Raw genomic sequence first — 57,671 nt, forward strand, 5'->3', positions numbered from 1 at the left:
GTAGACTGAATGTGAACCCTATTAAGTTTATAACGCATAGTTCACTAAAAGATTTAGTAACTATAAAAAATAAAAGCTATTCTATAAGGGCTAATCATCCCACTTTTATGTATGGGAACTTCAGCCCCCTTAACCCATCAAAGTTAAAAATTATTCTATAATGAATAAGAAGATTTCATTAACCATGATTACTTTAACAATATCTTATATCCCTTTTCTCCTAGAACAAATTATCATAGTAATCTTATTTTAACGTTAACTTCTGAGAAACTCTACAAATTAATTCAAATTATAGAAATAAATTTTTATTAGACGCAAAAAAATTATAAAATTATCTTTTTATAAATTTTTATTTATTTTTAGAGACTACCAACTTGCATTGCAGACCTCAAACTATGACCTGAGACTAAAAAATCCAACTGAAAAAGCTAGGAAAGAGGCAGAAAAGCAGAAAATCAACACCAATCCATACAACCTAAATATACTCTAAATAATAAATTTATTTATACAATATAAAACAGATTAATCAAAATTTAAACTGCAAATAAAACTTAAATAACCAAAATTTATATATAAATTCTTCGATTAGTTATTATTGAATAGTTATGTTCTTTGCTAAAAGACAATTATTTCAAGCAGTGATAATTAATGACATTGTAAAAGTAGAGAAATTACTTGAGCATGGTGCAAATCCAAACGCAAAATTCAAGTATGGTCTGACACCACTAGATTGGGCAGCAAGGTTCGGGCGTGTTGATATTGCTAAACTTTTGCTAGAGCATAATGGGGACCCAAACGCAAAAGATGATTATGGTCGAACACCACTACATTTTGCAGCAGATTTTAGACATCCTGATGTTGCTGAACTTTTGCTAGAGCATGGTGCAGACATAAACGCAAAAGCTAAGAATGGTTGGACACCACTACATCGAGCAGCAGATTTCGGGTCTGCTGATGTTACTAAACTTTTACTCAAGTATGGTGCAGATATAAACGCAAAAGATAATTATGGTAATACACCACTACATCGAGCAGCAGAGAACGGACATGCTGATATTGTTAAAGTTTTGCTAGAGCATGGTGCAGACTCAAATTCAAAAAATAAGGATGGTAGGACACCTATCGATATTGCTCGTGAAATGCACCCAGAGCTTTTATCTATTTTCCAATCTATGGAATCTAAATAAGTTAGCGTGCAGACGAGTTACGTGTTGACAAAAGAAAATGAAAAACAAAAGTATTAAATGAACAGTTTTCTAGAAATATTCAACTACCTCAGCCAAAGTTGATACAAAGCAAAAAATAATAGGAGAAGGAGAAAAATCATCAATAAACCATCTTCTAGCATCGCATCTTCAAACAATTTTCCTAACATACCAAATTATATTATTTAGAGTAAACTAGGAGAAGGAGGCTTTGCTACAGTTTACAAAGGTAAAGATAAGGATAGGAGAGAAGTAGCAATAAAAGTATTAGAGAAGAATCAAAAGATTCCTTAAAAGAAGTAGTAGTCTGGTTAAATTTAAACCATATATTGTTAAATTGCTTGACTACGATATAACTCCATCACCTTACGTAGTCATGGAATTAATGAGAGGAGGAACTTTAGAAAGCAAGAAATTTGATAAAATTACTGCAACCAGAATTATCCTGGATACTCTTAATGGTTTAAAGTACGCTCATTCTAAGGGGATCGTACATAGGGATATTAAACCTTCGAACATTCTGTTAGACGAGAATGGAAGAGCAAAAGTGATTGGGTATTGCTAAGATAGGGGAGAGGTCTATTACAAGTAATGTATTCTTGACTTTACATTATGTTTCTCCAGAACAATTGGGTGGTCTTACACTTTTATTAGGGATAAAGAGTACGAAAAGATTTATTCTGATTAAAGGAGTTAAACAAGAGAGTAGATTGTGATGATGTAATAAAAATTGTGGAAGGGTAAACTCAGAAATAATATATGCATACTAAGGATGTATTAAAGAAAGTGGAATTGTTAAGAACTAAAGTAGGATTAAAAGCTTACTGAATTCGGTATTTCTTTAATTTAAAAATGCAAATACACTTAGTATTAATCCGATACATACTTTAAAACTCTAACCACAAATAGTAACAATGATTTGAAGATGTCCTATAATAAAATAAATTGGATTTTAATTAATTTTTTACAGATATTAATGAAAAATATAATGACAGAGATTTTTTGAAATAGCCTAAACTCAGCCCCTCTTGCAAGCAAATACGACATGTAAAATAACATGGCTAGAAGAAAACTATCCTAAAAACTTATAGAAGAAGTAAAAGGAAAAACATCTTACATTCGTGAACTACTCCTCCCTTAGACGGAGCATCCCCACCTCGCGATGAGGATTTCCTGCTTCTCCGGGGAAACTTGCTATATGCACAAGCGTATAGTAGAGGTATCCCCTCCACAGGCAATCCCATCCATCATAAGCCAGCTCTTTCAGGCCAGTAGAACAAATGAATTTTCGTTTCGTTGATACAAAAACTTTTTCTATAAGGCTATTCATCCTTAACCTCATATAAAACATATTAGTCGGGTTTGACTTATACAAACCCGATCAGGATGAGGCCGAACTCAACCTGGAGCTTTAAGCTCGGCCGTAAGCTTGGCCTCCCCTCCATCCGCACCGGAAGTTGGGCAAAAGCCTGGATAAAACATGAGGTTGGGAAAATGGAGGGACAAAAAGCAGGAATAGATGTAGGAAAGAAAAACTTGTATTTAAGCTACCAAGGTAAAATATACAAATTAAACAACGATGAACAAGGATATGAAGAAATACGAAAAATACTACCAAAAGAAACAAAAATAATACTAGAGGATTCAGGAATATACACTAGAAGAGTTCTAAGAGCACTAGGCAAAGAGTACGAGATAAGAATACTAAACCCCTTGATAATATCAAAACACAAGAGCATAAGAGGAAAGAAAAGTGATAAAATAGACGCTAAAAGGCTTGAAGAAATAAAACTAGATGAAACAAGAATGGCAAAGATCTCAAAAGAAAGAGAACTAACAACCCAATGGGACTTCATAACAAAAACAACAAGCAAAATAAAAAACAGAATAAGAAGAGACCTAAACTCCTTAGGACTTGAGGACAAACTAAACAAGAAAAACATTGAAAAAACCTTGAGCATGAACGAACCAGAAGCTGAAGAAATAAAATTCCTACTACAAGAACTAAAACATTTTGAAGAACAAAAGAAGAAGATAGAAGAGGAGTTAAAATCCCTAATCCCAAGAGACCACGTGATCTTCACAATCCCGGGTATTGGTGAGATCATTGGTTCCTTGATAGTTGCTAGAGTTGGGGACTTCTCTCGCTTCCCAACTAAAAAGAAGTTTGTAGCTTACTGTGGCTTAGACCCCTTTACCGAACAAAGTGGTTCAAGAGTTCTGAATCAAGGAATTTCAAAACGTGGTGATGCCTTGTTGAGAAAACTATTTTATCTTTCTGCCTTAGTTGCGATTAGGGTTAATCCTACTATCAAGGAATTTTACGAGAATCACAGGGGGAAGTTGAGGGGAAAGAAGTTAGTTATCGCTTGTGCGAGGAAGTTAGCTGTTATTACTTGGGCTGTTTGTTATTACAATAAACCCTACAACGAGTTGTAGTAACTGCCTAGCAAATCAACCTAAAAGTTTGCATAAGTAGTGGAGAGTATGCGAAAAATTGGTTAGAAAGATTTTTATACCGGAAGCTTACGGATGGGGACTTCCGCCCCCTTAACCCCCATTTCTGTTAAAGAAACTCCCAACAAGCCCCTCTCTTTCCGTTATAAAGCCTAACGAGGATAAAACCAGTACAAATATTTATCCCATATTTCAAACTAATTAAAAATAAATTAAGCATATGTGAAATTATTAGTCATTGAGCTTCCTACAAATCAGATAACATGAGGTCAATTATTATTTCCCTTAAATTGGGTAAAGATTTTTATTAAATAGATTTTCAGAGATTATTATGAATAAAGAAGGATTACTATTATTTTCTATTGTTCTTACAACTTTATCTCCTGCAATCTTAGGGACTACTCACTTAAGTATTTATATAGTTATTCCTTCCTTATTTTTAGGTTTTATTATTGCGTATTTAACTTATCTTTTAGTTAACGTTAAATGGAGCGAACAAGGGCTTTATTATTATGCGAGGGAAACTCATCCTTTTTTAGGATATATTTTTCTTATCTCATGGCTTGCAAGCTACTATTTGTACGTAATTTATACTGCTATTTATATTCCTTATTATGTGCTAGGAATTTACGGAATAGATGCAATATTACTTTCTTTAACGGTTATTATTCTCGCTGTAATATGTACCTTGAATTCCTTTCTTCCTCTATTTTTTGTAATAGCTTTTTCTCAATTACTGTTAATACTACCGATAGGATGGAGAGCATCTATAGGGGTAGTAATGCCTGTTCAGTCTCTTTTTACTAATATTTTGTCTTCCTCTTTAATAGTAGTATGTATAACGTTAGTAACTTTTATAAAATCTGAAAGAAAATTCTCGTTCTTAATCCCTTTAGGTTTTTTGGTATCTTCTATACCTTTAGTCTATTCTTCTTTTTTGTCTTACGATCAAATAGCAATATATGGAGAAGCTATAGGTAATTTTGGTTTGATATTTGCTGAATTTTATATGATGAGAAATCTTTTTCTAGGTTTTAATAAAAATATTATTTTGTTTCCATTATCTTTGATAGCAATTATTCTTGTATTAATAGGAAATATTGTTAATTATTCTTTGTTTTACATAATTTTGATAGTTCCTTCTTTATCTTTGCTTTATCTTAGCCTTTTTTCCTCTTTCATTTCTATTTTTAAGTTTTTTTCTAAATTTTCAATTCGTTTATTAGGCTTGATTTCTTTGCTTTTGTTTGCGTATGGTGATTATAGTGTAATAAGTACGACAAAAGGATTCTTATTTTTAGAGGCAATATTTTCAATAATTACTGTCATAATTGTAGGTTTAGCCTTGTATATGAGAAATATAAGACGAATCTCAAAAGACTGACTGATTTTTTGTCTCTGGACTTCTGTTTTAGTTTGTAGAGTATTCAAAAATTAAGGGTATTCTCTTAATTAGAACTGTTCTTAGAATCAGCGTGAAGTATTCAAATAGTACACACACTACTTCTGTTCTTTATTTTAGGTATTTTCTCCTTCTTCTTTTTTGCATTCTTGATATTTTTCTAAAATTTCGTCCATATCTAATCCTAAAATTACGTTTTCTGGTTTTTCTCCTCTTTTCAATTTTTCTTCAACTTCTTTTAATTCCTCTTCAGATGTGAAAAAATCGCCTGTTAGTTCTACTTTACCATTTTCGTATACTCTTAAAATGTAAGTTTTCCCTGCTTTTGATCTTCCGATTTTTTCGCAAATCATCTTAAATAAGTCCACTCCTTGCTGTTATACTTATACTTCAATTCTTCTGAAAAGTCCCTTTCTATTTCAGTTAATTCTCCTTCTTTTAATTGAAATACTGATGAAAACCCTTCAACTATTTTCTGTAAAGCTTCTTTTCTGCTTATTTTTTCTCCTAGGAGAGCTGAAATTGTTGATACCCTTGATTTAGCTGGTCCTCTTTCAATTTCTTTAACTTTTGGCATTTTTATAACACTCATGTACTCCAGATTTGTGTCGAACATGAAAGTTCCGTGAACTAGGATTGCTCCTCTTTTCATCGCTCCTGCCATACCCACTACTTTTTTGCCTTCTACTGTAACATCGTTAATTGGAGAAAAAGTTCCATTTAATCCAAAGAGTTTTAAAGAGTAAACTAATGCTTTTCCTATAGTTTCGTAAGCTTTCATCATATCGTTTCCTTTAATTGCAACTGACCACGTTATTTCTCCTTTCTCATCGTGCAATGCAGGGCCTCCTCCAGTGAATCTCCTTATTAATGGAATGTTAAATTTATTTAACTCTTCTTCGTTTACCCAGTCCTTTACGGACAAAAATCTTCCTAAACTGAGTGTTGTAGGAGAGAAGTTCCAAAATCTAACAGTTTGTGGTATAATATCCTTAGAAAGGAGGATCATCATTGTTTCGTCTAATGCCATTTGTCTACTTCCAGGATTACCTTCTTCTATTATAAGTCTCATGTAAAGACATTAGGAAAAATAAAACTTTTAAGATTTCGTTAATTGGATCGAGTATTTTTATTTATTTCTGTTAAATAAAAGATAAATTAAATAAGGAATAAATAGACTGTTTTATATTAAGGCTAATCATAAAAAGTTTTTATAATATGAAAGTATAATTAAACATATGATTTATCAACATAATATATTTTAAAATTTTACTCTATAACGTTATTTAGTTAAAAACTTGTTAATAAACTACTTTAAAATCTACATTTATTTTCTCCTGATTATTATACTAAATATTATTTATTTCTCTAGGATGATAAATCTATATTATTTAAGTAATTAAAAGTCCTAGAAGATAATATCTATCTTAGATATTATATTGAATAATTTATAGATAGTGGAGTATAAACTATTTGTGACTTCTGTTCATAAGGATTTAACGTCAAGTTTCATTAAGTTTTTCACAAAATAAGATATTGTCTAAGTTATTCGAATATATAACAAAATTTAATTATATACTATATATGTAATTAAAAATAATTTGTATTATAAGTTTAATATTAATACTATGTATTCATCCATTTATCCTTCACTTTGTTTTTTAAGTAATTCTGAAATTCTTTTGATTCTGGATTATACTTCATTAGCATGGTGAAGCAGGAAGAGCATACGTGTTTTCCTTGATGCTCATTCACAGCTATATCACCACAATAAAAGCATTTAGGTTTTGATGGAGTCATGAATGCAGAAATATTGGACATGCTTTCTGCTCTTCTTATTAGAGAATCAGCTTGATTAAGATAGTTTTTATCTGTTTTAGGTACGCTGTTTTTCACTTTCTCTTTTAATTGTTGAGGGAATACTGTAGCTTTTTCTTTTGTAGGAACGTAAATATGAATAATTATTATCTTTTCTCCATTAGACGTAAATTTATAGTGAGCAATATTCTTATCATCTTTACCTTCGATAATTTCAACTTTTTTGGGTTCAATTTCTTCTTCAAATCCATCATCATATGTAATTTTTACTTTCATAAATTAATTCCTCTTTCTACAATAAAAAGTGCCATGAAAAAATCAAGTATATACAATATTTGAATCACTTATACCTATATTAAACTGTGCATTAATAGTTTGTCCTTGAGGTAGATAGATTGAATTAAACTCACTAGGATTGTCAGGATTAGGTTCATTAACGTTCATGTAAAAGTTAAGGCTTTTTATTAATTGAATGTTCGATGACATTTGCATTAAGTTAAAGATACCTACAGGTTTTACATCTCCATTGTTATGATAACCATTATTCCACATGAAATAATTACCTATAAAATATGCATAGTCTATGGTTACAGCTGCGTTAATGTATCCCCATGCTCTTAACCTATAATTATTATTATTTACTGGCCCTACCCATACACCGTATGCCACTCCAGAGCCAGAATTTTGGAAAGTATTGAATCCTACAAGTAGAATAGATACTTTATTATTAAACTCTGGTATCTGTCCGCCATTCCAAGCGTAAATAAACACCATAGATGATACAAAACTATTTCCAACAATGACTACACTTCTAATTGGATATGCTGGTTGGTCATTTACCTGGATGTTTATGCTTGAATATGTGAATGTATTAAATGCAAATGTAAAAACTGATGTAGCAACCCCATTATCAGCTGACTTATTATCAGTTGTATAAATTGTAAAACCGTAAAATGTACAACCTATTATGCTCATCCTGCCTCCATAATTATAACTTATTACTCCACTATATTCAGCAGGAGGAAACGTTACGTTCTGGAAAGTGCAAGCTACTATTTTTAGATTCTGTGCACCTTGTGTAACTATTGAACCACCATCAAATACGCATCCTATAACGTTACCATTATTTCCATCATTACCTGGATTAAGTACTGCTCCAGCTAAGAATGTACACCCTATTACGCTCCATCCTCTAGAAGAGACTGCGAAAGTACCATGTCCTTCAAATCTACTTCCCAAAACTATAACTTCTCTGCTTTGTGAATCAAATAATAATTCTGATTGAGAGTAACAATTATATACAACAGCCATAGACGTTTCATTAATCCATATGTTTGCGCCATATACAAATTCAACACTATCCCAAAAAGCTACGATAGAATGAATACCAGACCATCCCCAGGCAATCATCCATCTTTGGTTCGTATAATTGTTTAGACGAAGATTTTTGAAACCTATGAAGAAACCGTTAGTACTATAAGTAGCTAATGCAGGAGAAATAACGCCAGAATTGGTAGACATGTTTTGATAATCTTCTTGAATAGGCCAATTTCCAGATAATACAAGCATAGTTCCAGCATTATAACCTGGAGTCTGTACATAATCTATTTCTCCTAACCCATCACCCTCGAATAAATAATCTATATCATGATCTAAAACTATAGGAACATCGCCATTAGAAGGAGCTACTACTGTAATCGTACCTCTTATTATAATATGAGCTACACCATAAATTTTGGAAACTTGTAATGCCTCTTGTATAGCTGGTGTAGCATCAGTACCAGATGGAACATAAAAATCAACGTCCTCATCTGGATGATCAGAAATAACTAAAGCCATTCCTCTCACCTCATATTGCTCCACTTGTCGATAAACTTACCATTCTTTCAAATCCATTGCCAGTAATTAAATCTCCTGCATGCACTATCTGAGAGTATAATGCCCAAAATATTATACTACTATAGTCAACAGGATCTTGATTCTGGGAAGAAGCTAGTATTGCTATTTGATTTCCATTAAGTACAGTATTATATATCTGTATATTAGAAATATATGGTGTTGGATATTCATTATCATTCGCTAAACCTTCCATTTGATAATTTATTGGAAAATTACCTATCCATAAGTAATTATTTGATTGATAAGTGATAGGTACATTACCAGACGCAACTTCCTCTCCGTTAATGTAAATTGTAACACTTCCATTATTATAGGCTATAACAACGTGAAAAGGCTGAGCTATATTTTGAGTAAACCTACCTGCTACTTCTGTATTTGATCCATTCTTAAACGAGATATTGCCTGAACCATATCCTTGTATTTTCCAAGAAACTCCGTTACTTAATGTTCCATAAGTCAAGAAATGCCCTCCACCGTAACTAGGATATCCATATCCTAATGCCCAGAAGGATATTGTAAATTGAGTTGGCTGTCCAATTGTGTTTTTAGTGTAAATTAAATTACTTGAAGGACCTCTAAGTAAGAAGTATGGATTACCTATTGAGAATACGTTTCTTTTACTGGCTATAGTATTGATAATCCCTGCATTCTGATACCATAGTAATTTAACGTTTGGCGTTTTTTGTATTTGTACAAAAAAGGGTACACTTTGAGCATTTAAGTAAATTTGAGAGTCACCAGTTAGAACGAAATTTCCTTGGAGTTGAGGAGAGTTTACTGGGTAAAAATTCCCTATTAATCCTATTTTACCTTGAGTATATCCTGCTGAAGTTAAAGATTGAATAAGCTCATATATTCCGCATGTTCCAGATCCGTCTGAGCACGATCCATCAAAAACTACTCCATCATTATTATATGCTGTATATGAGTTTTCATTTTGAATTACTATGCCTAATAATTCAGATAATTGAATAGTTTGAGAAGATGCTAATACATTTTTAGCTTTATTTTGCGCTAATCCTGAAGCTATTGCTGCTCCTGCCAATATTCCAGATTTGGTTAACAAATCCAATACTTCTCTTCTATTGTAGTTTGGCATGATTAAAATAAAGAAGAAATGTCTATATAAATCTTTTGCATTTTCTATTTAAGACTTTGCTTAACAATCTTTATCGAGATTTTTGGTATAAATTAAAATATGGATCTTTCCTCTATTTAATCTTTTTAATTATCTACTATTTAATAATTAATGTATTACAAACAACAGACTATATATAAGAAATAAATAAAAAATATAGATAATCATACTAATAATTTTATCTATTTATAAAATATTGTATTTAGTCACTTAAGAATACTTGCGTTGTAGCATTTATGCTTATCAATATATTTTAATCTTAATATTATAATTACATCTTAACAAAATATTAATATTATTTTTATTGTATTATATATTATTTATAATTAATAATAGATTTACGTTATTATGTTAAAAATTACATAGAGTAGTAATATGTGACTATTTTATACATTTAATTTTCGCTTCTTTACAAGTTTAAAGAGTTTATAAAAATAATTTATTTGAAATATAATAATGCGTTTTATAAATAAAAATATAGTTTCAATTAATTTACTTTATTACTTTCAATTTACGTTTATCATTACCTAAATTTTATGTAATACTCATAGTATGTAAATAAAACTGTTTTTATACTTAGTTAATACTTTTCTTTTAGATATTTAATAATACTAATTATAATAGATTTAGGTTCGAATATTATTATATATTTAAGGTTAAGGTTTCTATAAAATCGTAAGTAAATCTTCTATATTTTAAATGCTTTGGTAATCTGTATCTTTAATTTCTAGGTAGAAATATATTATTTACAGATTAAAAATATGAAGTAAAACATTATGATATTATATCAATGCACTTTTTATTATTTTTTAATTTTCCTTAATGCTATTATTGAAAGGACTACTAAACTAAAGAATGCAAGTCCTACGATTAGAACTAATGCTGTGTATCTACTTGGCGTTACTGGAGGAGTGCATCCGAGAGATGATATTTGACTAGAATTTAGAAACGTCTTAGAAGTTTCTATTTCGGAATTAGTTGTGCTAGTGGTCATAGTACTGGTTGTTGAAATAGTTTGTGAGGTAACTGAATTAGTCTGTGTAACGTAAGAAAATTTTAAAACATAAGATAAAGTTGAGTTAGAGATGTATCCGTCCTTATAAAGGATATAGTAATTTGAATAATTATTGTATATTTTTGCTACGTATCCGTAATGTATAGGATATTGAAGAGGTATGGGATAGGTCCAATTTTTTGGAGTTATTATAACTGGTGGTCTAAGCATTGAGAAGTTAAATGATTGTAATAATCCATATAAGTCAGAGTTTGCTACTATTTGTGTTAAAAATGGTAAATGCCAGTTATAGTCTATAAAAGCCAAAATAGTATATCCAGATAATGTATAATTGTTGATGAATCCTTCTTTTGAATATGGAGATATTATAAGTAAAGGTATTCTTTGGCCAAGTGTAGAGTAATTATATATGCCTAATTCTTGAAGATAATGATCACAACCTTCTCCGTACGTATAAATAATTGGTGGAGGAACTTGATCATAAAATCCTCCTCCTTCATCAAAAGTGATAAAAATTGCTGTGGAATTCCAATATTTGCTGTCCATTATAGCATTAATATAGTAGGATAAATTAACTTGTCCTTCAGTTAAATTATAAGGAGGATGTAAATCTAAGGCAGAATGAGTATCGTGACCGTCTCCTCCAGTAAACATTAACCAAGAAACTGAAGGTAAATTACCGGTTTTGAGATCGTAAATAAATTGGCTTGTATTAAAATAATGTGAAGAATAATCTTTAGATCCAGAAAATACTACTAACGGAAATGGAGGAAGAGATTGATTAGTTTTATATCCGTAATCAAAATATGCCCATGAAACTCCGTTTTCAGATAATTGATATAAAATTGTATATTTAAATGGAATTACTGATGATACAAAATTATCTCCAATTACTGATGTAGGATATCCAGTTAGATAAGCTACTCTATTAGGTTGTGTAGGGGCTAAAACTGGAGAAAAGTAATTATCAGCTAAAGTGTATTCTTCTGCATAATCCCAGAGGAGAGGAACTTGTTCATATGAGAGGTAAGCTAAAGATTGAGTTCCAGAACCTTCTACGAAACCATTCATACTTCCATTATTCCAATCTATATGATATGGAGTATAACCTTCTGTAGGATCTCTTAGAAAAATAGAGTTAGCATAATAAGGATGGAGAACTCCTTCGCTTAAATTGGATGGATTTTTAGGAATATCTGAACTGATGTTTAATCCTACTGGCCTCATTACTGATTCTGTTATATTATTTATTATTTCAGGTGTTCCAAAAGGATATGTTCCAAAGATATTATCAAATGAATGATTTTCCAATATAATTATTACAACGTGTTTAATTGGAGTTGAAGTTTCCTCTTCAGAATGTACTAGTGAAGCAAAACTAAATGATGCCAAAAATAAAATAAAAATCATCAATCCTAATACTACTAGCCTTCTCCTAATTTTATTCATGCTAATAAAGTATTGAGAATCCAAGAATTAAAATTAATGGTGTATCCAAAGATGAAGACATTATTGGTATTTATGATTTATTTCACTCTTCCTTTCTATCATCTAAAGAGTAAGGATTTGGTTTACCCATTTTAGAGGCTCGATCTTAAGAAGTACCAGTGATTGTGTTTAAGGATTCATCGACACTGGTAGAAGTATCCAAATATTGTATAAAAATTGATGAATTATCAAGCATTGAAGACATCAAAGAATTTTAAAAAAAAATGAGACAGAAATGATAGATTATTCGAAACAATTCACGTGGAATAGCCTATTTTTCTTCTGGCAATTATACTGTAATTTTCAAAGATGTAAATTCTTCAGTATGCGTCTACTCTATAACTATTAATTCTTCAACTTACTTAGTAAAATATAATTCAGAAATACCTTGGAATAGTATAGGTTATGTCGGAATTAGAACTGATAACGGTATCGTTGTACCATTATCATTTAAAGTAGAATCATTTACTCCTGCTAAGTATATTGTATACATAAATGATTAAGGAATATGCATCAGGCTATAGTAATGGGACTTCCATAACTCTTAGAATATTCTCACCTTCTGTCATAAACATAACTTTTCCACAATATCACGTATACAAAGTAATTACAATAGGTACAAGTAAATCTTCTGATATTCATGAAAATTTTCCTATATTACAATCTATTCTAATTATAATTGCAGTAGTGCTCATTGGATTATCTATATTGAGGGAAATATTAAATAAAAAGACTTAAAATAAAACAATCAATATTATTTGATAATTACTCTTATATTACTTTTAGATATTATACAATATTTGTAAATGAGTAATTAATGAAATTTCATTTTATGATTAAACTAAGATTTTTTAGTATATATAAATATCTGATAAAAAATAAGATACTAATACTTTGTACAATAAAAATTATTTCTTTTTCTCACAATAAATTATCCCCAAATACTTTGCAGGACGAGATGGAAATGATTTTTTTAGTTTACAAGTATAATCTAATTCTTCTAACTTCTTCATTAACGAGTTTGCTTTTACCTTAGTTCTAGAGTAATGATGTTCAAAAATAATCTTGTCAAATGACGAAAGTATTTCTGGCTTACTATTCATAATAATATCAGCCTCACATCCTTCGCAATCCATCTTCAACAAGTAAGGTTCTTTTACAATCTCTTTCACAATCTTCTCTAAAGAGAAAACAGGAACTTCAACATCACCTTGATTATTAACAGAATAAACACTACTTTTCCCAATACTAACATTAGATGGTACTTTTATTACTTCGTCTTTACTACTAACTCCAGCATTAAATAAAAGAATTTTATTTTCCAAATTGTTCAACTTAATATTTCCTAAAGCTTTCTCATAAATTGATGGTAAAGGTTCAAAAGCGTAAACTTTCTTTGCTCCCTTCAAAGCAAAATATAATGCAGTATCACCAACATTAGCACCAACATCAACAACTTCCTTACTTGAAACATCAGTATTATATTCTTCAGAAGCGAATGTTTCAAGAAAAACTCCAGAAAGATGAAGTACCTTCAAATTATACTTAGCATAAATCCAAACATTATCTTCTTTAATCCAACCAGATAATAAAAAAAGATAATCTGAGTATGATTTATTTTCGTCATTTAACTCAGAAAGCAATTGTTTTTTAGATATAAAATTTAAAATCTTACTTAAATCATAATTATATTTTTGTAATAGATCTACAATACTTCTGATGCAATCATATGAGCAGTAAGTTTCATTACCATTCCTGAAAATAACTTCAATATCTTTTCTCTTTCCTCTTCTAAGTTCATTAAGAATTGAATACCAATTTTTAAAAGCGATCCTATAATAATAGAAAAATCGCTTTAATAAAATGTTATAGTGAGTAGTGTCTAGCATAAATGATAAATGTTTACGAAATTATTAAACTTTATTATTTAGTATATATTTTGTAGATTATGATTTAACTAAGTAATTGTTTAAACTTTATACTCAGTGTTTTAAGCTCTAACTTTGTAGAGGTAGTGCTGTACACACTAAAGGGAAGCGTTGGAATGCAGTCATGAAAATCAGTATGTAATACGCGAAAAATTAAATGTAATAAAATAGTATATATAAAAAATTCTAATATAAAATCCTAGCGAAAAACACTTGTGCTAGAGTTAGTAAGACATGAATAGAGGTCAATCCAATGAACATAGTAACCCTAGCAAAATTAATACTACTAATACCCCGATATAAAAACATTAAGCCAAAAAAGCACAACTCAAAAGAAATAGCCCAAACCCTAGCAGAATACTAGGAATACCAATAAATCAATTCCCCTTACCAAAATCAAAAACATACTACATAAACAAACTAAAAATAAAAAATAGAAGACATAAATGCTTCGCCTCTTACCGAACTATTTTTCATGAATTGTCTAAGCATAAGGCAAAGTTGAATTCCAGTCAACGTTTTATTCTTTCTCTCTTGACCTTAAAGATCTAGTGTGAAAAATCGTAGGAGCCTCAATTTTTAGATACTCCAAAAACTATAATAGGCTATATAGGTAATTTTAATTCTACTTTTTAAATTTTATAAAGTAGATTGAACTGAAGATCTACTTTCATTCTCACTCATGCATCTTAATTTAATGATTGAGTATTTGCTAAGGAGAGAAATTCTATCAAGTTATAAACTCTATACTCATCATTTATGAACATGATATTAAATGATTTATCAATTAATGCTTTTTTGACATAATCCATATAAAAAAGCGACATTAAACTAGTACTAATCATAATGTTTTTATCTTGTAGTAATAGACCATATTCGGTTTTTATAAATTTTACATTAAACTTATTCAGCAACTTTTCTAATAACATATTTAAGTTATATTTATTAACGGCAAATTTTACTAATAATAAATCGAAATAGTGATCATTAATAAAATAATCTTTAATAACTTCACTATCTTTTGGAGTATCAATATTTGATGGTATAAAATAAACATTACAGTTAAGAAAACTCCATATTAAATATTCTTCTGATAATAATGAACTATTTGAAATAACCAGTTTATATTTAGTTTTTTCTAAATTTATTTCAGAAATTATTTTTACTTTATTAAAATCATTGTATTTGTATTTTATGTTCTTAAAAAGTATATCTTTAGCTTTGTTACATTCCCTCTTAATACAGTCTTTACCCAAAAAATTACCTGGAACTATGTTTATCCATTCTTTTTCAGTTCTAAAACTAATTAACGAGTAATCTAATTTAGAAGCATCTTTTTCTATAACTAAATCTTTAGATATTATATAGGGATCAACAATAACTTTGAAATTCTTTATTATATTAAAAGCTTCCATTCTTCTTAACTTATAATGTATAGTTGAATTATCTACTCCTAATTCTTTAGCTAGCTCTCTTTCTGATTTTAAGCCAGATTTTAAAATATGAAGTAATAAAAAATCATTATCGTAAGGTATAGTTAATTCTTCATTCATTATATAGACTATCATACATTGTTAGTTAATATAATTTTCTAAAATATTTCATTATTTTTATACCTTATCAGACTTCTAAGATAAAGTTAATTTAAAAAATATTCCTAAATATATGTAAAAAATTTAAGCTTTATAGATAATGTTTAAATAAATGTAAATAAGGTAAGTAAATACATGAATTATATAGGTTATTAATTCAAACCTAACTTAATAAATGAATACTTTCTAAAATAGAATCCTAAAAAATTACTATATTTTTAACAAATTTTTTATCTATAATAAACTCAACTTAAAGAATTATTTAATGTTAAACTCCGTTAATATATCTTTTAAAAATAATAAAACGTGTTAAAATCTAAAAGCTAATGACAATTTAAACGATTTCCCAACTCTTAATCATTTATACTACTCCTTCTATCATGCATGTAAAAACACAGAATTAAAACAAAAATTAGATTCAAACAACAAAACTCTCAGAAGATTGCAATATTAACTTCAAAGAAGATATATAATTCTCAACATTACCCAAATCATACATCCTATCAACCTTTATAGCACGAAAATCAACACCACCATCAATCAAATACTTGATCGCATCAGTAAGCTGAACCTCAACCTTAGAATTACCCCTCCCCCTCCTAACAAACTCCAAAGCATCAAACACCCTATAATCAAAATGATAATAAGGAACAATAATCCAATTAGACTTAGGATCAACAGGCTTCTCCTCAACACTCACAACCCTATCACCATCAAGAGAAACAACACCATAAGGCCTAGGATTACTAACCCAAGTTACCAAAAAAGAATTAACCACCATATTAGGCAAACCATCAATAATAGTATCAGCAGCAGCAACAACAAAATCCGAATGAACAAAAGGCTTAGCCCTCAAAACAGCATCACCAAAACCCTCCGGCGAAGACTGATTAACAAAAGCAATATTACTCCTCTCAATCTTACCATAAAACTCCTCCAACTCCCTAGCCTGCCTACCCTTACCCAAACCCTCCAAATAATACACAAAATCATAATCAGGAGTAAAATGATCCTCTATAACCCTCTTACCCCTACCCACAACCATAACAAAATCCCTAACACCAAAATCATAAAACTGCTCAAAAATAATCTGAATAACAGGCTTAAAAGAACCCCTAAAAGGAACAGGAAACATCTCCTTAGGAATCTCCTTAGATGCCGGAAGCATCCTAGTACCTAAACCAGCAGCAGTAATAATAGCCTCCATCCTAAACACCCAAACCAACAGCCCTAAAGTGACTTCTATCCATTTTGCTAGGATCCAAAATCCTCCTCCCATCAACCACAAACTTACCCTTCAACTTCTCCTCCAACCCTCTAAATTCATCCCATTCAGTAGCAACTATTACCCCTTCTCCACGACTTATACACTCATCAAGAGTCACCATTTCTACGTTAGATTTAGCTTTAGGATCATAAGCTATAACCTTAGCACCCTCCTTCCTCAGTAAATCAATGATTTTTAATGCCACGCTCTCCCTCGTATCATCAGTATTAGGTTTAAAAGCTAATCCCAATACGCAAATTGTCTTACCCTTAATTTCCGTCAACTCTTTTAGCATTTTTATTGCTCTGGCTGGTCTTTCTTGATTAACTTCTATTGCTGCTTCTATAGTTTTTAGGATTTCTTCTTTTTCTCTAGCGAATGAGGTTAAAGCTAAAGTATCTTTTGGGAAACAAGATCCTCCCCATCCTAAACCTGCTGATAGAAAGTATGGTGAAATTCTCTTATCAAATCCTATTGCTTTAGCTATTACTTCAACGTCACAATTAGGGAGTTTTTCGCATAAGTTTGCTATTTCATTTATAAATGAAATTTTTAACGCTAAAAACGAATTAGCTGCGTACTTTATCATTTCAGCCTCCTCAAAGCTAGTCCTTATAACTGGAGAATTAGTAAAAGACCATAATTTTTCAATCAAATCTCCAGATTCCTTATCCTCACTACCTATAACGATTCTATCTGGATTCCTAGTATCCCTTATAGCATTCCCTTCTTTCAAAAATTCTGGATTAACTACTACTTTTAAATTGTGTCCTAGAATTTCTTTTACTTTTCTAGCTGTTCCTGGCACTACGGTACTTTTTATTACTATGGTTGAAGATTTTTTGACTGTTTCTGCGATCTTTTTTGACGCGTCAAATACGTAATTCAAGTAAATTTTACCATTTACCGTAGGCGTAGAAACTGTGATAAAAATTACGTCAGCATCAGATAAGATGGAATAGTCTGTAGAGAATTTCATTTTATCAAAATTTTTTACTAGCAATTCTTGTAATTCTGGTTCATAAATTGGAGATTTTCTACATTCTAAACCTGATACTCTTTTCTCGTCAATATCAACTCCTAATATTTCGTGACCTTGATCTGCTAGAACTACTCCAGTAGATAATCCTACTACGCCTAATCCTACTATTCCTATTTTCAATTTAATACACCTTTAAACCATTCTATAGTTATTTTTAATCCTTCTTCAATATTAACTTTTGGTTCCCAATTTAAAATTTTTTTGGCTTTACTTATATCAGCAGCCCTTCTAGGTGGATCATCTTCTCTAGGAGGGAGGAATTTAATTTTGGATTCGCTCTTAGTCATTGATAAAATAGTATTGGCTAGTTCGATAATTTTCATTTCTTTATCTGATCCGATGTTTAATATTGTTCCTTTTAATCCTTTGCCTAGCATCTTTTTTGTAGCTTCTACCCAGTCGCTAACGTATAAGAATGCTCTAGTTTGGTTTCCGTCACCGAAGATTGTTATGTCTTCTCCTTTTAGTGCTTGGTAAATGAAACGTGAGATTACTCTTCCGTATGAACCGTCTTCTCTGAGTTTTGGACCGTAAACGTTGAATGGTCTTTGTATTCTTACGTCTAGTCCGTATTGTCTTAAGTATGACATTATTAGTGCTTCTGAGAAGCGTTTGCTTTCATCATAGCAACTTCTGATTCCGTTAGGATTTACTTTTCCCCAATAAGTTTCGGGAGTTGGAATTATTTCTGCGTGACCATATATTTCTGATGAGGAAGTGTAAAAGAAGATTGCGTCACTTTTCCTTGCGATTTCTAACGCTTTGTAAGTTCCTATAGAGTTAGATAGTGCTGTTTCTACTGGATGATTTATGTAGTCTTCTGGTGATGGTCTAGCTGCTAAGTCTATTACGTAATCGTATTTTTCATTAGTTTCAAAGTTTTCAATTTTTTGCCTTATGAAGTTTATGCCAGGTTTTTTCTCAAAATATTTTACTGTAGATAAATCATCAACTATTGTTATTTCACCATCTAAAGAATTAATAAGGTGAGATCCTAGAAAACCAGCACCACCTATTACCAAATATTTCATAAAAACGATGCTGTAAAACCAATATAAAAATTTTTATAAGATTTTGTGTAAATAATTTGTAGCAAAGAAGAGCATTATCGAAATTATCTAACTCTACAAACTAGTTTAGAGCTATGTATTAATAATTTATTAATTTCATTTCTTATTTCCATTTATATTATATTAGCTAATTATTACTCTATTTCCTAAAAATTTAGGAAAATAATAAAAAGTCTATTAATTATATATTGTTGTAAGAACCTTAATGCATATATATCACAATTGATATAGAGATAAATAATGAAATCAAAAATTACTAACTTACTAGGAGTACGTCCGCTAAGCTTTAGAGATTTATATCTAATGGCGAATTTTGTTCTCGATCATAAAAATATTAAGGCAATGGAAAATGATCATAGATTAGTAAAAATTAAGTATAATAATATTATATGGAATTTGCGATATTCTATGCTAGATTTTGATTTAGGAATAATAATGGGTACACATGAGTTAGAAATAATTAAATGGGTTGATTTCAGAACATTAAGAACTTTTGTTGACGTAGGAGCTTACATAGGAACATATACGCTAAGAGCAGCATATTATGGAGCTAATGTTTACGCTTTTGAACCAAATCCTTATAGTTATTCTATTTTAGAACGTAATATTGCTGATAATAATTTTAATAATGTCAAATTATATAATGTGGCATTATATGACCAGCCTGCGGAAATGGATATATGTATAGGTGATGTGGGTTCTTCTTTAATCAGAGAATGTAATAATCAATTTAAAGTAAAAACGTTGACCCTAGATAGTATTAATTTTGATGAAAAAATTGATTTAATTAAAATTGATGCTGAAGGAGCTGAATATCCTATACTTAAAGGAGGATTAAAAACATTAGATATAACTCAAAAAATTTTAATTGAAATTACAAAAGATGAACAAGATATTCATAACCTTTTAGTGTCTAGAGGATTTAAGATAGCAAAAAAGGGCAAAACTAATGAAACTACTCAGTATATTCTTTACGAGAGATAAGAAAATAGTATTTAATATTATATGTTTAATTTATTTACTAGATCAATTAGCTTTTTTGCTTGTATTTTGGGATTATGATTCTCCATAACTATATCTTTATTCTTAGTGAAGTCTATATTTACTCTATTATCTAAGATATCTAATATCGCTTCAATGAATTCGTCTTCAGTCTCTGCATTTATATACTTAATCTCGTCTATTCCTTTTACTGCTTCTCTAGTAGCTATGATGGGCTTTCCTGCAGCCATGTATTCTAATATTTTTAATTTTACACCTCCACCTCTCCTCAATGGAGCTATACAAATATCTGCTCCTAAAATATATGGTATTGTAGATCTTACATATCCAGTTGTATAAACAGGTTCTGAAACTTCTGGAGGAGAAGGACCAACAAGATAGAAATTCATATTTTTCTTTGTTTTTGTTTTAATTTTTTCTGCTATTCTAATTATGATTTCTGCTGCCTCTCTATTTGGTGGATATCCCATACCACCTACAAAAACTATTGCAGGTTTTTTCAAATTAATAGGAGATTCTTTTTCGAAACTTTCTACATCTATTACATTAGGAAATATTACAGTTTTATTCTTTATTAGTGATGCTTCTATTTTTGATGGAACTAGTATAATATCACAATATTTTGAAAAACTTTCGAATATTGAAATTATCGTTTTACCCATTTTTGATAGTCCTACATCTTGCTTAGATTCAACCGAATGTAAATGTAGTATGCATTTAGATTTCAGTCTTTTAGAAGATATTAATGAAGGAATAATTGGCCAGGCTGTTTCTGATATAATTACGTCAAATTTTTCTGAAACTATTTTACTTATAAAGCCTGGAGATAATTGTCTCAACCATAGCAATTTCTTTCCGTTTTCTTCTGCTTTTCTCGTAGAATAAGGAATAATCTTGACTTCTATATTGTCTTGAATCTTTGTTAACTCATTATATAATAAGTATACTTGTTCATGTATACCTCCTCTTTGTGGATATATACTCTCCATCATTACTATTCCAATTTTCACATATGTATATTATTTTGAATTATATTTAAGACTTACGAAACGTATATTGTCTTATTAAATTATTAACGTACAGATATAAAATATACATTATATAGTTGAAATAAGCGATATTAGCTTAATCAATAGTATAATAGAAACTCATTGCAACATCTTATGGATTTTGTATACATTCATTCAATTTCTTCAAAATCTCGTCTATTTCGTGTTTTTTCTCTTTAAGCATTTGATGATATTTGATATATTGTAAACCTTTTTCAGTGATAACGTATTTGTCATCCTTTTTCATAATAAGTCCTTTATTTATTAATAGGTCTAGATACTTATTAAGCAGTTGAAAGCTTAAGTTAGCATTATACATTAATCTAGTTTTTTTAGTTCCATTAATACATGATAAAAGTACATCATAAATTATTTCATAATGAGATCTCTTTGTCTTTTCAGTCATTATTATCTAAGACATACTAGAGCAATCTTATATATAATATTTTCTTATATAAAACGATTGAGTAATGATAACTAAAAAGTAAGGATGTTATACACTATTTTTAACTCTGATTGAAAGATATTAACTTATCTCCTTTAACTTATGTTTTTGATGTTACACTATTCTTTACCGTTAAATTCCTTATTATTTCCATTCTCTATTTCAAATAATGAAAGTTCAATAAGTTTTATCAGAAGTTTTTATGCCGTCCAGAAATAGTACTTTCTATACGCTTCCTCCTTACTATAAAGTAGTTGACTGACTATAATAGATACAAATATTTTCATAATAAATTTTAATCATAATTAAAAATTAAATAGTATTCTTTTCTAGTTCATACCATTTCTTAATCAATTTAATTCTTATTGAATTCGGAGCGAAAACTGATAGATTGGATAATATAGATTTCACCTCAAAATTTACCTTAATTACTCTTATTATATCCATAATTTTGACACTATCATTCATCTTATTATAAGGAGAGGGTAATCTAGCAACAATTAATTTATTTTCAGATAAAAGAGACATCAAATAGTTATATACAATTTTAATATTACTATCTTTCAAATCTAGATTATCTCTAATCATTTTTAGCATTATATTTAACGCTAATATTTTTCTTTCAAATCTAGATCTTCTATATGTTAACCAGTCCTCGAATTTTAATCCTCTCGTATAACTAACATTTTTATTATGTACCCTATATAATGTAAGAATTTCTTTATGTATAGCTATATCTAAACCAGATAATAAAGCAACAGTAGAATAAAATATATCAATATCTAAAGGCATCATATCTAGATATCTATTATATTTTTCTAGTTTATCCTTCCTAATACTTATACAACTGTTATAAATTAATGCTCCTTGATATATTAATTGTTGTACTTGTTGTCTTGTTAGGTTTTTTGTGCTTACTATTTTTTCTTCTGTTTTCTCATTTTGTATTGTAGTTGGGATATTATTATTAATAAAGTCTTGTTTTGCGTTGTGGTAGTATACTATGTTTTTGTTTTCGAATACTTTTTTCACTTTTTCTAATTTTTTAGGCAAGAATAAGTCGTCATCATCTAAGAATGAAATTATCTCTCCTTCAGCAATTTTCAAAGCTTGTACTATGTCTTTTCCTTGCTCTTGATTATTTGCAATTATTGTTTTTACTCCTTTTTCTTCTAATTCTTTGTTATAATCTTCAAAGTTTTTTACAACTATTACTTCATACTCGCTTCTTGGTAGTGTTTGATTTAGTGTGGAGTTTACTGCTTGCATTAAGTAGTCTTTTCTATCATGTGCAGTAATTATTACGCTAATTAAAACCATATAAATAGTTGATAAAATTGTGGTATATAAGTTATTGTAGTTGGTTTATTATGTTGTGTATTTTGTTTTTGAAGTTTTGTATGTTGTATTGTTGTGCTTTTTGTTGTGCTTTTTCTGAGTATTCTTTGAATGTTTTTTCGTCTTCTATAATTTTTATTATTTCTTGTGATGCTTCTTCTACGCTTGTATATCCTATGCCGTATTTTCCTTCTTCTATGATGTCCATCCAAGTGCCTGAAGATTTGTAAACTATTGGTACTGCTCCAGCGTGCATTGCTTCTGCTACTCCTAAACCAAAATTGTCGTATCTCATGCAATGTAGGACAATTTTAGCTGAGTTTAGTATTCTCCACTTGTCGTACTCGCTAACGTCAGTAAGTAATTCTACATCATCACCAGCCAACTTCCTCAACTCGGAAAAATAGTCTTTAGGTGAGTTATGAACTAGCTCTAGTCCTCCTATTATTTTGAATTTTGTGTTTGGTTGTTTTTGTTTTACTTTTTTTGCTATTTGTATGAATTCTTCCCAGTGTTTTGATGGTACGTATTTTCCTACTCCTACTATTAGGTTTTGTTTTTCTTGATTTTTTGTTTCTTGTGGTATTACTGGAGGATAAACAATCTCACAATCAAAGCCTACTTTATCTTTCATGATTTCTTTTACGTATTTTGAGCTGCACAAATTGATTTTTCCTTCTGCTAGCTTTAGTATTATTGGATAGGATAATTTGAAATATATTTTTTTAATATTTTTATATGGTTTTTGTCTGTCTTTTCTTAATATGCCTGGAGGATATATTATATAGTTAAGATCTCCTCCTAAATGAAGATGTGAGTAATAGAGATTTACAATTTTAATATTTTTACCTTTAAGAAGAGACCTTAATTTTATTATTGGTAGATCTAAAACTGGTGATATTATAGGACCCATAATTAGGTTTAAATGTAAAATTTCTGCGTTAGGAAAGTTTATATTTGTATTTTTAGGGAAAACTAAATATGGTTTTATTTTAGTTTCTTCTAGTACTTTTAGAAAGGATAAGGCAAAGGTGGATTCGCTGGTTAAGTTTATAGGAGGCATTATAATCAAGATATTTTTCATATTAAAATATAGTAGATATAATAAGCTAAAAATACTTATCGATGCTAAATTTGATAGGAGTCTAGTGTTTCTACTTTCTTTTGTTTGTGGAGTATCCTCAAATTGCTCTTCTCTTAATCAGAACTATTCAATCAGCATAAGTATTTAAATGGTACACACTATGCTTTAATTGCTCTAATGATAGGTATTGCATGAAAACTTTTAATGTATAGTATAAACATATTTGTTTAATGGAAGAAATTCCTATTGTAGTTCTAAATTATAATGGATTGAATCTATTGAAAATGTATTTAGATAGTGTATTGAATACTGAATATCCTAATGAAGTTGTAGTGGTAGATAATGGATCTAAAGATGGTAGTGTAGAATATTTGAAGTCTAAAGGAGTAAAGGTTATTGCTTTGGATAAAAATTATGGTCCTGCATATGCTAGAAACGCAGCTATAAAAGAGTTCAAGACTAGATATATGGCTTTTCTCGATAATGATGTTTTAGTTCCTAAGGATTGGCTTAATCCATTAGTAGAAGTAATGAAAGATAGAAGTAATGTAGCTGCCGCACAGAGTGTTTATACTGAATGGAGATGGGGTGAAGAGCCTATGGAGATTCCTTGGTTCTCTACTGCTGCTTCTTTGACAAGGAGAGATCTTTTGGAAAGTGTGGGAGGATTTGATAATCATTATTTTTTCTACTGGGAGGATATTGAGCTTTCATGGAAGCTTTACAGAGCTGGTTACAGTATTCTTATGGTTCCTAGGTCTAAAGTTGTACATAACGCTCATGGAACTGCTAAGAAGCTTCCTTCGCCTTTTGTTTCTTATCTCATGTTACGTAATCAATTGATATTATTATTAACGTTTTATAGTAAGAAAAAAATATTGACTAATTTTGTGCCTTTATTAATGATAAGGTTTTTCCAATCATTTAGACCTCCAAATAGGAAAGCTAAATTGAAGGCCATATTTTCTTTAGTTGCTGAGACTAAATATATTCTGAATAAAAGGAAAGAAATAGAAAAAATATCAAAAAATTACGATGATAGATTTTTCAATTATCTTGGTAAAGATCCTTTCGGTTATGTGGAATTTAGGTCTGTAATAGAAGGAATAAAGTATAAGATGGAGAAAAGGAGTTTATCTACTCCTGTTAGCTAAACGTTTTTTCTTATATTAAATATTATTAATGCTAGTTGTATATTTGGAGTATTTTTCTTCGAATATTTTCATAGCTTCTTTGAATATTGGATCGCTACAAGTTTTAGCCTCATATTTTAGAAGATTGTAATGTCTTTTTAAGTCCCAATCTATTCCTTTTAAGTTAGGTGGTAGCTCTTCTCTTAAATATTTTGTACATTTGTAGTGAGCTATCATATTGATTTTTGTAATAGCAAGAATTTTACCTAAAATGTAAAATGGAGTTAGTTCAGGTTGGTTTTTTAAGTGAATTGAAGGTAATCCTACTAATGTATCGTCTCTGTATCTTTCTATTAGTCCTTTTGCTGTCTGTATTTTTGAATGCTTTCTTTTATGCTCATGATAGTGTTTTACGAATATGTAATCTTTATCTGCTAAATAAAGATATTTACAATTATCAGTTAGCCTAAACCATAAATCCCAATCTTCTCTATGGGTTAGATTTCTCCATCCTCCTATTTCTTTTAATAGTTTTGTTGGTGCTAAGATTGGGAATGAGCTTCTTCCTACTTTTATTGCGTAGTTTGTGTAGTTTTGTAGGTATTCTTTTACTAGTTTTTGTAGGTTTTTGTATGTTTGATCTGCGTCTAAGCATAGTATGTAGTCTCCTTTTGATAGTTGTAATGCTTTGTTTCTTGCTCCTCCCTTTGGTCCAATGTACTGGGATGTTGTGATATTATATTGTTTGTTTCTTTTTTCTTTTTTCTCATATTCTTTTATTATTTTGTATGTTTGGTCTTTGCTACCGTTATCTACTATGATTATTTCGTAATTATCGTCAATTTGTGAAATTATGTTATCCAGTACTGTTCTTATTACTGGTTCTTCATTCTTAGCTATGATATTAATACTAATCATTAAAGAAAAATCACAAAACAAAATAATAAACCTTAAATGACACCTTATAGGCCTGAGATTTTCTATCTTATTTAGCAGTAATTAAGAAATCATAATTGTTTCTTTCAATTAAAAACTCTACATACAGTAATTTCCTAAATTTTATCATTAAATTAGATGGAATTTTATAGAAGAAGTTTTTTATTTATAAGTAGATAGTATAAGCTAATGTTATTAGATTTAATATTCATTGGATTATTGCTGATTGTGTTTCATTTTGTCGAGCCAGTATATTATTTCAAGTATGTTTCTGGTAAGAGGTTAGATATTAGCCGTACTCTAGCTGATCCTCCTCATGTGAGTATAATTGTTCCAACATATAATGAAGGAGATAAAATAGTTGATAAAATAAAAAATATTCTGGAATCATACCCTAAAGATTATATGGAAATTTTAGTAGTTGATGCTAGTAATGATAATACTGTTGATATAGTAAAATCTTTGAATATTCCACAATTGAGGATTATTAAGGAAGAGAAGAGAAGAGGTAAAATATTTGCTGTAAAGGAGGGAATTAAGATGTCTAAATATAATATTGTAATTATTACTGATGCGGATGCTTTTTGGAAAAGTAATCTTTTTAACGCTGTTAAGTATCTTACAGGAAGTGTTGGAGCTGTAAGTTGTATAAAGACTGCTAATAATGATCTAGAAAATGCTTATAGGAGTTTTTACAATTTAATAAGATTAGGTGAATCTGCAATTTTTTCTTCTCCAATATTTCATGGAGAAATGACTGCGTTCAGGAAGGATGTTTTGAATGAAAATGAGATACCTAATGTTGGAGCTGATGATAGTACTATAGCTACTTTGGTTTCGTTGAAGGGATATAGAGCAATCTGTGTAGATAATATGTTAGCTTATGAATTAGCTCCAAAGGATCTTAAAGATTATATTAGCTGGAAAATGAGGAGAGGATCTCATCTGATACGTCTTTTCTTAAGGTTTATTAGACCTGTTATGAGGTCTAATAATAAGAAATTTAAAGAGGTATTTTTGGAGGAGTTTTATCTTCACTTAATAAATCCTTGGATTTTAGTGCTAGGAATTGTACTGTTATTCTTAGGTAACTTCATTTTAGCTTTAGGGTTAATAGGGTTAGCTTTAATTGCTTATTTAGTTTCTAAAAGAGTTAGAAATTATATTAGAGCTTGGATTCCTAACCAGTTCTTTCTGATTCTAGCCCAAATTTTCTCTTTAAAGGGTGAGGTTTTAGCATGGAAGAAGGAGAAGAAATAGTTCATGTAACTCATTCGTTTTATCCTGTAGTTGGAGGTATAGAAAAGGCAATATATGAGACTGCTAGGAGACAAGCTAGGAAGTATAAAGTTACAGTTATAACGTCATCATATGTTCCTGAGTATAATTTTGATAATATTAATGTTATTAGGGTTAAGAGTTTAAGGTTTTTAAACATGCCAGATCTTACTATTCCTCTTCAGAGAATTAACTTATATGGTAGGAATGCTATATTTCATTTTCATTCCCAAAATTCATTATTTTCCTATTCATTATTAAAAAAGGCCAATAATGTTTTTACTCTAATGGCGATAGACTCGTTGAAGAGTCATCCTAATTTTCTAATTAGATTTTTCTCGCCATTATATTCTAGTATTACTATGAAAAAAGTCCTTAAATTATCGAATAAACTTATTGTGAAAAATAAAAGAGATTTTAATTTACTTAAGGAAAAATATGGAAGAGAAGCTTATTTAGTACCTGATGGAATTGATGATTTGTTTTTTACTCAGCCTAAGGATTATTCTTTTAAAGATAAAATAGGAAGTGATTACGTCTTATACATAGGTAGACTTCATCCATTAAAGGGTGTAGATTTACTAATTAAGGCATCAAAATATATAAATGCTAAAATAGTTTTTATAGGTCCAGGCAATATAGAATATTATATGAAATTTTCAAAAGCTCAACATGTGGAAGAGAAGTGTGTTTTTCTAAATTTTGTAGATGATAAGACTAAAATTTCTGCTATAGACTCAGCTGAAGCTGTAGTAATACCTAGCTTATCTGACTATGTTGAAGCATTTTCAATAGTTTTGAGTGAAGCCTGGAGCAGAGAAAAACCGGTAATTGCTAGTAATGTTGGTAGTTTGAAATATAGGATAAAGAATAATGAAAATGGTATACTTGTGGAACCAAATGAGAGAGAATTAGCAAATGCAATAAATTACATTATAGAAAATAAAGAAGTAGGACGGAAATTAGGAGTAAAAGGTAGAGAAAATATAAATAGTTGGGATGAAGTAGTTCAAATGCTAGAAAAAATATACTGGGGTTAGCAATGAATAATGTATTATGGATTTATATAATTTCAATAGGTATGGCTTTATTGATTGTTAATTCCTTTATTATAAATTATCCTCCTTTTACTATATTTTCAATAGGTATGATATTAAGTGGAATTGCGACATTTGCTGTAACACTTAGTTCTAAGGAAGAAAAAGATCGTAATATAGAACCTGCTATTGAGTCTCTTTTTAATAACTTAGAATTAATATTATCGTATTATAATAAACCAAATTATTACAAAGTTTTTATACCATCGGAATACGGAGAGAATGGTATGTTGCTTTTGGAGAAATATCCGATAAAAATAGAGAAAATACAAAAGAATCTAATCAACACTATTGACGGTTCTATTGCAATTTTTCTTGAAACTCCTGGATCAATAATAGTAAAAACTATGAAAAATAGCGGAATACATTTTACTGAAGATCTTGAATTTCTAATGAAGAAAGGAATGGTAGAACTGTATAAGTTTGCAGACGATGTTAAAGTACAATATGAAAGCAAAGATAAGGTAAAATTAACACTTTTTAATCCTGATCCAAGAAAAAAATATATGTTATTGGGATTTATACAATCTACTATAAGTGCTGCAATATTAGCGGAAAAGGAATCCAAGATTGTTTACGTAGAAAAACAAGAAAGAAATAAGAATACAATAGATATTCATCTTTCATTACTAGAATAATTTTGGAAATTCATATATTATTTTTCATTCTTTATATAGTACCTAACTACGATAATTAGAAATATAATTTTTTATAGTATATAAAACCCTAATTTTGAAAATAATGACAATTATTTTAAAATGAGAACTAATCAAACTTTTTGAAGTGGTTTATCATTCATTAATTTAGATAAGCAAAAACTTTTATTATGTTTTAACAAATTGGTACTTATGTATAGTAATCAAATTTTAGGTATAACAGCAATTGCTATTTCTACATTTATATTTGGTTTATTCTCATACATGGTATACCATAGTTCTATATTATTTGATTTAAAGGTATTTCTAATTTCGTTTTTTATAGTATTAGGATTCATAATTGATATATTGGGATACTATTTATTTAAATTACCTAAATCTATGAAATTAGAGGAAATAGAAAAAGAAATAGAGTTGAGACTAAAAAATAGGCAAGATACAAGGATACAATAATCAGTTAATACCAAAGAAAATACGATTATTTAAGTCATTAAAAATAACAATTAGATAATAAAATTTACTTACTATAGATTTTCTTGACCAATTTTCCATAAAAGTTTAATAGACAGATTCATTATTATTAGAATATGAAGGGACTTATACTAAGTGGAGGATTAGGAACTAGACTAAGACCTTTAACTTATACAGGTAACAAGCATACAATAAGCATAGCTAACAAACCAATGGTGCTGTACGCACTCGAAGACTTACTGGAAGCAGGAATAACAGATATAGGAGTAATTTTAGGTCCAATGAAAGAAGGAATAATTAACATTATATCAGACGGATCAAAATACGGAGCAAAAATAACTTATATACAACAAGAAGAACCATTAGGATTAGCCCACGCAGTAAAAACCGCTAGAGAATACTTACAAGACGAAGAATTCACAATGCACCTAGGAGACAATCTACTCCAAGATGGAATAACAGAATTCACTAAAAAATACTATGAAACTAACGCAGACGCAGTTATTGGCGTTACAGAAGTTAAAGACCCAAGACAATACGGAGTAGTAGTACTAGAAGGAGACAAAGTAAAAAGGCTAATAGAAAAACCTAAAGAACCTCCATCCAATCTAGCGTTGGTAGGAATTTACGTATTCTCGCCAGAAATACACAAATACATAGAAAAACTCAAACCAAGTTGGAGAGGAGAATACGAAATAACAGATGCAATACAACTAATGATAAACGACGGGAAAAAAGTGGAAGCGATAAAAGTAAAAGGATGGTGGAAAGATACGGGCAAACCAGAGGACTTAATAGAAGCAAACCAATTAATCTTAGATAAAATTACAACAGAAATAAAAGGCCAGATTAACGAAAAAGCCAAAATAGAAGGAAGAGTAAAAATAGGAGAAAACACCATAATAGGAGAAAATGTAAGAATAAGAGGGCCTGCAATAATAGGCAAAAACTGCATAATAGGACCAAACGTATATATAGGACCATACACATCAATAGACGATGATTCATCTATAAAAAATATAGAAATTGAGAATTCAATAGTTATGAAAGGAGTGAGAATAGATGGAATGCCATACAGAATAAGTGATAGCATAATAGGAAACGAAGCCACAATATCGTCCTTTACTACATTACCTAAAAATATAAAACTAATAATAGGAGATAGATCACAAATCTACTTCTAACAATAACTAACTAAATAAATCTAAAAAATATAAATATTATCTAATAAGTAAAATAAGCTTAGCTATAAATTCCATAAAATTGAAAGAGGATATTCATATAATGACTTTTATTTAGTATTTTAGTAAATTATTCAATCTAATATAAGATCCATACATAGATAAATCTCCACTAGATGAAGCTTATATACTATTAATTACGAGATTAACTATTCAGTAGTTTATCAATTAATATATGATATAGCATATTTTTATGCTTGATTTTATCACCTTAGAAGTTAATTAGAATTAAATTACTTTACATTTATCTTTATTACATGATCTCTGGCATAATACCATTTCAGAATTATAAGTAGTTAAATTCTTCTTTCGAGAATTATAATGTAAGTAACATAATACCAAATATTATTTACAGGAAATACTATAATTGTTAGGCAGTGTTTTATATAGACCAGTACCGACTATAATCTAGATTTGTAATCTATTTAATAATTTGCTTAACAGTTTTTATGAATTGTTTTATTAAAAGCTTAATAAAAGAAATATTTAATTTAATAGATCTGTAATTTTGGAAAGTTTAAGACACGTCTATAATTTACTTTGATAAGCTACTACTGATTAATTATCTGACTTTAAGTTTCTTTACATCAAGAATCAAAATTATCTGAAACAATTTAATATATAAATCTGAAAATTTTACAGTTGCAAATATTTAGTATACGACATAATCTGCTACTAAATAAATACGAATCTTTAGAGCTAGTTTCTCAAATTCAACGAAAAAAGAGAATAAACAAACTGAAAGCCTATATAATTAACGCATTAATAAGAACTAACCTAAACAGTAAGAAACTACGTAAGAACAAAAAATTAGCATAACAAATACATCTGTACAAACAACGGCAAAAACAAAAAATAGATCTCCTAAGATTAATTTTATAATATAAAATATTCAACAAAATTCAGATAATAATTATTTTTATATGATCAAGTTATATCCAATAATTTTTTTCATATTCTAATCTGAATAACATTCAGTATAATATCTTATAGCTCTACCTTTATATAAATATATTTTTCTTTTAATCGTGATTTCTTCATAATATTTTATGAGAATACAGCATTATATTGAATAATATCTTAAAAGAATCTTTGGAATTTATCTCTTTACATTAATAATCATTATTCATATAATAACTTTTCATATTATTTTAATTCATGTAATAGAGTACGTTATTTTAGAAATAGTCCAATATATTATTAGTTAGATAGTTGTAAACTAATTCATTTTATTAGAAGTTCTATTAGATTATCTGAATTTTTATATTAATTATACCATTTGTATACTGCATATAAATTGCATTAAATTATAAAATTTATAATTATTGGTAGCATCTACTACATTAAAAGATTCATCTATCAAAATTTTTCTACTTCCATCCAATTGAAATAGAGACATTAAATTATTGGAAATTAAAATGTTTTTATTTTCAACCATCAATCCATTAGGATTCTCTTTGTATTTTATTTTTAGTTTATCTAAAAGTTCTTTTACATATTGTAAGACAGTATTTCTTTTTGCTTTTATTTTGGCTAATAATACATTGTAATAGAATTCGTTTATATAGTAGTCTTGTACAACAGAAAATTCGCGTATAGGTAAATTATCAGTATATGAGACAAAATAAACATTCATATTATTAAATTTCCAAATTAAGTAATCATCTAATAAATATTGATTTGTGACTATAAGTTTAAAATTTACTTTAGACAAATCGATTTCGGGTAATACACTAACTTTAAAAAACATATCGAAACTCTGTTTTACACGCCTACGCAATAGTGATTTGGCTGATCTATTTTTCCTAATACTAGATTTTGAAATAAATCTGACAGGTAATATATTAATCCATGCTGCTTCTGTTTTAAAACTTATTAAAGCCCAATCTATTTTTTTATCTGAATATTCGATATTGATATCGTTAGCTATAATTTTAGGATCTACATATTTTTTAAAAGACTTTATAATATTAAAGTTTTTCATTCGCTTTAATTTATAGTGAACTGTAGACTCGTCCCATTTTAAACTTTCGGCTAGTTTTCGTTCTGAAATAAAGCCTTCCTTTAATAACTTATATAATAATAGATTATTATCGTACCTTACCATATTAGAAGTTCTTTGCATAATATATATTACTGCTGAAGCGATATATTAATCTTTGTTAGATACATTTATACACGATTAACCATTCTCCTTATATAACTTGGGAGTTCAAAATATATAAAAACAAGAGAGAAATGTTATTTTAATAACTCATATGTACTAATAATATTAATCAAATATTTTATATTTAAAGCAAAAATGTTAAATTATTTTATCATATGATAATAAGGCTCACTACTATAGTTAATAAGCTTTTACCCATTTTTTCATATTACATGAAAAATAACAAGTTATTTCATTATGAAATAAAAGTACTATTATAATTTTTCTCGAAATAATCACGTTGATATTTTCTTGGTTCTTTATTCTCTTATGATATATTTTATGCTTTGCATATTAAACTTTCATGTATATCTCAAAAGTTTAATATAAAAATGTTGGGTTGAGACTCTTATAAAATGTTAAATTTTAGGATATGTAAAGCCTTAGAATAATTAAACTAAAGTAGTCAACAGTGATAATAGACTAAACAAATTATAAAATAATTAATTAAATTGTATAGTTTCATAGGTTTCTTATCAACAGCTAATATTTTGCATTTCTTATTAAGGCTCAATTTTTTAAAAGGTAAATGTAAAAGTATATTACTTGGGTTAGCTGTAATAGACTAAATAAATCATTATTGATATTTTTTAGCTATAATTAAAAATGTTGCCACCAAAACTTATTTGTTCAACATTTTCTTAAGATATCTACCGCCAAAACGAAGCTATTAATTATTAGAGGCGGAAGTAAAAATAGCTACAAGATTATCAAATCATTACAAGCTTTTAGTAAACATTATTAAACCTTAAAATTTAGTTAAAAGTATATACCTAGTTTCTAGATGATAAGTAAACATAAATAGAGTTAGGAAATTTAATTGAAGAAAATATATACTTTTAGTTTGTAGAGCATCTGAAAAATTGAGGCTGTTCTCTCAAACAGAACAATCCGTAGAACTAGCGTAAAGTATTCAAATGGTACACACGCTAATATACTTTAGGAAGAATTCCAGATTGTATACACTACATCAACTATTGAAATATTCTTTGTAACAGCCTTAATATACTTTTAAAAACTAATGAGAGAACTTAATATAAATATGTAAAATTTTTGACAAAAAGATTTATTACTGAACCTTTCTATTGATGTAGCGTCTGAATAGTTTACGCTGATTCTAAGAATGGTTCTGATTTAGAGAAAAGCCTCAGTTTCCAGATACTCCACAAACTAGAACGTTTCCCAAAAGTTTATATATTATATATTACACATTTACGATAATGAAAATAAAGAAAGCTATTTACTTTTATAAATTTAAAATTTTAGCTTTAATGTTTCTAATCTTAGCGTTACCAACTTATATCGTCCTTCCGGCATTTTCACAACAATCTAACACAAACTTTCCAGCATTTTCAGAACAATCTAACACAAATCAAAGCTTTATTACCTTCACTGATAATTTTACCCAAGACAATAACCTCAACACTACCATGTGGAGTGACTCTGGCCCTCTTTATGAAGCTCTGTTAGCATCATTGTCCTCTCCTCCAAATACCGTCATTTCCCCTACCCTTAGCTTCAATAGTTCTGGCATGCTTATAAGCGGTCCTAATGCCACATATACTGCTACAGGACTCTTATTGAATTATAAACTTAACTTGCCCTTATCCTTAATATTTTCCGGGGAAGGAATCTCAGGTCCTGTTCAGCCCATGACGCTGGTAATCGCGAATGCAAATCTCACCAATTTTCTGAGAATAACGCTAGAGCCTAATTCCACTAACGGTCCTTATTATGGCGTCTGGGTAAGCCATACTGGATGTGAATTTAGTCATATCGGTTATAACATCTATCCAACTCCCTGCTTTGATGTTATATACACATATAAAGTTTACATTAATTCGACAGGCTATGCAACAGTAGAACTCTACCAGTCAGGATTACTTGTAAGTAATGTCTCAGGAATTTATGTAGGCACTCAAGGTCCATTTTACGTAGTTCTCGCCGATTTAATTGGATTGCCTTACGCCCAAATATCTGATGAAATAGGCCTTTGGACATATTTTTCTGCTACAGAAGGTTATATACCAGTAGCGCCTCCATCGTACTATAATTTAACATTTACTGAGTCTGGTTTACCTCAAGGGACACCATGGTCAGTTACACTAAATGGTACAACTAAGTCTTCTACATCAAATGAAATTACTTTCACAGTTAAACAAGGTACGTATAATTATATGGTTACTCCTCCTTCTGGCTACAATGCTAATCCATCATCTGGTATTATTACATTAACGTCAAATACTACAATATTGATTAACTTTTTGTCTACTTCGTCCACACTTCGTGCAGTTACTTTCATAGAAACGGGCTTACCTCAAGGGACTAAGTGGAATGTAACCATAAATGACAATACTTTCTCAACATCTAATAACGAGATTAAAATATGTCTATCATCTGGTAGTTATAGTTATTATGTCAGTGATGTTGCTATTAATGCTCAGTCTTCAGTTTCTTTATCAAACTTGGTACCCTCTTTATGCTACATACCATCTCCTCAGCAGGGAACGTTTTACTTCAATGGCAGTACTAATAAGATGATCTATATACAATTTTTCAATGGTATGAATGTTAATTTCCAAATAGTAGTTCGAGGAAACTATGGACAACAGTACATTGGGTCCTTAGCGTGTATATATGGAACTAATCCAGTTGAGCTAGAGGTAAATGCGTTTTATTATGATACTTCCTCTGGTTCCACTATACCACTCAATTCAGTAGTGGTCAAACTTTCATCATACAACGGGAATGCTAAGTTATTATATGGTACAGTTTTAACTAATTTTCAAGGAATAGGATACGATAATTTATCATCAATATTGCCCAGATATAATAACCCAATAATAGTACCAGTATTGGTTTCTTTGGGCTCATTAACTAAGGAGGTTACAATAGTCTTCGAATCGTATGAAAATCAAGTGAAAACGTTTTCTCTATGCGTTTACAACGATAGCCAATATTATAATCTAATATTCTTTGTAAATGGTTCATCCTTCTTATCTCTACAAAATAATGCTCCATTATATATTAGTAAATTTGCTGGAATATGTTCGCCGCAGACTGGAGAATTCAACTATCCAATATATTACGTTTTAATATATCCTAAAGGATATACAGTTCCAGTTAATATATTTCCAAATGATTATACTAATATGAATCCTAATGTAATTCTTTTAGTAAATGCTATAATTTGGGAGGCGGAATATGCAAACCTGGAATATTTAACAGAATTGTGGGGATTAAGTTCACCCAATTATAACCTTGCCTTGAACGATTACAACAATAACTGGGAGCAAAAAATATTCATATATACCACTTATGGGGAAAATTATGCTTCGATTATTCTCCCAATAGTTCAATCTATAACAGGCTTGTCAAATCTGCAAAAAGATCTCATTTGTTTGATAGATGTGGTATCTGAGGGATCAGAATCTTTATCTATTAAATATGGAGTAATGGTCTCGCATGATATGATATCAATATTGAAGGCATTTGGAGTTATAAAAACCCCTCAATATAATCCATTGTGTTTTCTTCAAAACTTTTATAAATTAAATCCATCACAACAATACCAATTACTTAGTCAGCTAATGAGTTATGCCTATAATATAAAAAGCCCTAACGAGAATGTGATAAATCTTGGAATAACAATCCTAGAGAAAATGGCAGAGGAATTTGTATTAGAAGTAGGAGTGCCAACTATTATTGGAGGTTTGTCTGCCACAATAGCAGAAACAATTTACGCGAGTGATCTAGTTGACGCTTCATTAATAACAATATTTGGTCAATCGTTAGAAAACGAGCTTCTTGCCGGTACTTTTTTAGAAGCCTTTTCTGATGCGTTAGATCCATTCATTTCAGTAACAATACTTCTAATTGTAGGTTCAGTGTTAATTCAACAGATCGCATTGCCAGCTGCTAATTTGATGATTTCGGATAACAAACTTGAGAATTTCATGTTAAAATATGCCTATCCGATTGAATTCTTTACCCTATCAAATATGAAATTAAATGGATATATAGCCAATTTAACTGATGGTATATTATTATATCAAAATACAATGTTTTTAAAGTCATTATGGGGGATGTGGTATTTCGTTACCTCTAAATTATATAATGGATCAATTTTGAATCCGCAACAACAAGCAGAAGCACCGGAACTTTTTACGGATGGACAAAATTGTGTGTCAACTTTTTATCAGATGTATTCAACCTATACAAATTCTCTTCCATCTATTGTGACAAATATCCTATCTGGCAATGATCCGCCACCCATTAACATGAGTGCATTACTAAGTGGTAACAAAACTGTTATTGAGCCTCCCTTATATAACTTCCCTGTAAGAAACGTGGTTGGAATAGCTACTATTGGCAATAATACATGTACTAAAGTATTTTACGGAAAATATTACATTATTGCAAATGAAACCGGAATTTACGGCAACTATCCATACGCAGTTTTAAATAAGTTAGGAAATATTACCGAAATAGTTCTTTTTAATACTTCAGAAGGAAATTTGGTGATATATTCTAATGCTAAAGTAAATCTTATTCCCTACTCATTTATATTTAATAATGAGTCCATTAACGCGTTTAGAAGTGAGGAAGTTGAGAACAATTCACTGATAATGTTAAATGTGGTAAAAATAGGAAACAATTCACTAATAAATGAAGGAAATTCAACTTTAACATTTGAGTTGAGCGAACCTTCACTCTTAGAAATCAATGGAACTATAATTCATCCACCATATAATAACATAACCATATTAGCACCAGCAGGGAAATATCAATACGAGATAATTAACAATAATACGTTAAGGCAAGGTAGTGTATATCTAGCTAGCGGTACTCACATAGTCATAGGTTCTCACATAGCCATAACGTCATCTCAAGCTAATTTAGAAAGAATTCCCTTATCTCCGTGGCTCATAATAGGTCTAATAGTATTTGCGATAATTCTGATCATCATAGTGATTGCGATATTAAGAAGAAACGTGTAGACAAAAGAGAAAAGTAGAAATTTTTTTCTCCTTCTTATTTTAGTTGTCTGCCACAAATAATAATGCTGAACTTCTAGTTTAGAGAGAATTTTTCGGTAGAAAGGTTATCTGTGTAGGATCCGTGATAAATTATAGTTAACTACTAAGCGGGAGCTGTTGCAACGTTCAGTGATAAGTCTTTTGGTTAAAAATTTTGCATACTTATATAAGTCCAGTCATGAAAATTAGTATGTAATACGCAAAAAATTAGTTGTTTAGCTAGTTTTTATCGTGATACTAAGGCTGTTACTAGGAGTGTCAGTATAGTTGATTATAGTTTAAGTTTGCTTGTTGTTACGAAATGTAAGCGATTTTCTAATGTTGTTATTCCTTTTAATCAAGTGTGGGTGAGAAATATTAGCAAAATTAGAGAAAATTTAATTTAGTTCGTATTATATACTAATTTTCATGACTGCAATCCAACATCCCTTGCTATCATGAAATTACGCATTCTCACCACTCATAGTGTGTGTACAATTTGAATGCTTTACGCTAATTCTTCAAATGGTTCTGATTGAGAGAATAACTTCAATTTTAAGATACTCTACAAACTAAAGTAGATATATATGTAAAATATTCTTGGTTTTATACCAGGTATTAAGAGTCTAGCTCTAGTCTAGAAATTTTATTATAATAAGAAATGGTTCGAAATTAGCAAAAATGAAGTAATTATAGCCTATATGATAAATAGAAATTGTCCGAATATTGAACTTTATCAGTCTTATTGACATTAATCTATGCAATATATGTTTATAGTTAATAAAGATATTGTCATATCTATTCTGTTTTAATATAAAGAGTTTAAAAGTTAGAACTAATTATAAATTGTTTTCTATAAATACTATCCTTGTATGTTTTAGATTTTAGTTCTATTTATAGTAGTATATAGTTCGAACAATTTACTATCTATGTTTATCTCTAGTACAAAATAATGAATTGTTAATAGGGTGGTGAGGTTTTTTAGTCGCATTTTATCATGAGTTATTTACTTTGGGGGTTTCCATTTTATTCCGTATTCACCCATAGGAGGATTAAATAATTCCAAGATTAGAGTATTTTCTTCATTATGGAATCTATAGTTAACTCCTTTAATCAGATTAAAAGCTAATCTATCAGATCCTTCTTCTGAAGGAATTCGCATAGTTTGGAATGCATTTGCATATGAAGGTATCCAAGGTAAATTTATCTTAATTCTTACATAATGGGTAGGAAAAACTACTGCTACTCCTTCATAACTATAATCTATTCCATACTTCTTTTCTATATCTGAAATTGTAAGACCGAAATATTCCTTTTCCCATGTAGAATACCTGTATTTTGCGAATTGTCCAACTTTTAATGGAGGAGTAAAATTGATATAAAATTTTATCAACTTTCCTTCTTGTAACTTTTTGCATGATCCTTTTACTTTACCTAATGTAAGAGGATCAAATATTTTTGGATTAGAACATCTTACTACTTTAGATGAATATGGATAATCGATTTTATGAATAGTGTGTTCTATTTTATCTGTCTGATCTATTGGAGTTATTTCCTTTACAGTTTTAAATGATCTGTCGCCCTTTTCTGATACAGAAATAGAAGTAAAAGATGATAAAAGTAAAATATTCTTTTGAGAATCTAAATTAGTATTAAGAATTAATTTATCTCCCTCAATTTTAATTATATTAGTAGATTCTAAAACGTTCTTTATAATTGGAATTATCTCGTCTTTCTTAGCTTTTAAATTTGTAAGTTCATCAATATCAATTTCTCCTTTTTCTTTAAGCTTAAATAGTACATTACCAATAATCTTTCTATACAGTGGAGTTATCTTTTCCATAAATTAATTTATTTAAATAGTTATAAATAAGAATATATCATAAGATTTTCCGATTACATCTCGAAATTTAATATATTGCTGAAATATCTTTTAATTTTTAGACTTTATGAAATCAATTTACATTACAAACTCCCAGAATTTATTATATATTTTACTGTTCACATTTTGATTAAAGCAAGCATTTTACCTAACTTCACTAGACCGATATTAGATATGCTTCAGATAAAAACATGCTATTATATACATAAATATATTTTATAAATTATTGTAAGTATTTTAGAAATATAAGTCTCCTTAGGAAATATATTAAATTAAAAATATAACTATTCACTTTATATAGTTAAAAACCATAATATATATATGTCATTTCCTCCAAATTCTTCAAATCCACAATCTGATGTAGTAAGTAATTTAGAGAAAATAAGATCGGGATTACTTTTTATTATAATATCATTATTATTAGGGGTTATAGCAGAAATAACTTCATTTACTCCTCTTGCAATTATAGGTTTAATAATAGATATATTGGCGTTAATTTTTATTATTATTGCAATAGTTAGAATTCGTGGAGGTTTTACTCAGCTTAGAAAATATGGATCAAACTTAGGAATTGGGGTTACTGGAGCAACATTATTATTAATTGGTTATATTTTGATACTTACAATAATACTTACAATAGTTGGAGTAATACTTGCAATAGTTGGAGAGATAATGTTAGGAATAGGTTTCTATAGATTAGGAAAAGATTATAATAATTCTACCGTCTCAACTGGTGGAATAATTATGGCAATACCATTCATCTCATTTATAGGAGCAATAATATGTTATTTTGGCTTTGGATCTCTTATTACAAATGCTTCAACAACGCCTTTTCCACAGCAACCAAATTATCCTGCTTCACCTTTTCCACAGCAACCGGGTTATCCTTCACCGTCGATGCAACAAATATATCAAGTAGGAATAGGAAGTATTGATAGTAATGGTTATGCATATGTTACTTTAAATTCACAGACTTATGCTACTGTAGTTTCAGCATTATTAGAAGGAAGTAATATTCCTACTACTCAAATAGAACCTTTAAGCATTACGCCAGGTACAAATAACTTAAGAATTTATTTTGGTCCACAAAATTTTGTAGAAGGACAAACATATCCAATAAGGATAACTTTTAATATAGCTGGAATGATGCAAGATATTCTAGTATCGGCAGTATATCGTCAGCAAATGTAAATGATCCTGCAGTACAGAAAGACTTAACTAAAGGAATTGGTGGTAAATCTTTTACTCAATTAAGCATTGTTACTTAATATAATAAAGTCAGATTGAGAAGAAAAGAAGTAATGTTCTTTTTTAATATAATACTTAATTACTATAATTTTTTAATAAATTTCAATTATATTTGAGAATTATACATAATTTACATGTTTTATAACTGACTTGGAATAAACATTGACTATTTATGCAGTATTTATATGTTTAATTTTATGTTTACCTATATAAGGAATAGATAAAAAGTTCTTCTATACTGAGGATCTTAAATTATTTGGTTTAAATTATTTTATCTATGTTAGTTTTATACCATATAGTATTGATATCTAAAGATATCTATCTGAAAAGTATTCAATAATTTATATAAAAAAATCACTAGTGTATAGACAATTTACTAAATAAATAATCTAAATCTCAGAAGAACTTAGATTATATTAAAACTATTTTTAATTTTTATATTTTTAACTAAACTATATATATTCTCGTTTTATTTTAAAAAGTTATTCCCAACTTTACATTGTAAATAAGTTTATCTAATAAGCTTAAATTAATTAACTTGATCACAAAATGAAATCAGGAAAGAAGGTAATTTTGTTAATAGCACTAAGTTTAATAATAATTGGTATAGGATCGTCTGCGTTTTTATTTTCGCAGACTAGTATGAATCAGAAGACTGAGAACGCTATTCAACAACAAGCTCAACAATCATGGTTACCTGCATCTCAAGTAAAACCTGGAGTATGGACTAAAATTACTAATCAAGATTTTGCACCTGCAAATAAGACAGAAGTATTCCTAGATGGATGGATAGGATGCCATGTAGCTGCTATGGACTCATGGCTAATCTATTATGTATTATCTCATTATGGAATTAATTTTACGTATGAATATCACACTTCGGATCCTTACAGAACTCCTCCTAATGTACCAGGTTTAATATTTGAAAGTTATAAGGCTCCTAAAAACTCTCCTATTATGTTTGATTGGTTATATATGTATAATGAGTATTTAAATGAAACTACATTACCTACTCCACAACCAATGAATTACACTATAAGTCCTACAATAGCGACTTATGATGGTTTATTAGAATTAAAAGAATTTGCTCCTCAATGGGTATATAATATAGCAGTCACATATAATGTACCTATAGTAGGCCAATTTAAATCACCACCACATGTAGTAACAATGCTAATAGTTACTGGTCCTAATGGAACATGGCTATTATTAGGCCCATCATATCCACCTTCAGCTATAGCTACTTTAACGCCAGAACAAGTAATGGAAGACCTACTGACGCAAAGTAATCCACAACTAATGAATGCAATTAATCAATTCTGGCAAGTACTTAATGAATCAATGGGAAAACCTACACAAGTTAGCACAGTGACACAAGAATCTGAAGAGTTTATAACTTACTTACATGGTTTTGGCTTCACTACTTACTACTATCCGGGTAATCAATCTTCAACTTTTGGACCATCAGAATGGTTAATGTATGCTAATTCACCTAATAGAAATCCAATATTTTCTGGAAATTTAAACGCAAACTGGGTATATAAACAAGCAAATGCTTTTCAGTATGGGAATATAACAGCTTGGGAAGAAGATAATCAGTTATTAGGTTCAGAGTTTGGATCAGGCTATGAGCAAGCAGCTGGAGATGCAGTAGGTCCATCATTCGCTAATGGAGTAGTTTATGTAGGCTCAGATAGTGGACAATTATATGCAATTAATGCTCAAACTGGTGAGACAATATGGGAATTAACAACGCCAGCAGCAGTTATAATGTCAGAACCAGTAGTATATGACGGCATGGTATACGTAGGATTAGGTCCAGCTACTTTTACTTACGAACAAGGAAAATTAAATGCATATGGTGGAGGACATAGAGGATTGTATACTGGATTAACAGGAATGTTAGCAGTTAATGCTACTGACGGCGTTCCAGAATGGTTATTCTTAACTAAATCTGAAGTGATGCCTACTGCAGTAGCATATAATGGAATGATAATGTTTGATGATGGTGATGGAAATGTATATGCAGTAAATGCTAATTCTGGAAAATTAATATGGAACTATTCATATGATGGGAGTGCTAATATGGCTAGTTTAGACCTATATCAGGGAAATGGATATGCATTATTAATAACAGCGTTTTCTCCAGGATATCCAGTAAATATGTCAGCTATAGTAGCTCTCTATGTAAATAATGGAAGCCCAGCTTATATATTAAAAGTTCCATTTGCATATGGATCTTCAGTAGGAGATGCAGTACCAGCAGTTTATGGTGAATATTTAGTAGATAGTTTTATGGGATACCCAGTATATCATGGAGTATATTTAAATCAAATTGATGTTAGACAAGTTTTACTCGTAGCTAATGTAACTAATGGCAAAATAATATATGTAGAAAACATAACTGGTTACGGACATCCAGGAGATGATAATAATGGATTTAGTCCACTAGTATATGGTGGCGTAATTTACGTCCCATCTCACATTAATAGAACAGTAGCAGCATATAATTTAACAAACGGAAAATTAATATGGATATCACCAAAAATGAATCATGCATCATTAGCAGATCAGCCAGTATATTATAAAGACTATATAATAGTACCAGATTTTGACCATATTACAGTGCTTAATGCAAGTAATGGAGATTTAGTTAACAAATATTATGTTGGAGTTGACTTAGGAAAGGATCAGCCATTAATAATAGGAAATACATTAATAGACTCATCGATATTTGGATATGTCATAGCGATACCTATCAGTGAAATACTTTCTTAATCATAAATATATTCTAGTTTTTTTTTAAGGTTTAGAAAGTTAAAAGATTAATAATTTTTATCGATGAAACTCTAAGAAAGAAGACCTTTATCCCTTTTTAAGTTTATAAAATCTATCTCTCTAATTATAGGATCTACAATTTTATATTCCTCATCCTCCTTCTCAATGAAGTTATAATTTATTAAGCTTTGAAGAGCTGAATATAATTCCTTGTCATCAATCCTTCCTAACTTAATTTCAATTCCAGTTTTAATATCTTTCTATCTTTTTACAATTTTAGTAATCTCCATCAAGTGTATATATAGTTCCTTGTTCCTTTTATATGAAAGAAAATGTTCGAATTCTGAAGTCATTATCTTTTTACCTTCTTTAATACTGTTCCTTAATGCAGAATCAAAATTCATTTTCCTTACACCATAAAAATTGCCAAATAATGTTAGCCAACCAACTACACCGTCTAATTTTTCAATAACTTCTTCGTATTTGTCGAAAGTCACATTCAGTTCTTCCATCCCTCTTTTTAGAAAAATTGTAGAACTATTCTTATCAAAAGGTTTAAGTTTTAATTCTACTGGTGGTCTTCCATGGATGGGAGAGGAAGAAGAAGGATCTAACATTAATTTTACTAAACCTACATAGGATCCTGAAAATATAAAATGAATTTTAGGATTAGAAGCGTATACATTACCTAAAATGTCCAGAAACTGTTTGGAAACTGAAGATAATTCTTGTACTTCGTCTAATCCAATAATCATTTCATCAGCATTATTTAAAAGTTCTAGTAGACTGTTTGTTATTCTTTTGTTGGTTTTTATTTCTAATCTGCATTTCCAATTATGAAATTAAAATTAACGTGAAAGTTAAAATTTAGCTTATTCCTGTTAATTTCTGATAGAAGAAGAGATAGCAAAGAATTTAAACTTTTTACTCCTCTCAGATTAAGGTATAGTCCAGGTTTTTTCATTTCGTTGATTACAACTTTCATCAAAGAAGTCTTTCCTATTTCTCTTTGTCCACTAATCAAAACCCAATTACCTGAAGATAATTGAGAAATAACATATTTAACTTCTGACTCTCTACCAATAAGATCTTTAATGTTCTCTTTGGGATGGAGATCGAATATCAACTGTAGTATCACCAGTTACTGGTGGTACACCAGTTAAATTTTCCTACTTTTTTACTACAAAAAATGAAGCGTATTTCAGAAAACAAAGCCTATAATTACACTATATTTTATAACTTGAAGGATATTCCTAGGCAGACTTGTATTCTTAAAATCTTTTAATATATTTGAAGGATAATTTATTAGAAGTATTCCTAAAATTTTATTATGCAGAAAGATTTTACTTTACCGTCTACGAAAAATGGTAAATCACAAATTGTTTTTGAACCCCCTTGGCATTATGGTGCAACGTATATCTCATCCCATGTAAAATTTGACGAATCTGCAAATGAATTATTGCCAGATTTCTTAACTACTGACGGTGAAGGATTTATATACATAGCGGAATTCATTTCCATGTCTGACAGTACATGGGATTATATGTATCAAGATCCTGATCTAGTCCAGTACATGGAAGGAGCAATAGGATTGAAAGTTATTTTTGAAGGAAAGGATTATTTTTATTTCCCATTTATGTGGGTTGATAAGGATTGGGCTTTGGTTAGGGGATGGTTAGATGGTTTTCCTAAGAAAATAGCTAAAATCTCAATGAGCAGATTACATCCACTATTACCGAAGTACAATAAGCCTGAAAAAGGATTAAAATTAGGCGGTTATGTAGTTAGGGGTGGAGGAGTAATGTTTAGACTGCAAGTAAATCTTGAAGAGAAAACAGATTCTTTACCAACTAAAAATTTCGGTTCATATTTAAATATTCGTAGATTTCCAAGTAGAGGAAATGGAGAAGAGGATCTATATGAATTAACCAGTAGAGTTAGAGATGTAAGTAACTATGGTGAAATATGGAAAGGAACTGCTAGTGTAGAATTAGGCGGTTACGTTAATGATGAAGTAGATTTGCTAAAAATAAAAGAAGTGTATGCTGGATACTACTATACTTCATATTTCCGCGTCACTGAGACAAAATTACTAAAAAAACTAGTTAGTAAAATGAATTCTTTTTAAATGCTCAGATTTTTGAAACTAACATGTACATTATCTCAAAAATCGTGTTATAGGATTTTTATCATAAAGAAGTGTATTTAACTGTATTATCTATTTTCACTACTAAAGATTATATTAAGTAAGATAATGCATTTCAATATGCCTCATTTTCATTTTAATGTTATCTGTTTCGAATAAATATAGTAATATTATAGAGGAAATTCAGTATAAACTTATAGTATACCTACTTGTTTGGTAATATTTGAATGAGATTAAGTACATAAAAGTAAATAATCCATTTTATACTTAATATGTATAATCATATTTAATAAACTTTATTAATTTATTTTCCTAATCATATTAGAGAACATGAAGGCAATGAGAGTGGTAGAAATTAATAAGCCACTTAAGTTACAAGATGTAGATTCTCCTAAGCCAAAAGGTACGCAAGTTTTAGTTAAAGTTGAAGCAGCAGGAGTTTGTCATACTGACGTTCATATGAGGCAAGGTAGGTTCGGAAATCTAAGGATTGAGGATTTAGGAGTCAGATTGCCTGTAACTCTAGGTCATGAAATAGCAGGAAGGATAGAAGAGGTTGGAGATGAGGTTATTGGCTATTCAAAAGGTGATTTAGTGGCAGTTAATCCATGGGAAGGAGAAGGAAATTGCTATTATTGTAGAATTGGAGAAGAGCATTTATGCGATACGCCAAGGTGGTTAGGAATAAACTATGATGGGGCTTATGCTGAGTATGTACTAGTGCCTCACTATAAATATCTTTATAAATTAAGAAGGCTTAGTGCTGTAGAAGCTTCTCCGTTAACATGTTCTGGAATAACAACTTACAGGGCTGTTAAAAAAGCAATTTTAGATCCTACCAAAACATTAGTAGTGATAGGTGCTGGAGGGGGCTTAGGTACTATGGCTATACAAATAGCTAAAGCTATTTCCGGCGCTACAGTAATTGGTATTGACGTAAGAGACGAAGCCACAGAGGCCGCTAAAAAAGCTGGAGCAGATTACGTAATAAATGCTTCTTCATCAAATCCAGTGAATGAGATTAGAAAGATAACGGAAGGAAGAGGAGCAGATGCAATTATTGATTTGAATAATTCTGATAAAACACTTTCTATATACCCTATGGCATTAGCTAAACAAGGAAAGTATATAATGGTTGGATTATTTGGTGCAGATTTGCATTATCATGCTCCACTCATAACTCTAGGAGAGATTCAGTTTGTTGGAAGTCTAGTAGGAAATCAGTCTGATTTTTTGGGAATAATGAAGCTTGCTGATGCAGGAAAAGTAAAACCTATGGTAACTAAAACTATGAAGTTAGAAGAAGCAAATGAAGCAATAGATAATTTAGAGAACTTTAGGGCTGTAGGAAGACAAGTATTAATACCATAATTATATTATAAAAAGTAGAATATTATTGTATTAATTTTTTTGCTTCGCTATATATACTCTCTACACTGGGTATAACAGCGCTTTCTAATGGTTTAGAGAAAGGTATTGGAACATCAGGAACCGCTAACCTTGAGATGGGAACTTTAAGATTTTTTAATGCTTTATTTTGGATCCTAAATGCTAGTTCACCCGACACTCCATAACTCATATAATCTTCATCAACTATCAGCGCTCTTCCTGTTTTACTTACTGATTTAATTATTGTTTCTTCATCTAGTGGAACTAACGTTCTTAAATCTATAACCTCTGTAGAAATACCTTCTTTTTGGAGAATTTCGGCTGCTTTTAAACTTCTATGGACCATTAAACCGGTAGAAATTATTGTTAGATCACTACCTTCTCTCCTTATAGCAGCTTTGCCGAATTCAACTTCGTACGGCTCATCTGGAACCTCTTCCTCATTACCCTCAAATGGTAAAAATGGCAATCCAGTTAACAGTTTATGTCCAAATATTATGACTGGATTTTGGTCTCTTAATGCTTTTATAGTTAGTCCTTTAGCATCATATGGAGTTGAAGGAATAACAACTTTAAAACCCGGTACGTGTGCAAAAAGGCTATAAAGTACTTGAGAATGTTGAGATGAATCTCCGTATCCTCCTCCTATTGCTGTTACTATTGTAACAGGCATAGGATATTGACCTCCACTCATATAGTAATTCTTTGCCATATGATTATACATTTGATCGAATCCGGCTCCTAAAAAGTCTACAAACATTAATGATACCACAGGATGTAAACCAGAAGATGCTGCACCAACACTTAATCCCATAAATGTTTGTTCTGTTATTGGTGTATCTATAACTCTTTTTCTTCCAAATTTTTCAAATAATCCTATAGTAAAACCAAATACTGCTCCCCAATATGTTACGTCTTCACCTAATACTACAATTCTATCGTTTATTTCCATTTCTTCTTTTATCCCTTCTGCAATAGCCTGAGCAATTCCTCTTATCCTCATGCAAATACACCCATTAATGCTTCTTCTTGTTGTGGATATGGACTATTTATTGCAAAATCAATTGCATTTTGAACTTGTTTTTTAGCTTCTTCTCTTAGCTTAGTTAAGATTTCATTATCTGCGTAATTTAAGCGTAATAACCGATTCTCTAATCTTCTTATAGGATCTAAAGAGCTCCAGAATTCAACTTCTTCTTTGCTTCTGTATTCTTCTCCATCTCCTTCAAAATGTCCTACATATCTATACGTTAAGGCTTCTATTAACGTTGGACCAAATCCTTTTCTAGCCCTTTCAATAGCTTTTTTAGATATAGAATAGACATCTATAACATCCATTCCATCTACCAAATATGAAGGAATATTATAAGCTAACCCTCTCTGATAATGAAAAACTGTAGGCATGACTAAAGATTTGGGCGTAGAATCTGCATACTTATTATCCTCTATTACTATGATTAACGGTAACTCCCAGGTACTTGCTATATTGAGTGTCTCGGCAAAAGTTCCATGATTAGCTGCTCCTTCTCCTGCAAAAGCTAACGCTACATTATCTTTTCCTAAATATTTAAATGAGAATGCTGCTCCAGCTGCTTGAGGAAACGATGCACCAACAATACCGCTACATGCAAAATTTTTAGTTTTATCAAATAAATGCATATGCCCACCTTTACCTCTACAAAGCCCAGTAGACTTTCCTAGGATTTCTGATGCTAGTTTATTAAGATCTACACCTTTAGCTATAGCGTGACCATGAGGTCTATGCGTACTTATTACTACATCTTCTTCTCTTGTGTCATATAGAGCGCCTACAGCAACTGCTTCCTGACCTATTGATAAGTGCATTTCTCCCCTTATTATACCTGAAGCCATATTAAATGGATTTTTATCCTCGTTATAAATTTTCTTTATAGATTCCTCAAAATATCTAATAGTTATCATATTCTTGTACATGTTTAACAAATCGCTTTGCTTAAGTCCTGCCTCATCTATTAGGAAGTAGAGATCTTTTAATGACGGTTCAGGTTTTATAATCATATTAAAAAATTAAATTACATAATAATAAACTTTTCGGTATATTATCTATAATCATGTAATTATAATCTACTAAGATTATTAATTAATTATATTTAAATAATATATTTATGATTAGTTAAGTAAAACCTAATATACAGTTTCCAGGAAATATTTTGCATAAAAACTTCACTATTTGAAAGTAACTCTAATAAATCTTCAATTTTAGTTTGTGTTTGTGGATTATCTGGAAATTAAGGCTATTCTCTTTATCAGAATGGCCTGCAGAACTAACATAAAGATTCAAATCGTACACACATTACTTCAATTTTATTAAAATACTTTATATTTTTAATTGTTAACTCTATTTTATTTCTACTCTTTTTGATTTTCCTTCCCATCTAGGTAATGTATTAGGTTGTACAAATTCTATTTTAGGTTTTGCAAACGTTACTCCTTCTATTTCTTCTGATATCTTTCTTGCTAATTCTTCTGATGATTTTTCTGCTTCAACAAGAATTTCAAACTTAGCAGGATCTCTGGTTATGATTACTTTATATTCCTTAACTTCAGGATGTTTTAGCATTACTGCATTTATTGCAGTAGGATATATTTTAACTCCTTTATAGAATATTACGTCATCTATTCTTCCTTTAATTATAGAGATCTTAGGGAATGGGACTTCGTCATCTGATTCAATTAGTTTAGTTATATCTCTGGTTCTGTACCTTATTAATGGCATTCCTTCTCTATCTAAATGAGTAAGAACTAGTTCTCCTTCCTCTCCTTCTCCTACTCTTTCCCCAGTTTCTGGATCGATTATTTCTACGTAGAAATGATCTGTCCATATATGCATTTCTTTATGTCTGTCTAATGGACATTCTTGTGCTACTCCAGGACCTATTGCTTCTGTTAATCCGTAAATTTCTCTGGCTCCTCCACCATGAGAAGGCAAAGATAATTCTCTTTCTATTCTTTCTATCATTTCTGGCGTCATAGCTTCTGCTCCAGGTATTGCTAGCCTTAAATTTAGATCTTTTTCTGGATCTACCCCTTGTTCTCTTATCTTTTGTGCTATATACAGCTCAAACGATGGAGTTCCAGTTAATACAGTAACTTTGAAATCCTTTAATGTTTTAACTAATGCATCTGCCCTCCCTGAGCTCCAAGGAATAACTTTTGCTCCTAACTCTTGTCCTCCTATATGTAATCCTATTCCTCCGGTAAATAATCCATATCCATAAACGTTGGCTATAACGTCGTCTTTTCTTACACCAGCCGTATTTAAGCATCTAGCTACTAATTTTGCCCATAATTCGATATCTGATTTTGTGTAAGCTGTTACTGTAGGAGTTCCAGTTGTTCCACTAGTCATATGCCAGCCTACTATTTCGCTTAAAGGTACTGTAAGAAAATCTCCACCATAAGGATATCCGTTATTTCTTATGTTTTCTTTTGTTGTGAATGGTAATTTTACTAAGTCATCTGGAGTTTTTATATCGTCAGCTGTTAATCCTTTTTCTTTGAATATTTTATGATAATAAGGACTGTTCTCACAAATCCTTTTTATCATCCTTCTGAACCTAAATTGTTGTATACTTTGTATTTCGTCTTTTGATAATGCATAAGGATCTGTTTCGTCATAAATCATTTCTGTTCTCCCTCACACAGAATTCTTTTACCATCAGACGTTAGTTTCACTTTCTCGTTCACTCTAGGATTTTTATCGAGTAACCAGCACATCAAATCTACATCATCGGAATTTCTTACTATAGCTATAATGTAATCTTGAAAATTTTCGAATCCTTGAGGTTTTTGTTTTACTATACTGTACGTCATTATTGTTCCTTCTTTACTCAATTTTACCCATTCAAGATCTGTTGTCATGCAATTTGTGCAATCTTTTTGTGGTGGGAAATAGATTTTGCCACATTTTTTGCATTTCGTTCCCAATATTTCTCCTTTTTTCAAACCATCCCAAAATTCCTTATATACATCGGGCAATTCATATTTCATAAATAGTGGAATTCCTTCCATTATTTTTCACCTCTCTAAAATTGTCACAAATGCGTAATGTCCAGTTCCTCCCACGTTATGGGTTAATGCTATGTATTTTTTAAATGAATGCTGAACGGGACCTGCTTCTTCTCTTAGTTGTTTAGTTACTTCATAAATCATTGCTAAACCTGATGCTCCTAATGGATGCCCTTTTGCTTTTAGTCCCCCAAATAGGTTAACGGCGATTCTACCATCTTTTTCAGTTTGGCCTTCTCTAAGTAATTCGGCTCCTTTTCCTTTTTCTACGAAACCTAAGTCTTCATAAGCCATTATTTCTGCTATTGTAAAGCAATCGTGTACTGTTGCATATTCTATATCTTGAGGTGATGTTTTTGACATTTTATAAGCCATTGCTCCAGCTTCTCTTGCAGCGTTTAATCCTGTCCATTCTTTTCTGGCAGCAATATATGACGTATCACTGCTATATCCTATTCCTTTTACCCAAATTGGATCTTCTATTTTCCATTCTTTTACTTTTTCTTCTGACATAAATACTGCCGCTGAAGCTCCGTCAGATATTGGCGATGAATCTAAAAGTTTTATTGGCCATGAGATTACTCTTGACTTTAATACGTCTTCTACTGTTATTCTATTTCTGAAATGGGCTTTTTCATTATATGAAGCGTATTTATGGGCTTTCACTGCAACTAATGCCATATCTTCTTCTTTGGTTCCATAAACTGCCATATGTCTTGTAGCGTATAATGCATAGTACGTTGGAAATGTTGTTCCATACATGTGATATTCCCATAGATAATTTCCTCCTCTTCCTCCTATAGCTAAAGATGTTGACGTGTCTACTTCTGTCATTTTGTCTGCTCCTATAGCAAGGACTATGTCAGTCATTCCAGAAGCTATAGCGTTTATTGCTGAAAATGCTGCGGCACTTCCTGTTGCGCAGGCTGCTTCTACTCTCAATGGTGTCTTTCCTGTTAAGCCTGAGTATTCTGATGCTGGAGGAGCAGGATATATTTCTGTTCCTCGGTATGCTGTGCTTCCAAAGATTGTCAATTGTATGTCTTTTTGTGTTATATTTGCATCTTCTAATGCTTCTTTTACTGCTTCCCAAGTTAATTCTCTAATTGTTACATCGTTTCTTTTACCAAATTTTGATGAGCCTACTCCTACTATAGCTACTTTTCTATTCATTGATTATTTAAATGATTAATCAATTATATATATCTTTCTTTAATATAGATAAATGCGTATATATTGCTAGTTAAGTCTAACGCATTTTATATTTAAAATTTAAATGTTGTATAAGAAAATAAAAATCTTGTTTCTGATTATTTCTAGATAAGTTTTTATAATGAGTGCGTAGAATGTTAAATAATGACCAACGAAATAGTTGTAGAAGAAAAAGGAGATAAAATAACTCTAATTAAATTAAATAGACCGGAAAAATTGAATGCTATGAATTTAGAGTTAAGAAATTCATTATTAAAAAGTATTAGGGAGTTCAATAGGGATGAAAGGAAGAGAGTTGCAATTATTACAGGGAATGAAAAAGCGTTTAGTGCTGGCGCTGATATTTCTTCAATTAAGGATTTTAATGTGGATTTGGCTGAGGATTTAAGAAATTCTTTTCATCAGATTATAAAAGAAATTAGATTTTCTCCTAAGATATTTATTTCTGCAGTTAATGGAGTAGTTGCTGGAGCAGGTATTAGTTTAGCTTTAGCTTGTGACTTTAGGTTTGCTTCTAAGAATTCTCGTTTTGTTATGGCTTTTCACAATATTGGGTTAGCTCCAGATTCTGGCATAGTCTTGTTTATGCTTAGATTAGCTGGCGTTAAGGCTGAGAAATATGTTTATGGTGGTGAATTTTCTAGTGAGGAAGCCAGAAATTTTGGTTTTGAGATCGTAGAAAATCCAGTCTCTAGTGCTCTAGAGAAGGCTGAAGAAATATCTAATGGACCTTATAAGAGTTATTCTGCAAGTAAAAGATTGATAAATAGAGTTATGTACGCGGATTTGGAGGAGTTTTTAGATTATGAAGCAATAATGCAAGGAGTATTAGGAAAAAGCAATGATTTTAAAGAAGGAATTCAGGCATTTCAGGAAAAGAGGAAACCAGTATTCAAAGGTGAATAAGAATGAACACTGTAATTTATGATTTAGTTGATAATATTGCTATTGTAAGATTAAATAGACCTGAAAAGATGAATGCATTAAATATGGAAATGGTTAGAGATTTTGTTAACGTATTCAATGAGTTAGAAAATAAAAAAGTAAGGGCTGTAATAATTACTGGAAATGGAAGAGCTTTTTGTGCAGGAGCAGACGTTAATGAAATGAATACAATGAGTATAGAGGAAATAGCTAGAGTTGGTCACGCTCCTATGTGGGAGAGATTAAAGAGTTTTAGGAAGCCTGTGATAGCTGCATTAAATGGTTTAACTGTAGGAGGGGGTTTAGAATTAGCTATGGCTTGCGATATAATTATTGCTTCTGAGTCTGCAATGCTAGGACAACCTGAGATTAATCTCGGAATTATGCCTGGAGCCGGTGGGACTCAAAGGCTAACTAGGACTGTTGGAAAGTATAAAGGGATGGAAATGGTTTTAACTGGGCAGTTAATTTCAGCGTGGGAAGCTTATAAGAGAGGGCTAGTTACTAAGGTAGTGCCAGAAGAAGCAGTAGTAGATGAGGCTTTAAGGATAGCTAAAGATATTGCATCTAAATCTGGTTTTGCAGTGGAGGAAGCTAAAGAAGCAGTGAATAAGGCTTTTGATACTACGCTTCAACAAGGTTTGGATTTTGAGAGGAGGAACTTTTACTTAACTGTTGTTAGTGAGGACGGAAGAGAAGGAATGAAGGCGTTTACGGAAAAAAGGAAACCTAATTGGAAGTCTTAATCTATATACTTTTTTATATTTAATTAAATACGTATATATGTGAATAGTAAAAGAAGATTGCAAAAGATTAAAGGAGGAAGTTATATAATTAGTTTGCCTACTGATTGGATAAAGAAAAATAATTTAGACGTTAAGAATGAGTTAGAAGTTTACGAGACTGCTGATGGATTAAAAATAAAGAAAGAAAAACCATTGAACGATGAAAAAGAAATTTTATTGAATAAAGATCTGGATGAAGTAATTTATTTAATTTCTGTCTATTATATGCAAGGAGTAAGTAAGATTATTGTAAAGTCTGAAGATGTAATGAATGCCGAAGTTAAGAGAGTTTTAAGAGAGTTACAGTTATCTCATCCTGGATTGGAGATAGATGATGAGACTTTTGATAAAATTTCTTTTAAGGTGAATTCTCAAATTTCTACTGATTTAGTTAACTTAGTTACTTCTTTTAGAAATAAGATCTTAAAGATTCTTACTGACCTGGAGAATGTTAACGGATTTAAAAAGGAAATGTTGGATGATCTGCTAGCTAGGTGTGATAACTTAATGAGCGATTATAGGGCTATTATAAGGAATATTTCGTTGGGTATCCAATTAGATGATAGATACAATTTCATGATTCCAGCTAAGGATGTAGTCCTATACGCTATATTGATGAGAGATATGGGAAGATTCGTAACACATTTAAAGACGTTTTTGAAGGTAACTGATGATATAGATAAAAATTCTATTTCGCTAATAGCTGAAATGTTTAAGAAGGCTAGTGATATGTTCTTTACAGAGGATTTATCGGAGATTCAGATAATAAGAAGAAATATGAAAAATATAGAAAATAATTGTACTAAAAATTCTGAATCTTGCAAGGAAATTATTAGGATGGCCTCTTATGTTATAGCTTTAATGGATGATGCAGTCCATAAATCAGTAAGAATAGTCTATTAATAATAATATTTATCTCGAGTTTTTAGTATTCTTGTTAATGACAAAGTATAATTACAAAATCTTCTTAGGACTTTCACTCAAATTATTTCAATCTAATAAGTGTCATTTGAATTGAGCTAATTTTACCACGGTTAATTAAGACATCAACCTCAATTTTCAGACACTTTAGAACTAAACATTTCTATATATTTTTGATTCTTACTATTTTATAATAAATTCTAAATCGAAAAATATACATAATATATGTTATTTATATATGTTTCTATTAGATAATTATATGTTCTAATAAACTTATATATGAAGAAATAACAAATTATATATGAGGTAATTATGATGAAACATGATCTAGACTTTAATATGGAACCAGATTTTCCACCTAATAATGCATATCCTCCAAAATGGAATTTTGATAATGAAAAAGCTTGGCAATTATATAGGAGAGCTAAAAGAGAGCAATGGGATGAAGATAATATAAATTGGGAAGAAATTAAGGAATATGCGTCGGGATTAGATAGAAAACAAAGATTAGCTATAGCGTATTGGTGGAGTTTATTATCTAATTTTGATAACGCTACCCCAGTTTTTGCTTATGCAGTTGTAAAGTCTTTTGAAAATCATTTGGATACTGCAGTAAGGGGAATATTAACTACTATAACATATGATGAAAATAGGCATAACATGGTGTGCGGATTATCTATAAATAACATATTACCTGGATTTCCGTTTAATTTTAAACCTCAAGATGAATTGGAAAGAAAAGCTATGTTAAATGTATTATGGACATGGTGGAATGGCTCAAGATATTGGAAGGCTTACTTGGAAGCTTATAATAAATATACTTTTGACGTACTTTTTACGTCGTTTATGATGGGTGAAGCGGCAGCTACTACTGTGTTTTCTACTATGGCTAAGGGAGCAAAGATAAGACAATTCCAGGAAATTTTTAAGAATACTGCAGTTGACGAAACAAGACATTATGCGTTCACTCACTTAATTATGAGTGATAATGCTGGAACCATGGATGATGAGAGGAAGAAATTAGTTACTAAACAAGTAAGAGCTGGATTTGTATTTCTTTCATTAATTACATATTTACCTCCTAAGGATTTCTGGAAATTACCACCTTGGTTTGTAGAAGTTCACGAAAAAATGGAGGATTTAGCTAGGAGTGCTGGTTTTTATATTCCAGATATTAAGGAAAAGGAAGACGCATGGAGGAACGCTATAATAAGGGTTGGAAGTAGTTTGAAAAGATATAATATAAAAATGCCTGCTATGCCAGAACTTGGGATTACTGGAGAGGAAGTTTTCGATATAAAAGAGGGAGATATTATACCTGTTTTTTAGGTGGAATTGAATGAAAGTTCTAGTAGTAGGAGCAGGTACTATGGGTCATGGAATTGCAGAAGTTTTTTCTTTTAAAAATTATGTTTATATTTATGATAGTTATCCTCAAGCGTTAAGTAAGGGATTGGAAAATATTAAATGGTCTTTAAATAAACTTAAGGAAAAAGGGATAGTTAAAGATGTTGATGTAGATCTTGGGAAGAATTATACCATTAAAGGAATTGAAAGATGTTGATGTAGATCTAGTAATTGAAGCTGTTCCTGAAAATTTTGATTTAAAATTAAATGTGTTTAAGACATTACAATCTGCTAAAATAATTAAGGATAACGTTATAGTAGCTTCTAATACCAGTAGCCTTCCTATAAGTGAGTTAAGTACAGGAATAACTTATCCGGAAAATTTTCTAGGATTACATTTTTTTAATCCTCCAGTTATGATGAAGTTAGTAGAAGTAGTAAAAGGTAATAAGACGTCTGATGAGACGTTTAAAAAAGGTATTGAGATAGTAAAAAATATAGATAAGATACCTATTCCTGTTAGAAAAGACGTTGTTGGATTTGTTGTTAATAGGATTTTATTCAGAATATTTACTTCTGCATGCAATTTGCTTAATTCTTATTCTGTTGAGGAGATAGATAGTTTAGCTAAATATGTATTAGGTTTTCCTATGGGTATATTTGAGTTATTAGATTATACTGGAATAGATACTAACTATTTTATCAGTAATGAAGTAA

The 57,671-nt window shown here is 30.2% G+C and carries 48 protein-coding genes (1 of these 48 cut by a window edge); 23 read left to right on the forward strand and 25 right to left on the reverse strand.

All coding sequences use genetic code 11. The annotated features are described in order from the left end of the window. Positions 1-605 precede the first annotated feature (605 nt). From B6F84_RS00325 to B6F84_RS00340, 4 genes are all read left to right on the forward strand, one after another. Positions 606-1,187, forward strand: coding sequence for an ankyrin repeat domain-containing protein (locus B6F84_RS00325; RefSeq protein ID WP_148690368.1), 582 nt, complete (start codon positions 606-608; stop codon positions 1,185-1,187). Between the two features lie 295 nt (positions 1,188-1,482). Next, entirely contained in the window at positions 1,483-1,770 is a 288-nt protein-coding gene (locus B6F84_RS00330) for a protein kinase domain-containing protein (protein WP_148690369.1), read from the forward strand. A gap of 929 nt (positions 1,771-2,699) precedes the next feature. Beyond that, positions 2,700-3,644 carry an IS110 family RNA-guided transposase gene (locus B6F84_RS00335; RefSeq protein ID WP_148690370.1) on the forward strand — a complete coding sequence of 315 codons (945 nt, stop codon included), beginning with the start codon at positions 2,700-2,702 and terminating at the stop codon, positions 3,642-3,644. A 349-nt stretch (positions 3,645-3,993) separates the two neighbouring features. Then, the gene (locus tag B6F84_RS00340) at positions 3,994-5,046 is read left to right on the forward strand and encodes a hypothetical protein (RefSeq protein ID WP_148690371.1); all 1,053 of its coding nucleotides are present in this window, start codon (positions 3,994-3,996) and stop codon (positions 5,044-5,046) included. A gap of 134 nt (positions 5,047-5,180) precedes the next feature. On the opposite strand, the gene B6F84_RS00345 is transcribed toward B6F84_RS00340, so the two are convergent. The 6 genes from B6F84_RS00345 to B6F84_RS00370 form a co-directional block, all read right to left on the reverse strand. Further along, a complete protein-coding gene (locus B6F84_RS00345) occupies positions 5,181-5,417 on the reverse strand; it encodes a hypothetical protein (RefSeq protein ID WP_148690372.1) in 237 nt (78 codons plus the stop codon). Further along, on the reverse strand, positions 5,414-6,136 hold the full coding sequence (locus B6F84_RS00350) for a lipoate--protein ligase family protein (RefSeq protein ID WP_148690373.1): 723 nt from the start codon (positions 6,134-6,136) through the stop codon (positions 5,414-5,416). Before B6F84_RS00350 ends, B6F84_RS00345 begins: the two co-directional genes overlap by 4 nt. Positions 6,137-6,690: 554 nt before the next feature. Beyond that, positions 6,691-7,158 (reverse strand): hypothetical protein, encoded by a 468-nt coding sequence (locus B6F84_RS00355; protein WP_148690374.1) that lies wholly within the window; start codon positions 7,156-7,158, stop codon positions 6,691-6,693. A 42-nt stretch (positions 7,159-7,200) separates the two neighbouring features. Then, complete coding sequence (locus tag B6F84_RS00360; protein WP_148690375.1) at positions 7,201-8,721, reverse strand: hypothetical protein; 1,521 nt, start codon at positions 8,719-8,721, stop codon at positions 7,201-7,203. Between the two features lie 10 nt (positions 8,722-8,731). After that, the gene (locus B6F84_RS00365) at positions 8,732-9,880 is read right to left on the reverse strand and encodes a LamG-like jellyroll fold domain-containing protein (protein ID WP_148690376.1); all 1,149 of its coding nucleotides are present in this window, start codon (positions 9,878-9,880) and stop codon (positions 8,732-8,734) included. Between the two features lie 841 nt (positions 9,881-10,721). Then, positions 10,722-12,383 carry an alkaline phosphatase family protein gene (locus B6F84_RS00370; protein WP_148690377.1) on the reverse strand — a complete coding sequence of 554 codons (1,662 nt, stop codon included), beginning with the start codon at positions 12,381-12,383 and terminating at the stop codon, positions 10,722-10,724. 534 nt (positions 12,384-12,917) lie between these two features. Here B6F84_RS00370 and B6F84_RS00375 point away from each other — a divergent pair. After that, positions 12,918-13,160 carry a hypothetical protein gene (locus tag B6F84_RS00375; protein WP_148690378.1) on the forward strand — a complete coding sequence of 81 codons (243 nt, stop codon included), beginning with the start codon at positions 12,918-12,920 and terminating at the stop codon, positions 13,158-13,160. Between the two features lie 170 nt (positions 13,161-13,330). Here the strand turns inward: B6F84_RS00375 and B6F84_RS00380 are convergent, their stop codons facing one another. The 5 genes from B6F84_RS00380 to B6F84_RS00400 all read right to left on the reverse strand — a co-directional run bounded on the left by B6F84_RS00380 (position 13,331) and on the right by B6F84_RS00400 (position 19,282). Beyond that, positions 13,331-14,311, reverse strand: coding sequence for an FkbM family methyltransferase (locus tag B6F84_RS00380; protein ID WP_148690379.1), 981 nt, complete (start codon positions 14,309-14,311; stop codon positions 13,331-13,333). 728 nt (positions 14,312-15,039) lie between these two features. Beyond that, entirely contained in the window at positions 15,040-15,918 is an 879-nt protein-coding gene (locus B6F84_RS00385) for a hypothetical protein (RefSeq protein WP_148690380.1), read from the reverse strand. A gap of 442 nt (positions 15,919-16,360) precedes the next feature. Continuing rightward, positions 16,361-17,149 (reverse strand): sugar phosphate nucleotidyltransferase, encoded by a 789-nt coding sequence (locus B6F84_RS00390; RefSeq protein WP_148690381.1) that lies wholly within the window; start codon positions 17,147-17,149, stop codon positions 16,361-16,363. A 1-nt stretch (position 17,150) separates the two neighbouring features. Then, positions 17,151-18,371 carry a UDP-glucose dehydrogenase family protein gene (locus B6F84_RS00395; protein WP_148690382.1) on the reverse strand — a complete coding sequence of 407 codons (1,221 nt, stop codon included), beginning with the start codon at positions 18,369-18,371 and terminating at the stop codon, positions 17,151-17,153. Beyond that, positions 18,368-19,282 carry an NAD-dependent epimerase/dehydratase family protein gene (locus B6F84_RS00400; protein WP_148690383.1) on the reverse strand — a complete coding sequence of 305 codons (915 nt, stop codon included), beginning with the start codon at positions 19,280-19,282 and terminating at the stop codon, positions 18,368-18,370. Before B6F84_RS00400 ends, B6F84_RS00395 begins: the two co-directional genes overlap by 4 nt. Before the next feature lie 279 nt (positions 19,283-19,561). On the opposite strand from B6F84_RS00400, the gene B6F84_RS00405 reads away from it, so the two are divergent. Next, entirely contained in the window at positions 19,562-20,305 is a 744-nt protein-coding gene (locus B6F84_RS00405; RefSeq protein WP_148690384.1) for an FkbM family methyltransferase, read from the forward strand. A 17-nt stretch (positions 20,306-20,322) separates the two neighbouring features. On the opposite strand, the gene B6F84_RS00410 is transcribed toward B6F84_RS00405, so the two are convergent. The 4 genes from B6F84_RS00410 to B6F84_RS00425 all read right to left on the reverse strand — a co-directional run bounded on the left by B6F84_RS00410 (position 20,323) and on the right by B6F84_RS00425 (position 24,239). Continuing rightward, positions 20,323-21,315: a glycosyltransferase family 4 protein gene (locus B6F84_RS00410; protein ID WP_148692782.1), complete on the reverse strand. Its 993-nt coding sequence runs from the start codon at positions 21,313-21,315 to the stop codon at positions 20,323-20,325. Positions 21,316-21,484: 169 nt separating this feature from the next. Then, a complete protein-coding gene (locus B6F84_RS00415) occupies positions 21,485-21,778 on the reverse strand; it encodes an Sso10a family chromatin protein (protein WP_148690385.1) in 294 nt (97 codons plus the stop codon). Between the two features lie 351 nt (positions 21,779-22,129). Next, the gene (locus tag B6F84_RS00420; protein ID WP_148690386.1) at positions 22,130-23,137 is read right to left on the reverse strand and encodes a glycosyltransferase family 2 protein; all 1,008 of its coding nucleotides are present in this window, start codon (positions 23,135-23,137) and stop codon (positions 22,130-22,132) included. Between the two features lie 31 nt (positions 23,138-23,168). Next, positions 23,169-24,239, reverse strand: coding sequence for a glycosyltransferase (locus B6F84_RS00425; RefSeq protein ID WP_148690387.1), 1,071 nt, complete (start codon positions 24,237-24,239; stop codon positions 23,169-23,171). 230 nt (positions 24,240-24,469) lie between these two features. Here B6F84_RS00425 and B6F84_RS00430 point away from each other — a divergent pair, with 230 nt between their 5' ends. After that, complete coding sequence (locus tag B6F84_RS00430; protein ID WP_148690388.1) at positions 24,470-25,393, forward strand: glycosyltransferase family 2 protein; 924 nt, start codon at positions 24,470-24,472, stop codon at positions 25,391-25,393. 15 nt (positions 25,394-25,408) lie between these two features. On the opposite strand, the gene B6F84_RS00435 is transcribed toward B6F84_RS00430, so the two are convergent. Continuing rightward, positions 25,409-26,290: a glycosyltransferase family A protein gene (locus B6F84_RS00435; RefSeq protein ID WP_148690389.1), complete on the reverse strand. Its 882-nt coding sequence runs from the start codon at positions 26,288-26,290 to the stop codon at positions 25,409-25,411. Between the two features lie 207 nt (positions 26,291-26,497). Between B6F84_RS00435 and B6F84_RS00440 the strand changes: the two genes are divergently transcribed. The 5 genes from B6F84_RS00440 to B6F84_RS00460 all read left to right on the forward strand — a co-directional run bounded on the left by B6F84_RS00440 (position 26,498) and on the right by B6F84_RS00460 (position 30,994). Continuing rightward, entirely contained in the window at positions 26,498-27,568 is a 1,071-nt protein-coding gene (locus B6F84_RS00440; RefSeq protein WP_148690390.1) for a glycosyltransferase, read from the forward strand. Further along, on the forward strand, positions 27,547-28,626 hold the full coding sequence (locus B6F84_RS00445; RefSeq protein WP_148690391.1) for a glycosyltransferase family 4 protein: 1,080 nt from the start codon (positions 27,547-27,549) through the stop codon (positions 28,624-28,626). The genes B6F84_RS00440 and B6F84_RS00445 overlap by 22 nt, the downstream gene beginning before the upstream one ends. 2 nt (positions 28,627-28,628) lie before the next feature. Continuing rightward, positions 28,629-29,321 carry a hypothetical protein gene (locus B6F84_RS00450; RefSeq protein WP_148690392.1) on the forward strand — a complete coding sequence of 231 codons (693 nt, stop codon included), beginning with the start codon at positions 28,629-28,631 and terminating at the stop codon, positions 29,319-29,321. Positions 29,322-29,531: 210 nt separating this feature from the next. Beyond that, positions 29,532-29,792, forward strand: coding sequence for a hypothetical protein (locus B6F84_RS00455; protein ID WP_148690393.1), 261 nt, complete (start codon positions 29,532-29,534; stop codon positions 29,790-29,792). A gap of 134 nt (positions 29,793-29,926) precedes the next feature. After that, complete coding sequence (locus B6F84_RS00460) at positions 29,927-30,994, forward strand: glucose-1-phosphate thymidylyltransferase (RefSeq protein WP_148690394.1); 1,068 nt, start codon at positions 29,927-29,929, stop codon at positions 30,992-30,994. A gap of 1,327 nt (positions 30,995-32,321) precedes the next feature. Here B6F84_RS00460 and B6F84_RS00465 read toward each other — a convergent pair. After that, entirely contained in the window at positions 32,322-33,176 is an 855-nt protein-coding gene (locus tag B6F84_RS00465; protein ID WP_148690395.1) for a hypothetical protein, read from the reverse strand. 1,301 nt (positions 33,177-34,477) lie between these two features. On the opposite strand from B6F84_RS00465, the gene B6F84_RS00470 reads away from it, so the two are divergent. Further along, a complete protein-coding gene (locus tag B6F84_RS00470) occupies positions 34,478-38,257 on the forward strand; it encodes an FAA hydrolase family protein (protein ID WP_148690396.1) in 3,780 nt (1,259 codons plus the stop codon). A 1,024-nt stretch (positions 38,258-39,281) separates the two neighbouring features. Here B6F84_RS00470 and B6F84_RS00475 read toward each other — a convergent pair. Next, the gene (locus tag B6F84_RS00475) at positions 39,282-40,118 is read right to left on the reverse strand and encodes a hypothetical protein (RefSeq protein WP_148690397.1); all 837 of its coding nucleotides are present in this window, start codon (positions 40,116-40,118) and stop codon (positions 39,282-39,284) included. Between the two features lie 360 nt (positions 40,119-40,478). Here B6F84_RS00475 and B6F84_RS00480 point away from each other — a divergent pair, with 360 nt between their 5' ends. Beyond that, entirely contained in the window at positions 40,479-41,348 is an 870-nt protein-coding gene (locus B6F84_RS00480) for a DUF973 family protein (protein ID WP_148690398.1), read from the forward strand. 606 nt (positions 41,349-41,954) lie between these two features. After that, positions 41,955-44,183, forward strand: coding sequence for a DUF929 family protein (locus B6F84_RS00485; RefSeq protein ID WP_148690399.1), 2,229 nt, complete (start codon positions 41,955-41,957; stop codon positions 44,181-44,183). Positions 44,184-44,443: 260 nt separating this feature from the next. Here B6F84_RS00485 and B6F84_RS13980 read toward each other — a convergent pair whose 3' ends face one another. Then, positions 44,444-44,938: an AAA family ATPase gene (locus tag B6F84_RS13980; protein ID WP_222703214.1), complete on the reverse strand. Its 495-nt coding sequence runs from the start codon at positions 44,936-44,938 to the stop codon at positions 44,444-44,446. A 62-nt stretch (positions 44,939-45,000) separates the two neighbouring features. Next, positions 45,001-45,309 carry a hypothetical protein gene (locus tag B6F84_RS13985; RefSeq protein WP_222703229.1) on the reverse strand — a complete coding sequence of 103 codons (309 nt, stop codon included), beginning with the start codon at positions 45,307-45,309 and terminating at the stop codon, positions 45,001-45,003. A 204-nt stretch (positions 45,310-45,513) separates the two neighbouring features. Here B6F84_RS13985 and B6F84_RS00495 point away from each other — a divergent pair, with 204 nt between their 5' ends. Together B6F84_RS00495 and B6F84_RS00500 are read left to right on the forward strand one after the other, a co-directional pair. After that, a complete protein-coding gene (locus B6F84_RS00495) occupies positions 45,514-46,311 on the forward strand; it encodes an acetoacetate decarboxylase family protein (RefSeq protein WP_148690400.1) in 798 nt (265 codons plus the stop codon). Between the two features lie 348 nt (positions 46,312-46,659). Beyond that, positions 46,660-47,700 (forward strand): NAD(P)-dependent alcohol dehydrogenase, encoded by a 1,041-nt coding sequence (locus tag B6F84_RS00500; RefSeq protein ID WP_148690401.1) that lies wholly within the window; start codon positions 46,660-46,662, stop codon positions 47,698-47,700. Positions 47,701-47,722: 22 nt separating this feature from the next. On the opposite strand, the gene B6F84_RS00505 is transcribed toward B6F84_RS00500, so the two are convergent. From B6F84_RS00505 to B6F84_RS00525, 5 genes are all read right to left on the reverse strand, one after another. Beyond that, positions 47,723-48,721 carry an alpha-ketoacid dehydrogenase subunit beta gene (locus B6F84_RS00505; RefSeq protein WP_222703215.1) on the reverse strand — a complete coding sequence of 333 codons (999 nt, stop codon included), beginning with the start codon at positions 48,719-48,721 and terminating at the stop codon, positions 47,723-47,725. Beyond that, the gene (locus B6F84_RS00510) at positions 48,718-49,755 is read right to left on the reverse strand and encodes a thiamine pyrophosphate-dependent dehydrogenase E1 component subunit alpha (protein WP_148690402.1); all 1,038 of its coding nucleotides are present in this window, start codon (positions 49,753-49,755) and stop codon (positions 48,718-48,720) included. The genes B6F84_RS00505 and B6F84_RS00510 overlap by 4 nt, the downstream gene beginning before the upstream one ends. Positions 49,756-50,095: 340 nt before the next feature. Next, positions 50,096-51,382 carry a phenylacetate--CoA ligase family protein gene (locus B6F84_RS00515; RefSeq protein ID WP_148690403.1) on the reverse strand — a complete coding sequence of 429 codons (1,287 nt, stop codon included), beginning with the start codon at positions 51,380-51,382 and terminating at the stop codon, positions 50,096-50,098. Then, positions 51,379-51,768, reverse strand: a complete 390-nt coding sequence (locus B6F84_RS00520) for a Zn-ribbon domain-containing OB-fold protein (protein WP_148690404.1) — start codon at positions 51,766-51,768, stop codon at positions 51,379-51,381. The genes B6F84_RS00515 and B6F84_RS00520 overlap by 4 nt, the downstream gene beginning before the upstream one ends. Positions 51,769-51,774: 6 nt before the next feature. Next, on the reverse strand, positions 51,775-52,938 hold the full coding sequence (locus B6F84_RS00525; protein ID WP_148690405.1) for a thiolase domain-containing protein: 1,164 nt from the start codon (positions 52,936-52,938) through the stop codon (positions 51,775-51,777). A 183-nt stretch (positions 52,939-53,121) separates the two neighbouring features. On the opposite strand from B6F84_RS00525, the gene B6F84_RS00530 reads away from it, so the two are divergent. From B6F84_RS00530 to B6F84_RS14160, 6 genes are all read left to right on the forward strand, one after another. Further along, complete coding sequence (locus B6F84_RS00530) at positions 53,122-53,883, forward strand: enoyl-CoA hydratase-related protein (RefSeq protein WP_148690406.1); 762 nt, start codon at positions 53,122-53,124, stop codon at positions 53,881-53,883. 2 nt (positions 53,884-53,885) lie between these two features. After that, on the forward strand, positions 53,886-54,647 hold the full coding sequence (locus B6F84_RS00535; protein WP_148690407.1) for an enoyl-CoA hydratase/isomerase family protein: 762 nt from the start codon (positions 53,886-53,888) through the stop codon (positions 54,645-54,647). Between the two features lie 39 nt (positions 54,648-54,686). Beyond that, positions 54,687-55,589 carry an AbrB/MazE/SpoVT family DNA-binding domain-containing protein gene (locus tag B6F84_RS00540; RefSeq protein ID WP_148690408.1) on the forward strand — a complete coding sequence of 301 codons (903 nt, stop codon included), beginning with the start codon at positions 54,687-54,689 and terminating at the stop codon, positions 55,587-55,589. A 333-nt stretch (positions 55,590-55,922) separates the two neighbouring features. Then, the gene (locus tag B6F84_RS00545) at positions 55,923-56,936 is read left to right on the forward strand and encodes a ferritin family protein (protein WP_187152720.1); all 1,014 of its coding nucleotides are present in this window, start codon (positions 55,923-55,925) and stop codon (positions 56,934-56,936) included. Between the two features lie 10 nt (positions 56,937-56,946). Next, a complete protein-coding gene (locus tag B6F84_RS14155; protein WP_250638080.1) occupies positions 56,947-57,171 on the forward strand; it encodes a 3-hydroxyacyl-CoA dehydrogenase NAD-binding domain-containing protein in 225 nt (74 codons plus the stop codon). Further along, on the forward strand, positions 57,131-57,671 hold the 5' portion of the coding sequence (locus tag B6F84_RS14160) for a 3-hydroxyacyl-CoA dehydrogenase (RefSeq protein ID WP_250638081.1). It continues 290 nt past the right edge of the window; 541 of the gene's 831 nt are visible here — the first part of the coding sequence; it begins with the start codon at positions 57,131-57,133; its stop codon lies beyond the right edge, outside the window. Before B6F84_RS14155 ends, B6F84_RS14160 begins: the two co-directional genes overlap by 41 nt.

The organism is Acidianus manzaensis, from assembly GCF_002116695.1.
Taxonomy (GTDB): domain Archaea; phylum Thermoproteota; class Thermoprotei_A; order Sulfolobales; family Sulfolobaceae; genus Acidianus; species Acidianus manzaensis.

Coding starts and splice junctions, on each gene's coding strand:
- B6F84_RS00325 (WP_148690368.1), top strand. CDS start 606: ATGTTCTTTGCTAAAAGACAATTATTTCAAGCAGTGATAATTAATGAC.
- B6F84_RS00335 (WP_148690370.1), top strand. CDS start 2,700: ATGGAGGGACAAAAAGCAGGAATAGATGTAGGAAAGAAAAACTTGTAT.
- B6F84_RS00340 (WP_148690371.1), top strand. CDS start 3,994: ATGAATAAAGAAGGATTACTATTATTTTCTATTGTTCTTACAACTTTA.
- B6F84_RS00345 (WP_148690372.1), bottom strand. CDS start 5,417: ATGATTTGCGAAAAAATCGGAAGATCAAAAGCAGGGAAAACTTACATT.
- B6F84_RS00350 (WP_148690373.1), bottom strand. CDS start 6,136: ATGAGACTTATAATAGAAGAAGGTAATCCTGGAAGTAGACAAATGGCA.
- B6F84_RS00355 (WP_148690374.1), bottom strand. CDS start 7,158: ATGAAAGTAAAAATTACATATGATGATGGATTTGAAGAAGAAATTGAA.
- B6F84_RS00360 (WP_148690375.1), bottom strand. CDS start 8,721: ATGGCTTTAGTTATTTCTGATCATCCAGATGAGGACGTTGATTTTTAT.
- B6F84_RS00365 (WP_148690376.1), bottom strand. CDS start 9,880: ATGCCAAACTACAATAGAAGAGAAGTATTGGATTTGTTAACCAAATCT.
- B6F84_RS00370 (WP_148690377.1), bottom strand. CDS start 12,383: ATGAATAAAATTAGGAGAAGGCTAGTAGTATTAGGATTGATGATTTTT.
- B6F84_RS00375 (WP_148690378.1), top strand. CDS start 12,918: ATGATTAAGGAATATGCATCAGGCTATAGTAATGGGACTTCCATAACT.
- B6F84_RS00380 (WP_148690379.1), bottom strand. CDS start 14,311: ATGCTAGACACTACTCACTATAACATTTTATTAAAGCGATTTTTCTAT.
- B6F84_RS00385 (WP_148690380.1), bottom strand. CDS start 15,918: ATGATAGTCTATATAATGAATGAAGAATTAACTATACCTTACGATAAT.
- B6F84_RS00390 (WP_148690381.1), bottom strand. CDS start 17,149: ATGGAGGCTATTATTACTGCTGCTGGTTTAGGTACTAGGATGCTTCCG.
- B6F84_RS00400 (WP_148690383.1), bottom strand. CDS start 19,282: ATGAAATATTTGGTAATAGGTGGTGCTGGTTTTCTAGGATCTCACCTT.
- B6F84_RS00405 (WP_148690384.1), top strand. CDS start 19,562: ATGAAATCAAAAATTACTAACTTACTAGGAGTACGTCCGCTAAGCTTT.
- B6F84_RS00410 (WP_148692782.1), bottom strand. CDS start 21,315: ATGATGGAGAGTATATATCCACAAAGAGGAGGTATACATGAACAAGTA.
- B6F84_RS00415 (WP_148690385.1), bottom strand. CDS start 21,778: ATGACTGAAAAGACAAAGAGATCTCATTATGAAATAATTTATGATGTA.
- B6F84_RS00420 (WP_148690386.1), bottom strand. CDS start 23,137: ATGGTTTTAATTAGCGTAATAATTACTGCACATGATAGAAAAGACTAC.
- B6F84_RS00425 (WP_148690387.1), bottom strand. CDS start 24,239: ATGAAAAATATCTTGATTATAATGCCTCCTATAAACTTAACCAGCGAA.
- B6F84_RS00430 (WP_148690388.1), top strand. CDS start 24,470: ATGGAAGAAATTCCTATTGTAGTTCTAAATTATAATGGATTGAATCTA.
- B6F84_RS00435 (WP_148690389.1), bottom strand. CDS start 26,290: ATGATTAGTATTAATATCATAGCTAAGAATGAAGAACCAGTAATAAGA.
- B6F84_RS00440 (WP_148690390.1), top strand. CDS start 26,498: ATGTTATTAGATTTAATATTCATTGGATTATTGCTGATTGTGTTTCAT.
- B6F84_RS00445 (WP_148690391.1), top strand. CDS start 27,547: ATGGAAGAAGGAGAAGAAATAGTTCATGTAACTCATTCGTTTTATCCT.
- B6F84_RS00450 (WP_148690392.1), top strand. CDS start 28,629: ATGAATAATGTATTATGGATTTATATAATTTCAATAGGTATGGCTTTA.
- B6F84_RS00455 (WP_148690393.1), top strand. CDS start 29,532: ATGTATAGTAATCAAATTTTAGGTATAACAGCAATTGCTATTTCTACA.
- B6F84_RS00460 (WP_148690394.1), top strand. CDS start 29,927: ATGAAGGGACTTATACTAAGTGGAGGATTAGGAACTAGACTAAGACCT.
- B6F84_RS00465 (WP_148690395.1), bottom strand. CDS start 33,176: ATGCAAAGAACTTCTAATATGGTAAGGTACGATAATAATCTATTATTA.
- B6F84_RS00470 (WP_148690396.1), top strand. CDS start 34,478: ATGAAAATAAAGAAAGCTATTTACTTTTATAAATTTAAAATTTTAGCT.
- B6F84_RS00475 (WP_148690397.1), bottom strand. CDS start 40,118: ATGGAAAAGATAACTCCACTGTATAGAAAGATTATTGGTAATGTACTA.
- B6F84_RS00480 (WP_148690398.1), top strand. CDS start 40,479: ATGTCATTTCCTCCAAATTCTTCAAATCCACAATCTGATGTAGTAAGT.
- B6F84_RS00485 (WP_148690399.1), top strand. CDS start 41,955: ATGAAATCAGGAAAGAAGGTAATTTTGTTAATAGCACTAAGTTTAATA.
- B6F84_RS13980 (WP_222703214.1), bottom strand. CDS start 44,938: ATGATTATTGGATTAGACGAAGTACAAGAATTATCTTCAGTTTCCAAA.
- B6F84_RS00495 (WP_148690400.1), top strand. CDS start 45,514: ATGCAGAAAGATTTTACTTTACCGTCTACGAAAAATGGTAAATCACAA.
- B6F84_RS00500 (WP_148690401.1), top strand. CDS start 46,660: ATGAAGGCAATGAGAGTGGTAGAAATTAATAAGCCACTTAAGTTACAA.
- B6F84_RS00505 (WP_222703215.1), bottom strand. CDS start 48,721: ATGAGGATAAGAGGAATTGCTCAGGCTATTGCAGAAGGGATAAAAGAA.
- B6F84_RS00510 (WP_148690402.1), bottom strand. CDS start 49,755: ATGATTATAAAACCTGAACCGTCATTAAAAGATCTCTACTTCCTAATA.
- B6F84_RS00515 (WP_148690403.1), bottom strand. CDS start 51,382: ATGATTTATGACGAAACAGATCCTTATGCATTATCAAAAGACGAAATA.
- B6F84_RS00520 (WP_148690404.1), bottom strand. CDS start 51,768: ATGGAAGGAATTCCACTATTTATGAAATATGAATTGCCCGATGTATAT.
- B6F84_RS00525 (WP_148690405.1), bottom strand. CDS start 52,938: ATGAATAGAAAAGTAGCTATAGTAGGAGTAGGCTCATCAAAATTTGGT.
- B6F84_RS00530 (WP_148690406.1), top strand. CDS start 53,122: ATGACCAACGAAATAGTTGTAGAAGAAAAAGGAGATAAAATAACTCTA.
- B6F84_RS00535 (WP_148690407.1), top strand. CDS start 53,886: ATGAACACTGTAATTTATGATTTAGTTGATAATATTGCTATTGTAAGA.
- B6F84_RS00545 (WP_187152720.1), top strand. CDS start 55,923: ATGAAACATGATCTAGACTTTAATATGGAACCAGATTTTCCACCTAAT.
- B6F84_RS14155 (WP_250638080.1), top strand. CDS start 56,947: ATGAAAGTTCTAGTAGTAGGAGCAGGTACTATGGGTCATGGAATTGCA.